At 41.4% G+C, this 57671-nt stretch carries 49 protein-coding genes (2 of these 49 running past the window's edge); 30 read left to right on the forward strand and 19 right to left on the reverse strand.

Annotated elements, in window-relative coordinates; genetic code table 11:
* Positions 1-225: the final stretch of a glycosyltransferase family 2 protein gene (locus tag AC55NX_RS05030; protein WP_496994742.1), read on the forward strand. The gene continues 633 nt to the left of window position 1, outside the view; only the last 225 of its 858 coding nucleotides appear in the window; its start codon lies off the left edge, out of view; it ends in the stop codon at positions 223-225.
* Positions 226-278: 53 nt separating this feature from the next.
* Here AC55NX_RS05030 and AC55NX_RS05035 read toward each other — a convergent pair whose 3' ends face one another.
* On the reverse strand, positions 279-1022 hold the full coding sequence (locus AC55NX_RS05035) for a glycosyltransferase (RefSeq protein WP_496994743.1): 744 nt from the start codon (positions 1020-1022) through the stop codon (positions 279-281).
* Between the two features lie 2 nt (positions 1023-1024).
* Positions 1025-2899 (reverse strand): polysaccharide biosynthesis protein, encoded by a 1875-nt coding sequence (locus AC55NX_RS05040; RefSeq protein ID WP_496994744.1) that lies wholly within the window; start codon positions 2897-2899, stop codon positions 1025-1027.
* A 195-nt stretch (positions 2900-3094) separates the two neighbouring features.
* Here AC55NX_RS05040 and AC55NX_RS05045 point away from each other — a divergent pair, with 195 nt between their 5' ends.
* Together AC55NX_RS05045 and AC55NX_RS05050 are read left to right on the forward strand one after the other, a co-directional pair.
* Positions 3095-4048, forward strand: coding sequence for an NAD-dependent epimerase/dehydratase family protein (locus AC55NX_RS05045; protein ID WP_496994745.1), 954 nt, complete (start codon positions 3095-3097; stop codon positions 4046-4048).
* Entirely contained in the window at positions 4045-4593 is a 549-nt protein-coding gene (locus tag AC55NX_RS05050) for a sugar transferase (protein WP_496994746.1), read from the forward strand. Before AC55NX_RS05045 ends, AC55NX_RS05050 begins: the two co-directional genes overlap by 4 nt.
* A gap of 24 nt (positions 4594-4617) precedes the next feature.
* Here AC55NX_RS05050 and cysN read toward each other — a convergent pair whose 3' ends face one another.
* From cysN to AC55NX_RS05095, 9 genes are all read right to left on the reverse strand, one after another.
* Complete coding sequence (cysN, locus tag AC55NX_RS05055; RefSeq protein WP_496994747.1) at positions 4618-6027, reverse strand: sulfate adenylyltransferase subunit CysN; 1410 nt, start codon at positions 6025-6027, stop codon at positions 4618-4620.
* Between the two features lie 41 nt (positions 6028-6068).
* On the reverse strand, positions 6069-7037 hold the full coding sequence (locus AC55NX_RS05060; RefSeq protein WP_496994748.1) for a DHH family phosphoesterase: 969 nt from the start codon (positions 7035-7037) through the stop codon (positions 6069-6071).
* Positions 7037-7678, reverse strand: coding sequence for an adenylyl-sulfate kinase (gene cysC, locus AC55NX_RS05065; RefSeq protein WP_496994749.1), 642 nt, complete (start codon positions 7676-7678; stop codon positions 7037-7039). The genes AC55NX_RS05060 and cysC overlap by 1 nt, the downstream gene beginning before the upstream one ends.
* The gene (gene cysD / locus AC55NX_RS05070; RefSeq protein WP_496994750.1) at positions 7678-8592 is read right to left on the reverse strand and encodes a sulfate adenylyltransferase subunit CysD; all 915 of its coding nucleotides are present in this window, start codon (positions 8590-8592) and stop codon (positions 7678-7680) included. Before cysD ends, cysC begins: the two co-directional genes overlap by 1 nt.
* Before the next feature lie 33 nt (positions 8593-8625).
* Positions 8626-10356: an SLC13 family permease gene (locus AC55NX_RS05075; protein WP_496994751.1), complete on the reverse strand. Its 1731-nt coding sequence runs from the start codon at positions 10354-10356 to the stop codon at positions 8626-8628.
* A gap of 249 nt (positions 10357-10605) precedes the next feature.
* Complete coding sequence (locus tag AC55NX_RS05080) at positions 10606-12771, reverse strand: YjbH domain-containing protein (RefSeq protein WP_496994798.1); 2166 nt, start codon at positions 12769-12771, stop codon at positions 10606-10608.
* Between the two features lie 44 nt (positions 12772-12815).
* Positions 12816-13601, reverse strand: coding sequence for a capsule biosynthesis GfcC family protein (locus tag AC55NX_RS05085; protein ID WP_038178821.1), 786 nt, complete (start codon positions 13599-13601; stop codon positions 12816-12818).
* Positions 13598-14305, reverse strand: coding sequence for a YjbF family lipoprotein (locus tag AC55NX_RS05090; RefSeq protein WP_496994752.1), 708 nt, complete (start codon positions 14303-14305; stop codon positions 13598-13600). The genes AC55NX_RS05085 and AC55NX_RS05090 overlap by 4 nt, the downstream gene beginning before the upstream one ends.
* Positions 14306-14388: 83 nt before the next feature.
* Complete coding sequence (locus tag AC55NX_RS05095) at positions 14389-14688, reverse strand: hypothetical protein (protein WP_496994753.1); 300 nt, start codon at positions 14686-14688, stop codon at positions 14389-14391.
* Positions 14689-15647: 959 nt separating this feature from the next.
* Here AC55NX_RS05095 and AC55NX_RS05100 point away from each other — a divergent pair.
* The 21 genes from AC55NX_RS05100 to wbaP all read left to right on the forward strand — a co-directional run bounded on the left by AC55NX_RS05100 (position 15648) and on the right by wbaP (position 41481).
* On the forward strand, positions 15648-16952 hold the full coding sequence (locus AC55NX_RS05100; RefSeq protein ID WP_496994754.1) for a capsule assembly Wzi family protein: 1305 nt from the start codon (positions 15648-15650) through the stop codon (positions 16950-16952).
* A gap of 39 nt (positions 16953-16991) precedes the next feature.
* Positions 16992-19643: an SLBB domain-containing protein gene (locus AC55NX_RS05105; RefSeq protein WP_496994755.1), complete on the forward strand. Its 2652-nt coding sequence runs from the start codon at positions 16992-16994 to the stop codon at positions 19641-19643.
* Between the two features lie 80 nt (positions 19644-19723).
* On the forward strand, positions 19724-20722 hold the full coding sequence (locus AC55NX_RS05110; protein WP_496994756.1) for a Wzz/FepE/Etk N-terminal domain-containing protein: 999 nt from the start codon (positions 19724-19726) through the stop codon (positions 20720-20722).
* Positions 20723-20843: 121 nt separating this feature from the next.
* Positions 20844-21617, forward strand: a complete 774-nt coding sequence (rfbF, locus tag AC55NX_RS05115) for a glucose-1-phosphate cytidylyltransferase (protein WP_496994757.1) — start codon at positions 20844-20846, stop codon at positions 21615-21617.
* Positions 21618-21621: 4 nt separating this feature from the next.
* A complete protein-coding gene (rfbG, locus tag AC55NX_RS05120) occupies positions 21622-22701 on the forward strand; it encodes a CDP-glucose 4,6-dehydratase (protein WP_496994758.1) in 1080 nt (359 codons plus the stop codon).
* A 2-nt stretch (positions 22702-22703) separates the two neighbouring features.
* Entirely contained in the window at positions 22704-24020 is a 1317-nt protein-coding gene (gene rfbH, locus AC55NX_RS05125; protein ID WP_496994759.1) for a lipopolysaccharide biosynthesis protein RfbH, read from the forward strand.
* 4 nt (positions 24021-24024) lie between these two features.
* Positions 24025-24867: an NAD-dependent epimerase/dehydratase family protein gene (locus AC55NX_RS05130; protein ID WP_496994760.1), complete on the forward strand. Its 843-nt coding sequence runs from the start codon at positions 24025-24027 to the stop codon at positions 24865-24867.
* Positions 24864-26138 (forward strand): flippase, encoded by a 1275-nt coding sequence (locus AC55NX_RS05135; protein WP_496994761.1) that lies wholly within the window; start codon positions 24864-24866, stop codon positions 26136-26138. The genes AC55NX_RS05130 and AC55NX_RS05135 overlap by 4 nt, the downstream gene beginning before the upstream one ends.
* A gap of 1 nt (position 26139) precedes the next feature.
* Positions 26140-27078, forward strand: a complete 939-nt coding sequence (locus AC55NX_RS05140; RefSeq protein WP_496994762.1) for a glycosyltransferase family 2 protein — start codon at positions 26140-26142, stop codon at positions 27076-27078.
* A gap of 6 nt (positions 27079-27084) precedes the next feature.
* Positions 27085-27984, forward strand: a complete 900-nt coding sequence (locus AC55NX_RS05145; RefSeq protein ID WP_496994763.1) for a sulfotransferase — start codon at positions 27085-27087, stop codon at positions 27982-27984.
* 87 nt (positions 27985-28071) lie between these two features.
* Positions 28072-28782, forward strand: a complete 711-nt coding sequence (locus AC55NX_RS05150) for a class I SAM-dependent methyltransferase (RefSeq protein WP_496994764.1) — start codon at positions 28072-28074, stop codon at positions 28780-28782.
* A gap of 7 nt (positions 28783-28789) precedes the next feature.
* Complete coding sequence (locus AC55NX_RS05155) at positions 28790-29956, forward strand: glycosyltransferase family 9 protein (protein ID WP_496994765.1); 1167 nt, start codon at positions 28790-28792, stop codon at positions 29954-29956.
* 11 nt (positions 29957-29967) lie between these two features.
* Positions 29968-31086: a GDP-mannose 4,6-dehydratase gene (gene gmd, locus AC55NX_RS05160; protein ID WP_496994799.1), complete on the forward strand. Its 1119-nt coding sequence runs from the start codon at positions 29968-29970 to the stop codon at positions 31084-31086.
* Position 31087: 1 nt separating this feature from the next.
* Complete coding sequence (fcl, locus tag AC55NX_RS05165; RefSeq protein WP_496994766.1) at positions 31088-32062, forward strand: GDP-L-fucose synthase; 975 nt, start codon at positions 31088-31090, stop codon at positions 32060-32062.
* Positions 32063-32968 carry a glycosyltransferase family 2 protein gene (locus tag AC55NX_RS05170; RefSeq protein ID WP_496994767.1) on the forward strand — a complete coding sequence of 302 codons (906 nt, stop codon included), beginning with the start codon at positions 32063-32065 and terminating at the stop codon, positions 32966-32968.
* 1 nt (position 32969) lies between these two features.
* Positions 32970-34271, forward strand: a complete 1302-nt coding sequence (locus AC55NX_RS05175; RefSeq protein WP_496994768.1) for a hypothetical protein — start codon at positions 32970-32972, stop codon at positions 34269-34271.
* 138 nt (positions 34272-34409) lie between these two features.
* Positions 34410-35363: a glycosyltransferase family 4 protein gene (locus AC55NX_RS05180; protein ID WP_496994769.1), complete on the forward strand. Its 954-nt coding sequence runs from the start codon at positions 34410-34412 to the stop codon at positions 35361-35363.
* Positions 35356-36279 carry a glycosyltransferase family 2 protein gene (locus AC55NX_RS05185; protein WP_496994770.1) on the forward strand — a complete coding sequence of 308 codons (924 nt, stop codon included), beginning with the start codon at positions 35356-35358 and terminating at the stop codon, positions 36277-36279. Before AC55NX_RS05180 ends, AC55NX_RS05185 begins: the two co-directional genes overlap by 8 nt.
* Before the next feature lie 50 nt (positions 36280-36329).
* Entirely contained in the window at positions 36330-37736 is a 1407-nt protein-coding gene (locus AC55NX_RS05190) for a mannose-1-phosphate guanylyltransferase/mannose-6-phosphate isomerase (protein WP_496994771.1), read from the forward strand.
* Complete coding sequence (gene cpsG, locus AC55NX_RS05195) at positions 37736-39103, forward strand: phosphomannomutase CpsG (RefSeq protein WP_496994772.1); 1368 nt, start codon at positions 37736-37738, stop codon at positions 39101-39103. Before AC55NX_RS05190 ends, cpsG begins: the two co-directional genes overlap by 1 nt.
* A 926-nt stretch (positions 39104-40029) precedes the next feature.
* Positions 40030-41481 (forward strand): undecaprenyl-phosphate galactose phosphotransferase WbaP, encoded by a 1452-nt coding sequence (gene wbaP / locus AC55NX_RS05200; protein ID WP_496994773.1) that lies wholly within the window; start codon positions 40030-40032, stop codon positions 41479-41481.
* A 65-nt stretch (positions 41482-41546) separates the two neighbouring features.
* Here the strand turns inward: wbaP and AC55NX_RS05205 are convergent, their stop codons facing one another.
* Entirely contained in the window at positions 41547-42134 is a 588-nt protein-coding gene (locus tag AC55NX_RS05205) for a YjaG family protein (protein WP_496994774.1), read from the reverse strand.
* Positions 42135-42387: 253 nt separating this feature from the next.
* Here AC55NX_RS05205 and AC55NX_RS05210 point away from each other — a divergent pair, with 253 nt between their 5' ends.
* The 4 genes from AC55NX_RS05210 (at position 42388) to AC55NX_RS05225 (ending at position 45157) form a co-directional block, all read left to right on the forward strand.
* The gene (locus AC55NX_RS05210) at positions 42388-43305 is read left to right on the forward strand and encodes a D-2-hydroxyacid dehydrogenase (protein WP_496994775.1); all 918 of its coding nucleotides are present in this window, start codon (positions 42388-42390) and stop codon (positions 43303-43305) included.
* Positions 43305-43895 carry a uracil-DNA glycosylase family protein gene (locus tag AC55NX_RS05215; RefSeq protein ID WP_496994776.1) on the forward strand — a complete coding sequence of 197 codons (591 nt, stop codon included), beginning with the start codon at positions 43305-43307 and terminating at the stop codon, positions 43893-43895. Before AC55NX_RS05210 ends, AC55NX_RS05215 begins: the two co-directional genes overlap by 1 nt.
* A gap of 237 nt (positions 43896-44132) precedes the next feature.
* Positions 44133-44405 (forward strand): nucleoid-associated protein HU-alpha, encoded by a 273-nt coding sequence (gene hupA, locus AC55NX_RS05220; protein ID WP_038178786.1) that lies wholly within the window; start codon positions 44133-44135, stop codon positions 44403-44405.
* Between the two features lie 47 nt (positions 44406-44452).
* Positions 44453-45157, forward strand: a complete 705-nt coding sequence (locus AC55NX_RS05225) for a DUF1481 domain-containing protein (protein WP_496994777.1) — start codon at positions 44453-44455, stop codon at positions 45155-45157.
* Positions 45158-45279: 122 nt separating this feature from the next.
* Here the strand turns inward: AC55NX_RS05225 and AC55NX_RS05230 are convergent, their stop codons facing one another.
* Together AC55NX_RS05230 and AC55NX_RS05235 are read right to left on the reverse strand one after the other, a co-directional pair.
* Positions 45280-46929, reverse strand: a complete 1650-nt coding sequence (locus AC55NX_RS05230) for an RICIN domain-containing protein (RefSeq protein ID WP_496994778.1) — start codon at positions 46927-46929, stop codon at positions 45280-45282.
* A gap of 507 nt (positions 46930-47436) precedes the next feature.
* Positions 47437-48780, reverse strand: coding sequence for an aminotransferase-like domain-containing protein (locus AC55NX_RS05235; protein ID WP_496994779.1), 1344 nt, complete (start codon positions 48778-48780; stop codon positions 47437-47439).
* A gap of 195 nt (positions 48781-48975) precedes the next feature.
* Between AC55NX_RS05235 and ompR the strand changes: the two genes are divergently transcribed.
* Both ompR and envZ read left to right on the forward strand, forming a co-directional pair.
* Positions 48976-49695 (forward strand): osmolarity response regulator transcription factor OmpR, encoded by a 720-nt coding sequence (gene ompR, locus AC55NX_RS05240; RefSeq protein ID WP_496994780.1) that lies wholly within the window; start codon positions 48976-48978, stop codon positions 49693-49695.
* A gap of 70 nt (positions 49696-49765) precedes the next feature.
* On the forward strand, positions 49766-51085 hold the full coding sequence (envZ, locus tag AC55NX_RS05245; RefSeq protein ID WP_496994800.1) for a two-component system sensor histidine kinase EnvZ: 1320 nt from the start codon (positions 49766-49768) through the stop codon (positions 51083-51085).
* A gap of 23 nt (positions 51086-51108) precedes the next feature.
* On the opposite strand, the gene AC55NX_RS05250 is transcribed toward envZ, so the two are convergent.
* From AC55NX_RS05250 to recG, 5 genes are all read right to left on the reverse strand, one after another.
* Positions 51109-52608 (reverse strand): DHA2 family efflux MFS transporter permease subunit, encoded by a 1500-nt coding sequence (locus AC55NX_RS05250; protein ID WP_496994781.1) that lies wholly within the window; start codon positions 52606-52608, stop codon positions 51109-51111.
* A 12-nt stretch (positions 52609-52620) separates the two neighbouring features.
* Positions 52621-53811, reverse strand: coding sequence for an HlyD family secretion protein (locus tag AC55NX_RS05255; protein ID WP_496994782.1), 1191 nt, complete (start codon positions 53809-53811; stop codon positions 52621-52623).
* A 21-nt stretch (positions 53812-53832) separates the two neighbouring features.
* Positions 53833-55281 carry an efflux transporter outer membrane subunit gene (locus AC55NX_RS05260; RefSeq protein ID WP_496994783.1) on the reverse strand — a complete coding sequence of 483 codons (1449 nt, stop codon included), beginning with the start codon at positions 55279-55281 and terminating at the stop codon, positions 53833-53835.
* Complete coding sequence (locus AC55NX_RS05265; RefSeq protein ID WP_496994784.1) at positions 55278-55754, reverse strand: MarR family winged helix-turn-helix transcriptional regulator; 477 nt, start codon at positions 55752-55754, stop codon at positions 55278-55280. Before AC55NX_RS05265 ends, AC55NX_RS05260 begins: the two co-directional genes overlap by 4 nt.
* A gap of 278 nt (positions 55755-56032) precedes the next feature.
* Positions 56033-57671, reverse strand: the 3' portion of a protein-coding gene (recG, locus tag AC55NX_RS05270) for an ATP-dependent DNA helicase RecG (protein WP_496994801.1). 440 nt of this gene lie beyond the right edge of the window; the window shows 1639 of its 2079 coding nt (coding positions 441-2079); its start codon lies beyond the right edge, outside the window; its stop codon occupies positions 56033-56035.

The following is a 57671-nucleotide window of genomic DNA, read 5'->3' on the forward strand; positions in this document are numbered from 1 at the left end:
CATTCTAAAAATGAGGTTGGGTTAAATAAAAAATCATTTGTGAGTTTGTTTTTATATATTTATAAAATAAAAAAATATTATGCTCAAATATTAATGTGTAGTGATATTTCCCTTGAGGGAACAGATAAGAAATTATTTAATATTGATAAAATATTTAATAACTCTAATTACGTTTCTATTCGAAGAAAGGCTATATTTTGGCTAATATCTAAATTTTTTTATTGAATTATTATCTAATTTTCCGATCGTATTTTTGATATGGTCGATATGTGTTGATTTCATGTGAAACTATATCTTAGTGCACTACAGCAATACCACAGAAAATGTTTTGAAAATATTTTCCTGTTATTATGCATAGCCAAATGAGTTGCTTCTACTTGTGGAAAGTAGATAACACTATATCCTGATTTTTTTGCTCTAGTACATATGTCAACATCTTCAAAATACATAAAATATTGTTCATCAAATCCTTGTAAATCTTCAAAACATTCTGTCTTAAATAAAAGAAATGAACCTGCAGCCCAATCTACAGGCATTGGCTCTAATATTGTAGACTTATCATAGTAATCCTTTCTCTGGATACCAAATATAGATTTTAGAGGATTTAGTAATGACGGATATTTACGTATGGATTTATCATAGATAGTATGAGCTTTATCTAGATATAGATTAATAGTAGATATATAACTATCATATTGGTTTACTAATCTCTGTAAATGAGATATCCCAGATTCGGTTATTTCAACATCTGGATTTAAAATTAAAAAATAATCATTTGATACCATATTTAGATTTTTTTTCGAATAATTAAAAATCTCATTATTATTTGCGCCGAATCCCTTTTTACTTTTACCTTGTATTAAATATATGCCATTTTTTGAACAGTAATTTATTAAATCATCTGATGCGATAGAGTTAGACTTGATAATAACATAATGCATTTTTGCTAAATTTTTTAATGTATTATTTGAAGTGATAATTTTATCATGGTTGTGATTAACGACAGAGATAAAAAGAGACATGATTAAACATCCTCTCTCTTAGGATTATAACCAGTAGGTGCATTAAGTAAAATTCTTTTGATGCACTTCACATCAAAATCATGGCAGCATACATCGAGTTGAGATAACAGATCTTCCATTTCTGCCCACGAAAGTTTGTCTTCAGACGCAGTCATAATTTTTTGATGGCTCGTCCCTTCGACATTTTCCCCAATCAATAGCTCTTCATATAATTTCTCACCGGGACGTAATCCTGTAAAACGGATTTCGATGTCCCCTTCATCTACTTTTCCGTCGTAATATTCTTTCATTCCCATTAAATGAATCATTCTTTTTGCCAGATCCAATATTTTTACCGGATCTCCCATATCTAATACGAACACTTGCCCATTATGTCCCATTGCACTTGCTTGAATGACAAGTTGTGCTGCCTCAGGAATTAACATGAAATAGCGAATAATATCTGGATGTGTGACCGTAACAGGACCACCCTGACGAATTTGTTTTTTAAAAAGTGGAACGACTGAACCAGAAGAGCCCAATACATTGCCAAAGCGGACCATTGTAAATGCTGTACCTGTATTTTTATCGGCAAGTGCTTGTAACACAAGCTCTGCCATCCGTTTACTTGCTCCCATAATATTGGTCGGTCGAACGGCTTTGTCGGTCGATATGAGCGTGAAGTTTTTTACACCAGCCTCAATTGCTGCATTGGCACAGGATAATGTGCCGAAGACATTGTTACGAATACCCTCGACAATGTTATCTTCAACAATAGGAACATGCTTGTAGGCTGCGGCATGATAAACCGTTTCTACATCGTGAGCCTGCATAAGCTTCAGTACACGGTTTTCTCTTTGGACGGAACCCAGTGCAGTTACGATTATTGTATGCAGATCTTTCCGTGTTTTTATTGATTGAAGCTCTTGATCAATCTTGTATAGATTGTACTCATTGAGTTCGAATAGGATCAATGTCGTCGGATTTTGTGACAAAATTTGACGGCAGAGCTCAGAACCAATCGAACCACCGGCACCGGTGACCATAACACTTTTACCAGTGATATTTTTTGACAATAAAGTGGGGTCAGGGTCAACGGGCGCTCGTCCGAGCAGATCAAACAGATCCAGATCTCTGACGTCAGTTGCCCTTGCTTTACCGGTTGCAATATCTTCTACGCTGGGGACCGATTGTACTTCTATTGGCCAATGAGAGAGTTTTTCAAGCAACCGCAGTCGCTCTCCTTTGCTGATGTTATTGATAGCAAGTAACAGTTTCACCGGTTGGTAGAGCGATTTCAACCGTTCGAATTCATCACTATGATGGACTCGGATACCAAACATAATTTGTCCGGCTTTGAGCGGGTCATCATCCAGCAAGATAACCGGATGGTATTCATCACCTTGTATCAGCGCATAGGCCAGATCTCTGCCAGTTGCACCCGCACCGTATATAAAGACATTTGGTTTGCGTCGTTTGTAATCGTAGTAATAAATTGTCCGGATCAGGATCCTCGGTCCTCCCAGCGTCAAGATGGCCAAACCAGCATAGATAAATGGGACGCTTCTGGGAATAAATGCCTGAAAGAAAAAACCACTGAGTGCCAGAGTCAGCGACGATAAGAAAACGGCTAAGAATATATGCCCGATCGCAGGGAACATCATATAACGAAGCACTGCGCGATACATGCCAAACCGAACAAAAGTTATCAGCGTCACAAACAGCGTTGCTAAAACACAAAAACTCTCTCTGTACCCCAGGACGAAATGAAAACCATCAAGGCGGAGAACCATTGCAAAGATTAGTGATGTGAGTACAGCAAAGATATCATAACAGACACTAATCAGGCGCTTATTGCGACGTCTGGTTCGGAGAAGTAATTGAATCGGAGTAAACATTGCTTTATGCCTAATTGATCTCACTGAGATATGGAAGATTGATGTCTTGTTATCGGTTATATATTTTTGTTCTTGAGCACAGACGGCCTAGTTTAAGTCTTACACTTCATCAGGATCAATTGTAAACTCGATATTATTGAAAGTAATCGACGTCATAGGTCGATTTTTGAGCATGAACATTTTGCAGGGTGTCGCGTGAAAGTTTTAGTTACTGGTAGTTTTGGTTTTGTTGGAAGACGCGTCACACAAATGGCTTACATTCAAGGTTGGGATGTTTTGACACATAGCAGAAGTGCAGCAGATCATTCTCGGCAATCATCGATTGTTTGTGCATTAGAACCGGATACCGATTGGACTCCGGTTCTTGATGGTGTCGATTGTGTGGTGCACTGTGCTGCCAGAGTGCATCAAATGAATGAATCTTTGGCTGAAGCGCAACATGCTTATCAAGATGTGAATGTGCTTGGTACGCTAAATTTAGCGCGTCAAGCTGCAAAAGCTGGCGTGAAGCGATTTATTTTTGTCAGCTCAATTAAGGTCAACGGTGAATGGACAAAAGCAGGGCAACCTTTTTTGCCGACATTGGATACACAACCAGAAGACCCTTACGGAGTGAGTAAATATCAGGCAGAAGTCGGGCTATGGCAGCTTGCTGGTGAAACCGGGCTGGAAGTGGTGGTCGTTCGTCCGCCGCTGGTTTACGGGCCTGGGGTTAAAGCGAATTTTTTGTCGATGATGAACTGGATCCATCGGGCTATCCCACTGCCATTCGGGGCGATTCCGGCGAAAAGAAGTTTGGTCTATCTCGATAATCTGGCTGATCTCATCATCACGTGTTGTACCCATCCGGTTGCCGCGGGGAACACATTTCTTGTTTCCGATGATCATGATATCTCAATTTCCCAGCTCTTACGTTTTTTAGCGAAAGTTATGAATGTGCCGTCTCGTCTGATACCAATCCCCCCCCGGCTGCTATTATGGGGACTATCATTACTGGGGAGGCGAGCGGTTGGTCAACGGTTATGCTATCCTCTGCAACTTGATATTCGTGCAACAAAAGAAAAGTTAGGTTGGGCTCCGCCAGTCTCTCTTGAGGATGGCCTCAGACAAACGGTTCGGGCATATCAACAACAGAAAGAGCAACAATGATTAGATTACTGGATTTTGTTTTTGCATTACTGGGGCTTATGATTTTGTGGCCGGTGATGTTGTGTGTTTGTATCTTAGGATATTTTGATACAAAGAGCCCTATTTTTACCCAAACCCGGGTTGGTCGGCAGCAAAAGCCATTTACTTTGATTAAGTTCAGAACGATGCCGCCAAATACTCAGTCTGTCGCGACACATCTGGTTGGGGCGACTTCTGTGACAAAGTTGGGGGCATTTTTAAGGAAAACCAAAATCGACGAGTTACCGCAACTTATCAATGTACTGAAAGGTGAGATGAGTTTAGTCGGCCCGAGACCGTGTTTGTTTAACCAGACACAGTTGATAGAAGCAAGAGATAAACGGGGTGTTTTTAACGTTCTTCCCGGGATTACCGGATTAGCGCAGGTGAACGAAGTTGACATGTCCACGCCCGAATTGGTTGCTGAATTGGATCAGAAAATGATTCAGACCATGAATATTCGCAACTATTTTGCTTATATTTTTCAGACCCTCGTGGGTAAAGGTTCAGGCGATCGGGTTAAGTAATTACTTACTTAACCCAGTATTCGCTTAAATTTCTATACAACCCCATTCGGGATAATGTTTGCGAATGTAAGCATTAAGATCTTTATCAGCCTGAGTATAGAACCGTGTTTCTTCTGTGGATAGTGTCGAGATGTTTTCGACCATTCCTGCACCTACAGTGGCATTGTTATGACGGTCGATGATAATAAATGAACCAGTCTGAGGGAGACGTCGATATTGATCGATGGCGATACTGGTAGTCAATTCCACTGTTGTTAGTGCTATCTCATTTAGATCCAGAGATTCACGGTTTTCTGCGTGTTGTTCTAATGTATTGATATCGATTTTATATGGAATTGCAGAGATTTTTCCTGTGCAGGACTTGGTGGTAAATTTGAATATATATTCTTTATGAGTTCTCAGTGGCGTCTCGCTCATCCACACTACATTCGCATTAAACTGTTTTGTAATTGCAGGCTCATGACCTTTATGGACCAGCATATCACCGCGGGAAATATCAATTTCATCTTCAAGAGTTAGGGTTAATGCTTGCCCTGGGCGCGCTAATTCCAACTCCCCGTCATACGTGTAAATTGATTTAATACGAGAGTTTTTTCCTGATGGCAGAGTCGTAATTTCATCTCCAACCTGTAATAGCCCAGAGGCAAGCGTGCCACAAAAGCCTCGAAAATTGAGATTAGCTCGATTCACATACTGAACTGGAAAGCGCATATGCTCCAGATCTTTATCCTGATCGATTTTCACTGTTTCTAACAACTTCATTAATGTCGCCCCCGGATACCAATCCATATTTTGGCTGGGGGTTACCACATTATCACCAAGTAATGCAGAAATTGGAACAAAGCGGATATCATCGATGTTGAGGTGTTTAGCCATATCTCGATAATCAGTTTTTATTCTCTTATAAACCTCTTGGTTATAGTCTATTAAGTCCATTTTATTTATAGCAACAATAACATGTTTTATGCCTAATAAACTGCATATATAACTGTGGCGACGAGTTTGAGTCTGAATGCCATGACGAGCATCTACCATGACAATTGCAAGAGCACATGTTGATGCGCCTGTAGCCATATTACGCGTATATTGTTCATGTCCTGGTGTGTCTGCGATGATAAATTTACGTTTATCAGTTGAAAAGTAACGATAAGCAACATCAATTGTGATGCCTTGTTCCCTCTCTGACTGAAGTCCATCAACCAGAAGTGCCAAATCAAATGATTGATCTGTGGTATTAAATTTTTGTGAATCTTTTTCAATGGCAGCCATCTGATCTTCATAGATGAGCTTACTGTCGTATAGCAGTCGGCCAATTAATGTCGATTTTCCATCATCGACATTACCACAAGTCAAAAAGCGTAACATGTCTTTGTTTTCGTGAACTTTAAGATAAGCTTCAATATCTTTTTCAATCAATTCTGATGAGTGCGACATCGTCTCTTCCTCTTTATCAAACTATTCAGCAATAGTTTGATTCAATTCTGTTGGTAATATTGGGTAAGCACATCGATAAAGTGCGTTTTCTCATCAAGGGGAAGTGCATTGATTCCTGCAGCGGCCTTCCTCCCTCCTCCTGTGGAAAATTGACAGCATACCTCATCAGCTCCCGTCCGGTTTTTCAATGGTGCTCGAACACTGACGGTATAATTTTTTTGGTTTTCATTGAGAGTTAATACCGCATGGGCTTGTTCTGGGGACTGGTTAGTTAACTCATTGCTGAAAACACCACTGATACGACGGGCCCAAGCTTCACTCGGTAGTTCAAATACTCGACAAACCATATTTTCTGCGATTGGTGTTATACCTGTGACTCTGGAATTATCGTATGCATAGCCTTTTTGTAACTGATAATAGGGGGATTTGGGATCTTCCCTAAGCATGAACGGATCTGGATAATTTAGTAACTGTTGAAAAAGCTTTGCTGGGGGAATATGCAAATCATCAAGACTCGCACCATAACTGTTATAGTTGATGAGTGTTCCAAGCTCACAAAGATAATTAGTGTCTTCCTGATTTAAACCTTCGTTTTCTGCGATAGATTGTGCGCGTTGATGAAGATTATCTCCAAAAGCGGCAGCAATAGCCCAAGTAACGAATTGACCATTTAATCTTTGATTAATGAGTAGACTTGTACATACATCGGAATCAAGATTAATGAGTGCTTCTAAGTATGGTGATTGAGGTATTTCACCACTACGGTGGTGGTCGCAATAAAATACGGTTATTCCCTGATCCAGTAATTTTTGTAATGATGCTGTGTTTTTTTCCATGGAGATGTCAAGTACTGTTACTGAGGTGGCATCACCAGCTGTCATAACATAATTGAGTAACTTGATATCTCTTTTTACGCCCGTAATTAACTGGCTTTGCTTAGGGGTTGCAAGGCGTAGCTGTAGCAGAGCAATAATACCGTCGGCATCCCCGTTAAATATGTCATAATGCATTACTTTTCTCCTTCGAGATAACCGAGTTGTCGAAGTCTTTCGATGATTTCTTCAGCACATTCTTCAATTGATTTTTCTTCTGTCTTGATATGAATTTCTGGATGAAGCGGTGGCTGGTACTCAGAATCGATACCGGTGAAGTTTTTGATAACTCCAGTTCGAGCTTTTTTGTAGAGGCCTTTCGGATCTCTGGCTTCACAGACTGTCAGTGGGGTATCAATGTAAATTTCCAGAAATTGTGTTTCTGGAAGCAATGCCCTGACTTGTTGGCGCTCTGTGGCAAATGGGGAAATAAATGCAGTCAGTACAATTAATCCTGAATCAACAAACAATTTTGCTACTTCACCGATACGACGAATATTTTCTACCCGATCAGTATCGTTAAAACTTAAATCTTTGTTCAGTCCGTGGCGTATGTTATCGCCGTCAAGCAGGTAACTATGCTTTCCTTGCCGGAACAAACGTACTTCTACGGCATTTGCAATGGTTGACTTCCCTGAACCACTTAATCCGGTAAACCATAGTACGACTGGTTTTTGATTTTTCTGCTTAATGCGATCCAATTGTGTTATAGATGAACAATGCCATACGATATTCAGGTCTGTATTATGCTGTTCTTGATGTACACCAGAAGTATTCATCAGAAGTATCCTTCACGTTTTTTCTTTTCCATCGAACCTGAGCTGTCATGATCAATTGCTCTCCCTTGCCTTTCTGAAGTTGTTGTTAAAAGCATCTCCTGAATAATATCTGGAAGAGTTGTTGCTTTAGATTCAATCGCTCCAGTGAGTGGGTAGCAGCCTAATGTTCTGAAACGTACCATTTTTTCTTCTATTACTTCTCCTTCTTTTAACTCCATACGTTCATCATCGACCATAATTAACATGCCATCCCGTTCAACTACTGGCCGTTTTTGAGCAAAATAAAGACTGGGAATTTCAATTTGTTCCAGATATATATACTGCCAGATGTCTAGCTCGGTCCAATTCGATAAGGGAAACACACGAATACTTTCCCCTTTATTTATCCGACCATTATAGATGTTCCATAATTCTGGGCGCTGGTTTTTCGGATCCCAATGGTGGTGTTCATCCCGAAATGAATAAACACGTTCTTTAGCTCTGGACTTTTCTTCATCGCGTCGGGCTCCTCCAAACGCGGCATCGAAGTGGTATTTATCGAGTGCTTGTTTTAATCCTTGGGTTTTCATGATGTCGGTATGCTTCGAACTCCCGTGGATAAAAGGGTTGATTTTGATTGCTAATCCTTCAGGATTTTGATGGACAATCAATTTCATGCCAAGTTTCTTTGCCATATAGTCACGAAACTGGATCATTTCCTTAAATTTCCATGTCGTATCGACATGCATCAGAGGGAAAGGCGGAATTGCTGGGGAAAATGCTTTCTGGGCAAGATGCAGCATGACGGAAGAGTCTTTACCAACAGAATACAGCATTACGGGATTATCAAATTCAGCTGCGACTTCCCGCATAATATGTATTGATTCAGCTTCTAGCTGTTTCAGGTGGGTCATACGTTCAGGAGAAAGTGTCATTTCTATGTCCCTTGATAAAATAAATAGGCATAACTACAAATAAAAAATTGTAATACATCCAATGACAACAGCACCATACATGAAACTGACCGGCAAGCCCATACGAACAAAGTCGACTAGACGATATTGCCCAGCACTATAAACCATAAGGTTCGTTTGATAGCTGTAAGGACTGATAAAACTGGCACTCGCGCCAAAAGCAACTGCCAAGATGTATGCTCTGGGATCAACGCCCATGTTGGTTGCAAGACCATATGCTATCGGAAAGCTTAGGGCTGCTGCTGCATTATTCGTTATTAGCTCTGTTAAAATCCAAGTGATTCCGTAGATTAGTAGTAATCCGATGAAAGGAGTAAAAATAGAGTGATGCTTTTGTACCCACAAACCTAATTCGAGAAAATCATCTGATTGGCTGATGGTCTGAGAAAGAAGGATCGCTGTTGCAATAACCAGCCAAATGTTTTTGGGGAATCTCTGTATGATTTCGTTTGGGTTCAAACATCCACAGAAAATTAACAAACCAAGGAAAATAAGCAGGCTTTTGAATAAAGAAACGATACCTATTGCAGCGAGTGTGATTGCTGTAATAAATCCAACAATTGTTAATTTCTCTTGATTTCCATGTAGGTACTGTTCGGTTGTTACTCCACTTACTTGATAGAAATTCTTACTGATATTCCGACGTGACTTAAAGTCGTCGCCAATTGCCAGAATTAGATAATCCCCCGAGCGGAGTGAGATATCACCTAACTTTCCTGAGAGTTTCTCACCGTCTCTGCGAATGCCAACAACTGCTGCATCAAATAAGGCCCTAAACCCAACTTCCTTGAGGTTTTGTCCAACTAATATACTATCCGGACGGATAATGACTTCAGTTAAATTATTCAACGGTAGACCATTCTGGTCGGCAAAGGAGCTCAGACCATCAAATTGTGTCAGCTGAGTGACTTTTTTAATATCACCACTAAAGATAAGACGGTCTCCAGATTCAATGATTTCATGTGGAGCGACTGGTGAGATCAGTCTGTTTCTCCGTAGAATTTCTACTAAAAACAGTGACTCCAAATTGCGTAATCCGTTTTTCTCAATGGATTTTCCGATGAGGTGGGAACTCGGATGAACAGAAATATCAATAAAATAGTCTGACGCTATGGTGTGATAAGCTGTTTGTTCGGGGAGCCAGCGGGAACATAGCAACAGGGTGAAGCCACATGATAAAACGAGAACACAACCTACCAGTGTAAAATCAAAGAAACCTAGCCCGGGGAGACCTTGATCGATAACCATACTATTTACAATTAAGTTAGTCGAAGTGCCAATCAGAGTGAGAGTGCCGCCTAAAATTGCCGAATATGACAATGGAATTAACAATTTGCTAGCCATGTGGTAAGGGTTATTACGAATTGGAGACAGCATTGTTGAAACGACTGCTGTATTATTGAGAAATGCTGAAGAAATTGTTGTAACCACATATAGTCTGAACCAAGTTGCGTAATATCCAGGCTTGATGACATAATTTGCGATAAGTCTAAGTATCTTAGTCTTTTCCAAAGCAAGGGAACATATGATTAAGAGAATTAGAGTTAGTAGACCAGGATTAGCAAAACTGGCGATGACTTGCTCACTGGAAACCAAATTGCTTATATATAAAAACAGGAGTAATGCACCGAAAACACGCTCAGGATATAACTGGTAGTGGATTAATCCAAGGATAGTCAGAACAAATGCTATCAATACTATTGTCGAACTATCTACGAGTAACATGATTTCTGAGTCTTCATCTGTGTGAGTCTGTCTAACACCCTATAATATCTATCAATGCGAATTTATTTCAACCAAGTTGAAATAAACGAAGGATGTTTTATATATCAGTAAGTTATATTGTAATATCCTTCGCTTACCTTACCTATTATCAATTCTGTTAGGCTGGAAAATAAGCATCATCTACGATGATCAATCCTGTAATAGTCTAACTTATCCAACCTTAAACTGAAATTTTTGATTAGGGTTATATTACTCCGTGGTAGCTCGTGTAAACCAAGGTGAGCGAGCATCGGTCATATTGTAAAGCTCGTACTGCCGATTGAGTTTTTGTCCCCCGTCCCGCATCAGTGGTAACCAAGAAATATTGGCACGATTGACACTTGGCTTAATTGTCATTAGGTCGAGCGGAATCGAAATATAGACGCCTTTGGTAAAGCTCCCTTCACCATACTCTGACGCTGATAGGTTGGTTTTCGCGGCAAATACGCCGGCGATGACACCACTATCAAACTGTTTTGAGAAATCAACGGTCACCCCTTTATCTTCGGTGAGGTACTGACCCGCGCTGATCTTGAGCAAGGTATTATTGAAGAGAGACCAAAATTGCGGCTGCCAGTAAAGTGTCGCGTGACCGGTAAACGCCCCCGTTTGAACACGGTAGTAACGGGCGGTTTGTGGATCAAAATGCCGTTCTTCTTTATAGAGTCCCAACACGCTATCAGGATCGCGCTGTTTGACATAGTTCCCGTCGATACCGAAAGCCCAGTTCTGATTGAGCGGACGATAGATGATTTCACCACCGGCGCCGGCAAACATGGATTCCAGATAACCGCCATAGGCTTGCCCGTAGATATTGTCTCCGTAATGATCAAGGTACGTGAGTTGAAGACTGTCCATGCGGAAAGTATGATCATAATATTGGCGTGCCAGCGTTCTGACCCTTTTTAAATCAGTCCCATCAGGCGGCACAGTATACTTATATTTATCATAGTTATCCGTGATGTTGCCGTATAAGCTGTTGGAAAGGATGAAATGTTGTCCCATCCGATAGCTACTATTGGCCTTTACCCCGATGGCATAGAGGTAGAAATTCTCAGACCCGCCGAAAGATTGTTGTAAGGACGGGGTGAGACCAAACTGCCAGTTTTTGGAACTTTGGGCCTTCAATTCTCCGGAGATAACAGAGGGTTCACCTGTTGTTTTGGCATCATCAAAATCAGCCCCGGGATAATCATTCTTGGCGACGCGCTCAAACGCATAAGCGTTGATCTGTGTTTCGGTGAGAGGTTGCCCATTCGCAGTCTCAACAATCTTATAGGTATCGGCATCGAGACCACTGTTAGCGATCACTAATGCAGCGCGTTGTTCAGCCTCTTTTTTATGGCGATATTTTTGCTGAGTCCCGGTGAGTGTTACGGTCTTGCTCTCTTGATCTTGCCGGAATGATACCTGCTGGTAGCCAGCGATTTTTTGCACATCAGCGACGAGTTGTTGCCATTCTTCTTCTGACAGCGTGCTTTTCTTGGGTTGCGGATGGTAATCCGGACGTGGTTCGTCAATCCAGACCGGTCTCAGGGTTGCGAGGTTAGTATTGAGTGAGATACCCGCGGTGAAAGTATTGCCCCGTTCATAGCTCAGTTTTAAACGCGCCCAATCCGTGAAAGAGTACACCAGACCGACGTTCCACGGTGTCGCCACATGCATGGGCTTCTTGCCCTGAGTAACGGGGAAGTCGCTCTGATAATCATTCCCATCATATTCCAGTTTTAAGACCAGTGGTTCGAATGGCGTCTGATACTCGACCCCGCCATAGACCGAAGCACATCCGGTAAACATATTTCCAAGAGAGATACTGCTAGTGGAGGAGCCCTGATAGCCTGTGCTTCTGCCACAGTCGGAAGAGGTCTGGTGATCACCGGATAGGTTACCCCGGTTACCGATATATCCCCAACCAATACCAAGGGTAAAATCGAGTGGGCCGAACTGTTTGTTGGCCGCGATAAACTCACCGTCAAAGAGTCCCGTACCACCAATATCTCTAAATCCGACAGAAATTTGGGGTAGCCAAAAATTTTCATCCACAAGGCTCAGTTTTACATCGGCTGATTTGTCGGTATATTTTGTATCACCACTAAAGGATGCATCGTTGCTATAAAGCAAATCATGGATCTGGGTGTAGCGGATAGTCGTTTCCAGCCAAGGGAATAACTGTAGAGACAAAGAGTAGTATATATAGTCATCATTGTTGGTGGCATTCAGTTCAAGTGCTCCTTCGGGCATCATTCTGCCACTCGGCATCTGAATTAATCCCACACCGCCGAAATCGGATTGGGAGTGGGTTAGTGATGGTGGGCTAAACTCGTCTGAATAGGCGTTTAGCGAATTCAGGCCAAAGACAATCGTCGCTATCGTCATGGATGCATAGGGTGGCCAGTTTAAAGCACCGGATAAATGTTTCATCATGGCAATCTGTTTCTTAGTAGCTCGACAACAAGGTCGTTAGGATTTTGGAGGCGATCATTTGGATAAATGACAGGGAGTTCTTCTACCGGAAGAGGGACATAAACAATCGCCCCCGGGGCGATTTCTGAAAAAGAGTAGTTCCAGTATCCCGTCTGGTGTTGTTCGACCTTACCATCGGGTTGGATCACCGTGACTTTCGAAATGGTGTTATCAAATAGCCCGGCTGTTTGCGCATAGCTTCCCGCATCCAGACGAGGCTGCCACGTTTGTTTTCCCGGTTTTGTAACGCCACCTAAAACCAGCACATCTTTAGGCGTGTATTTTAGCGTCATGAGCCAGTTACCGGTCAGTTTAGGATTCAGTGGCAGACTGAGGCGGGTTGCATCTGGATCAATCGTGTGAAAAATTCGCTTCGCATAGTGTAGTGATTCGAGTGAGTTTCTGAGCTGTGACCAATAGAACCAAGAACCATGATATCGTTTACTGGCAATGGCTTGCTGCTTTGCGATGACGCCGAAAACTTGTTGTTTTAACTTTAATTCGACATTGATGTCATATATGCCGGATGTGAACCAGTCGATCTTACGCCTATCTGCGTCCGTTTTATTCAGCGCCTGTAATACAACCTCATCGAGCCGAGGGCGATGATTGTAGGTGAGATGGCGTTGTGGTGATGATTCAAAATGAATCTCTACATCAGTCGATGATGCAGCAAATGAAACGGATCCCACGCCAGTGCTGATGCATAAGGTTAAATAAACGATGACTTTCCATGACTTCATCCGCGATTGTCTCCCACATAACGCTTGCCGAGAGAAAGGGTTAATCTTTCTGACCCCGGAAAAATGTACTGCTCACTTGCAATCACTTCACCCGATTGGGGATTGAGCCAATAGTGATTCTGATATTGTTGTTTTATCTGTGGAATCTCGACCTGTTCAATAACATGAAGCAGGGCTTGAGTTCCATTGGGCAAGTGCTTGTTTTCTATCTCTTGTAGCGTAAATGTAGATAGCGCCTGATAGCGGGTGTGATATCCAGGAGACCAAGTTATTTTGTATTTCCAAGAATGAGGTGTTGTGTCTTTCTGGAGCCCTAGTACCAGTGGATCAATATTTGCTGACTCAAGGTGAATGAGGTTGCCCTCTTTTAAATTGACGGTTTTAATCACCCGACCTGCTTGTGTCACCAACATTTCTCGGTTCGCTGACAGCCACTTTAAATTGGCCGGATGTTCTGGTGAATTGGTTGGTTCGGCCCATGTGAGTATCATCAGGGCTAATGGGTTTTCTCCCATCCTGACATATAAGCTTGCGTAAGGCAGTTCCTCAACCTTGTCTGGTGAAATGGCATGATTATCCGGTCCCCAAAAAGCTGACTGAATAGTTTCAGACAAGTCCTGCGCGTTTTGAGCACATCCGGCAAGAAAGAGTAATAGTGTGAAAAATAAGTAATAATAGTGAGAACAACGAAAGAATTTTGTCATAGAGGCATAATCAAATGAAATAAACAACAACCGCCAAAGACGGCTGTTGTTTTTATTACATAACAAATAGTCAATAACTACTGTTACTGAGCTGAAGTCACTGTTGTTGTTGTGTCATTAGAAGCACTGACCGCGACAGCTGTCGCTGCAACGATCGCTGCAGTTGCTGCTGCAATAGTTGCGCTTATTCCACCAACGGCTGCACCAGTCGCTGCTGCAACACTACCAGCGGCACCAGCACCAGCACCAGCGGCACCTGCGCCGGCGGCACCAGCACCACCAGTCCCACTGGCACTACCGGAAACAACTCCAGCAGACGGGCCAGCATATGCAATACCACTGAAAGCAAACATTGCCAGTAAAGTAATTGCCGTTTTCTTCATACTTATCTCCTAGGAAATAACATTAACATCGATGTTGCTCACAAAATACACAAGAGCTTATTAAACATAATACATTTGGGAAGGTTATGTAAACTAGGCTGTGTGAAATTATCGGCTTATGTTGAGTTATTATAAAAAATTCATAATCTGTTTCCACAAGATTTTTATGCGCATCTTGTTGCGTTTTTTGCCTTCACATTAACTTGATTTAGAGGTGCTTCCCTTTCTTGTTCTCTGTTTTATAAGATTTTCTGGTGAATGTATTTAGTTATTGTAATCCAGAAAATTGGTGTTTCAAATTTGATTCTCAAATTAAAAACATAAGTCTAGACAGGCTTATGCTTTTAATTATATTATTGTAACTTTATCTAGATGAAAAATAAGGGTTTTTCTTAAATAATTTGTGATATGACGTATGGTAAGAATGATACATCAATACTATGTGTCAATTGGTTAATTGAGCATTTGCCAAATTGGATTTTCTCTACTAATACTATGAAACACAGGTATAAATATCTGGACGTTTTCAGGTGATTTATTGTTTGTTCTTTATATGATATTACCTATTTATATTGTATTTAAGCAGTGAGCAATTCTAATATGTATAGCATATCTGGATTTTTAAACTGTTTTGTCTAAAAATTCTAATATTGACACATTGACACTTAGTTAGAATGAAAATAGATCGGGTACACTGCGTATTTTTTTGAGAATCTGATCCAGACAACGTTTTTGACCGTATTTACTCGCGATGTGCGAGTGTTTGTTTTGAGTACAAGGATGAGTCTTAGCATGCTTTCTGGGAGGCTGACCCAAGGGCGGTAGCGTACTTGAACCAATCTTCTTTCTTCTAATTACCGTCAGTTTATTTTTGTGGTGTGAGTATAATCTTGTTGGCTAAAAATATAACTCTAAGATTCTTTTCATTTTATCTTATTGGTTTACCGTTGCTTTTTTCTTTGAAAAGTGAAGCGGCACCTTGGTTACCCATGAATGATGCCTATCTTAGGTCTGATCTACAGATGCTGGCGGATGCTGGTCTTATCTCTGTACCTATCAATTCCTATCCAATACGTTGGTCTCGCCTTGATACCGATCTGCAGCTGATGCAGATGGTTCAACTCCCCCCGTCGCTTGAGCAAGCCTATCAACATCTCAGTTACGCTTTAAGCCAAGATTCTATAGGAAATAGCCGCAACAAGCATGTTTCTTTGGGGTACGCTCGTGCTCCTCGGGACGACAGGAGTTTTGCCGCACCGCTAACCACACACTGGCAGGTGAAATCGAGTTATGAACTCGTAGAAAGTGAATATGCTTTTCGTGTTGCAGCCAGCTATCAACGTTCGCCGGATAAATTCGGCAATGAAGACACTGACTATGGACTGGATGATAGTTATATTGCTGTTAATTTGGGAAATCTGAGTGCAACTTTTGGCAGTCTGCAACATTGGTGGGGCCCGACTTCGATCTACAATCTGGCTTGGGGATATACGCGTAACACTGTGCCCGGTTTTAGCTTGGCTTATGATGCCTATGACTGGCCGATACTCGGTAGCTGGCATGCTGAAACTTTCTGGGGATTTAATGAAACACCAAACCGGAATGATAAGCAGTGGTCGAATCGATTTGAGTTTAGTCCTGTCAACCGGTTGAATATTGGTTTGGTTTATCAGAAGTGGTTTGATAAACCCGACTGGGATGGATATTTGACGGGGTCAGTTCAACCGCAGGACGGTGAACAAGAGCAATATAGTGTTGATATTCGCTTGAGCCTGCCAGCATTAAATGTGGGAACCGTCTTGACTCAGAGTATTTATGCGCAGGGAGCCAGTTTAGTCAATGATCGCTCATTGGGTTCTCTGGTCATCGGCTGGCAAAGCCAGTTTGATCTTGGTGGGCAGTCGTTACGTTGGGTTGCAGAGGTCAAGCAGTTAACTGATGAAGCAAAGCAACAATGGCGAAACATGTTGTCTGATCGTACGACAATGGTTGGGCAACATGACTATCAGTCAATCAATGGCATGGATGGCGGGGAAGCAACATCATTGAAACTACTTTGGATCACGCCTGATAGCTGGGAATGGACATTGCAAGGGCAGAGTTATCAGCAGACAGATGATGAAACCCTGAAAAAATTAACGGCCTACGTGCGTCTGCCGTTGGCAAATAGTCGCCTGACATTAGGCTCTGATTTCATTCCTGATACAAAAAATAATCAAACCGATAAATGGAATTACTGGGTTAACTGGGATTTTCGTTTTTAATCGATTCACTATCAATTGTTTGGACATTGGATGAACTTGATGAGATATATTCTATTCAGATTAGTTATAGTTTTTTTTGTTTTCTTTAGTAGTTTTTCTTCTTGGTCTGCCAATTTCACCGCATCACAACTCGCCCAATTTAAGCAGTTATCACCAGCGCAACAGCAGGCATTGGCTCGGCAATATGGTGTTGATCTGTCAACTTTGATGGGCTCGGGTGAGGCTGGAGAGATGTCTCAGCCAGTTCAGACGATACAGCCGAGAAATGTTGATAAAAAACCAAAAACAGAGGATGACACTCAAATAGAACAGGGCGGTAGCTCTGAACAATTAGTTGACTTTGGTTATGATTTATTCTCAGGCCAGCCTTCAAGCTATACCCCCGTTGATGATTTACCGGTTCCGAATAATTATCTGATTGCCGCTGGTGACGAAATTCGTGTGCAACTGTTCGGCAGCCAGAATAGTAGTTATAGCCTGAGTGTTTCACGAGATGGTTCTATCCAGTTTCCTGAACTGGGGCCGATTCATGTGGCCGGTCAGACTTTTAGTGAGTTGAAAGCCAATCTGACTGAACGAATCAAAAAACAGATATTGGGTGTTGATGTCGCTATTTCACTTGGCTCATTACGAATGATGCAAGTTTATGTTACTGGTGATGTTTATCATCCGGGTGCATACAATATTCCCAGTCTAGCTACTGTCACTCAGGCATTAATTGCGGCTGGGGGATTTAATAAAAGTGGTTCATTAAGAAAGATTACTGTTCGTCGGGATAATCAAGTTGTTACACAATTGGATTTATATCATTTGTTATTAGATGGAAATAAGCAAAATGATATTCGGCTGCAATCAGGTGATACTATATTTGTTGGCCCCAAAGGTGCTTCTGTCAGCATCCGAGGCGAAATACAACGTCCTGCGATTTATGAAATCAAATCGGGAACTACCATTGAGCAGCTCATGGAGCTTGCCGGAGGAAGTAAAGCGAGTGCTTATTTACCTCAACTTCAGATTAAGCGCTATCAAAACAATGGAATTCATATCCATACACTTGATTTGACCCAAGATAAAGACCAGTCATTTGTCCTGCAAGATGGTGATGATATTACGATTAACCCAGTTAGTGGTGTATTAAAAAATGCAGTGATTGTGAGAGGTGCAGCAATTCGGCAAGGTGCGTATGCCTATTCTCAGGGAATGAGAGTGTCGGATTTATTCTCTTCAGCGGATGATCTGGCACCGAATGCGGATCTTGATTACGCGATCATTGTGCGCGAAACGGGATATAAACATAACATCAAAGTCTTACAATTTAGTTTGAATCATGCCATCAATATTATGAATTCAGCGGATGATCTTTTATTGCAGTCAAATGATCAACTTTTTGTTTTTGCTAGCGATATTTCCTTGAATGAATGGAAGAGTGAGTCCGTACAACGACAGCCGGCAACATCCGATGATTTGTTTACTCATGCTGAAAAACAGAAGACGCTGAAGCACCCTAAAAAGCGGGATGAAGTAACCGGAATTGAACTGGTTGATAGTGAAAAGCCTAAGTTAGCTATCCAGGATAACGACAAAAGTCAGCAGGAAATGCAAAACAGTGATCCTGCGTCGCGTGCGAGATTATTAGAACCCTTAATTACCCGGTTACAACTACAAGCAGTCAATGGCGAGAGAGCGAAAGTCTATGAAATCAGTGGCGCTGTTCGTTATCCGGGCGTATATCCGCTGGTTGAAGGCGGCAGCCTAAAAGATGCAATTGCTGCGGCTGGTGGGCTGTTGGAGTCGGCGGCTAAAGATGAGGCTGAGTTGTCCCGGGTTGTTCCGATGCCCGGCACAATTGCGATTCATCACCAGCAGTTTGATTTACTGAAATCGCTGACCAATCCTAATGATAACTTTTTGCTCGAATCAAAAGATCGAATTGTGATTCAACGTAAAACGAACTGGAAGACAAACAATATTGTGGAGATTCAGGGAGAAGTGATGCATCCCGGAAGTTACACGATTAGCCAGGGCGAAACAATTCAAGATTTAGTGAAGCGTGCAGGGGGACTTTCCCAGTTTGCCTATCCGCAAGGTGCAGTCTTTAGTCGTGAGGTTCTCCGTTTACAAGAAGAGCAGCGGATGAAAATGGTCACCAATAATCTCCGGCAAGAGATCGCTTCACTGACACTCCGACGTCAAAGTAGTGCTGCAACGTATACCTCATCTCCGACAGAAGCGATGAAAGTTGTCGATGATCTGTTAGATATTCCTGCTGTTGGCCGTTTAGTGATTGACTTGCCTAATATTCTATTAGGTAACGCCCAAGATGATGTCATGCTTGAAGATGGCGACAAGCTTTATATTCCGCCACGAAGAAATACTATTTCTGTCCTTGGCCAGGTACAAATCGCAAGTAATTTCACATTCAAATCCGGCATGTCTGTCGAGAAATACATTAACTTAGCCGGCGGAGAGAAAAAACAGGCGGATACAGACCGTGTTTATGTGATTCGGGCTAATGGTGCGGTAATGTTACCTAATCAATCTCACTGGTTTGTTCGTTCAGAGAAACCTTTAGAGCCCGGAGACACTATTGTTGTTCCGATTGATACAGATTATCTGGACGGTTTAAGTACATTTAGTACTGCAACACAAATGATGTATCAGATAGGTGTCGCATGGAATGCAATTAAATGATTGATTTTTTAATAGTAATCAATATACGTTGTGAGTCAGTGACGATAGACGTTTGGGAATTAGAAGGGCAATGACTATTTATGACTGAACATAAAAGCCAACGAATTATCGATCTTCCGGAAGCTAGGTCTCCGATATCACAGCCAAAAGAAATGAATGATGAGATAGATTTCAGCGTGTTGTTTGCTGTATTGTGGCGCGCCAAATGGTTCATTATTACCTGTACCTTATTTTTCGCAATTGTCGGGGGCATTTATGCATTTATGAAACCTGATATTTATCGGGCTGATGTTCTGCTCACGCCAACAACAGCTGATACAACGTCTCAGCTCGAGTCTGTTGCGAGTCGATTTGGAGGCTTGGCATCGCTAGCTGGTATTAATGTTGGTAATGGTTATTCAGGAGTACAAAAAGCGTTGTATGCTATACAGGTACTTCAATCTCGAAAATTTATCGGAAACTTTATTCTGAAACATGATTTATTAGTTCCTTTAATGGCTGCAGAAGGATGGGATAAAGAGAGTGAGGAGCTAATATATAACTCCGATATATACGATGTAAAGAGCAGTCAATGGGTGAGTAAAGAAGGAAGAGTCATCAAGCCGAAATTGCTTGTCGCCATCCATTATTTTAAGCGAGAAATATTACAGATTGATATTGATACTGAGGCAAAAATGATCACAATTAGTGTTGACTTTTATTCTCCGTATATATCTCAGCAGTGGGTAAATTGGTTAGTAGAAGATTTGAATCATGAGATTCGCCTTCAGGATATGACTGATGCTCAGAATAGTATCAATTATTTAAATCAGCAGGTTCTTCAGACAAGTTTGGCTGATACTCGTTCAATGTTATATCAGCTGGTTGAGCAACAAACAAAGAAATTAATGTTAACCAAAGTCCACCAAGAATACGTTCTTAAAACTGTAGACCCGGCAGTAGTTGCTACTGGTCCAGTTAAACCAAGACGATTGTTAATTATAGCAATTGCATGTGTACTGGGTGGATTTATTGCTGTATTAATTGTTTTCGTTAGACAGTTAATTATTAACAATAAAATAAATGATAATTCTCAGTAGTAATATGGGTTATACCACGGTTAGTTCATATAATTCTGTAAGGTGTTTATTTTTTCAGAATGATATTTCTATGTGATAAATTTCTTTGATGTCCGTAGAATAATAATTATTGGAGTGATTTATGAAGGCTGTGATTTTAGCCGGTGGATTAGGTACTCGGCTAAGTGAAGAAACAGTGATCAAGCCGAAACCAATGGTTGAAATTGGTGGGAAACCTATTCTTTGGCATATCATGAAAATATATTCTTTTTATGGTGTAAATGAGTTTATTATTTGCTGCGGTTATAAAGGGTATGTGATTAAAGAATATTTTGCGAATTACTTTATGCACATGTCGGATATTACTTTTGATATGGCAAAAAATCATATGCATGTCCATCATAAACGGGCTGATCCTTGGAAAGTTACATTAGTGGATACCGGTGAGGAATCAATGACCGGGGGGCGGTTGAAACGTGTTCGAGAGTATATTAAGGATGAGTCTGAGTTTTTCTTTACCTATGGTGATGGTGTTGCCGATGTCAATATTGCCAAGACATTAGATTTTCATCGTTCCCATGGCAAGCTTGCGACACTGACAGCCACTTATCCTCCCGGGCGTTTCGGTGTTCTTACGATAGAGCAAGATTCAGTGCGTTCATTTCAGGAAAAACCGAAAGGGGACGGGGCCATGATTAATGGCGGTTTCTTTGTCCTCTCCCCTAAAGTCATTGACTTGATTGATGACGATCAGACCACTTGGGAACAAAACCCATTGAATCAGCTGGCTGCGGATGGGGAATTAATGGCCTATCGCCATGACGGTTTCTGGCAACCTATGGATACGCTGCGTGACAAAATGAAACTTGAGGAATTATGGGAGACTCGCCAAGCTCCATGGAAGTTGTGGGAGTAGTGATATGGCAAATCCATTATTTTGGAAAGGAAAGAAAGTATTTATAACAGGTCATACCGGTTTCAAAGGGAGCTGGTTGACATCATGGCTGGCTTTGATGGGAGCGCAAGTCAAAGGCTTTTCTCTTGAAGCGCCTACGACACCAAGTCTATTCCATGTTGCAAAGCTTGATGAGTTGTGTTCAGAGCACCAGATTGGTGATATCCGTAATTACCAGCAACTCTGTCAGGCTATCAAAACCTTTTGTCCTGATATTGTGATTCATATGGCTGCTCAGCCGTTGGTACGATATTCCTATGAAAATCCCATTGAAACATATCAAAGTAATGTGATGGGGACGGTTCATCTACTGGATTCGATTCGACAAATTGATTCTGTCCGTGCGGTTGTATGTGTAACCAGTGATAAATGTTATGAGAACCGTGAATGGGTGTGGGGATATCGTGAAGTTGACCCCATGGGAGGATATGACCCTTATTCTAATAGTAAGGGATGCTCCGAGTTAGTTATCAGCGCATACCGTAATTCTTATTTTAATCCTGATAATTATGCCAGACATGGTGTTGCAATTGCCTCAGCCAGAGCTGGTAATGTCATCGGTGGAGGAGACTGGGCATCAGATCGGTTAATCCCTGATGTGTTAAAGGCATTTGAACAACAACAAGAAGTTGAGATTCGTAGCCCAAATGCGATCCGGCCTTGGCAGCATGTCCTTGAACCTTTATCCGGATATTTGACATTAGCGGAAAAGTTATATGAGCAAGGGGCTGACTATAGCGGCGGGTGGAATTTTGGCCCTTATAGTGCCGATGTCCGTACCGTTCAATATATTGTTGATAAACTCGCTCAGTTCTGGGGGAATGGCGCATCATGGAGAGTTACAAAAGGCGAACATCCTCATGAAGCTCATTACTTAAAATTAGATTGCTCTAAAGCAGCTCAACTGCTGGATTGGCATCCTCGTTGGAATTTATCCAAAAGTTTAAAAGGTATTGTGAATTGGCACCATGCATGGTTAGGTGGTGAAAATATGCAAGATTATGGTTTGAATGAAATTAAAAATTATATCGAGAGCAGAGATTAAGCATGACTGAGCAAGAACTACGAACTCAAATCGCAGAATTAGTAAGCCAATATGCTGAACAAAAATATCAACATAAGGCTTTTAATCCGGGTGCAGATGTTATCCCACCTTCTGGTAAAGTTCTTGGTAAAGAAGAGCTTCAATATATGGTTGAAGCATCCTTAGATGGCTGGTTGACAACGGGTCGGTTTAATCGAGCTTTTGAGAAAAAATTAGGCGAATTCTTTGGTGGGGGGCATGTATTGACAACGACGTCAGGCTCTTCTGCGAATTTATTAGCAATGACTGCACTGACATCACCAAAGCTAAAGGATCGTGCCCTCAAACCAGGGGACGAAGTGATTACTGTGGCTGCAGGATTCCCAACAACTGTGAACCCCATTATTCAGAATGGATTAATTCCAGTCTTTGTTGACGTAGATATACCAACTTATAATGTGGATGCGCGGTTAGTTGAAGCTGCTGTGACAGAAAAAACCAAAGCAATCATGATTGCTCACACGTTAGGAAATCCGTTTAATCTCAAGGAAATTAAGCAGATTGCGGTCAAATATAACTTGTGGCTTATTGAAGACTGCTGCGATGCTTTAGGAACGCTTTATGATGGCAAGCATGTCGGTACTTTTGGTGATATAGCAACGGTAAGTTTTTACCCAGCTCACCATATTACTATGGGTGAAGGTGGTGCAATTTTTACTCAATCAGGTAAATTAAGACGAATTATCGAATCATTTAGAGATTGGGGAAGAGACTGTTACTGTGACCCAGGATGTGACAATACTTGTGGACAACGTTTTTGCCAGCGATTGGGAACTCTACCTTATGGTTATGACCATAAGTACACTTATTCGCATTTAGGTTACAACCTTAAAATTACAGATATGCAAGCTGCTTGCGGATTAGCTCAACTTGACAAACTGCCGGAATTTATTCGAAAACGGAAAGAAAACTTTATCTATTTAAAGGAAAAATTACAGGGTTGTACTGATTTTATTGAATTACCAGAGGCTACAAATAATTCAGAACCGTCTTGGTTCGGATTTCCTATTACATTAAAAGAAAGTGCAGGAGTAAATCGTGTAGAGTTGATTCAATTTTTAGATGAAGCCAAGATAGGGACACGACTGTTATTTGCTGGGAATTTGACACGTCAACCTTATTTTTCGGATATAAATTATAGAGTTGTTGGAGAGTTAATCAACACTGACCGAATTATGAATCAAACCTTCTGGATTGGTTTGTATCCTGGACTAGATATAATTCATTTTGACTATATTGTTCATAAATTTGAAGAGTTTTTTGGGCTGAGTTATTCATAATAATATGAGAATTATAATACTAGGGCTAAATGGCTACTTGGGGAGAAATCTAGCCAAGTATTTATCACAAAAAAACAATTCTATAGTTGGGTTGGTTAGACATCCGTTTTCTAGTGAATATTGTCAAGTTGTCAATATAAACCATCCTGAATGGAAACAATCTATTTTAAATTTTAATCCAGAGTTAATTATTAATACAGTAACATGCTATGGAAGAAATGGAGAGTCAATCAATGAAATTTTAGAGGCGAATGTTACGTTCCCTATAAAAATTATCGATAGCATACTTGAAGAAAATAAAAATTTTAGAATTATTAATTGTGGGAGTAGTTTACCCAAAAATATGAACTTGTATTCTCTAACAAAACATCATCTCAACGAAATTTTCATTCATTATTCACACCTGCACAATATTGATTATATCAATCTGAATCTGGAAGGGTTTTATGGGGTTCAGTGTCATAATTCATTTATTAATAATATTTTTCAACTCTGTATTCGTGGTGATGAAATTAAATTAACACCCGGGGAACAATATAGAGATTATATATATATAGAAGACTTATTGACCGCGATTGAAACAGTGATACAACACATTCATCAATTTAGTGGATATGATAAAATAGATATAGGTACAGGTAACCCAATACAAATAAAGAAACTAGTAGAGAAAATATGTATTCTAACAGGTTATAATAAAGAACCTTTGTATGGTGCGTTGAAATATAGAAATCATGAGCTAATGAAAAGCTGTGCTGATATTAGTGCATTGTCTAGTCTAGGGTGGAAAGCATCACATAATATAGATAGTGGGTTATCTGAACTATACTTGAATGAATTTAAATGATTGTTTTGAAAGATAAAATAATTTCATCTATATTTAATTCAGGATGGCTTGTTCTGGATAAATTTGTTAGATTGATAATTGGTGTCCTTGTGAATATATATTTGGCAAGGAAAATGGGAGCAGAGTATTATGGTGAAGTTAGCTACGCTATTGCTTTTGTTGCTTTCTTTGATGCAATCAATCTTCTTGGGTTAAATCAAATTATTGTTAGAGAGTTAAGTCAGTCCAAAGATAATAAAAAGTTTATATTGAATGTTACAGTATCTCTAAGACTTATTTCTGCATTTTTAAGTTTTTTCCTGAGTATTTTTTTTGCATTTTCTCTTGGAAAAAATTTCTTAGCAATTGCTATAGTATCTTGTGGTTTAATCTTTTCATTAGGTAATGTTTGTGATTTGTTTTTTCAAAGTGAAATTAAAAGCAAATATACAGTAATTGCTAAAATAATTGCTTATGTTTTTTCTGCATTGTTTAAGGTTTTTATTATATGGTATGGTGGTTCAGTTTCTTTTTACTTAATTGCTGTCCCTCTAGAAATTATAACGATAAGCTTTATTTTGATATATCTACTCTACCGTAAATATAAATTAGTATTTGTAATACGTTTACCTAAATTCCGATATGATAGTTATTATCTAGAAATATTAAGAGAATCTTTCCCTTTAATGATCTCTAACCTTGCAGTGATAACATTTATGCGTTCTGGGATTATGACCGTAGAATATTTTTTAGGAAATCGAGCTGTTGGATTATACTCTGTTGGTGCAAATCTTGCTGAAATGATATTTTTTGTTCCAGGTATTATAGTTACAAGTTTTTCCCCTATTCTAGCAAGTTTGTCTAAAAACAATAAAGAACGATATTTTTTATTATATCAACGGTTAATGTTTGTTTTTTGGTGGGGCAGCTTTTTTAGTATTTTGCTCTATGGAAGTTTATTGTACTATCTGATTCCTTTTTTATATGGTGCTGATTTTTCTTTAAGTAAATATATATTTATCGTTCATCTATTATCTTTTTTACCTGTGTGTATAGGGTGTTGCCAAACTATTTGGGTTATCAATGAGAAAAAACCTAAAATAATATTAATTCAAACTATAGTCGGAGCTTTATTAGCTTTGGTTTTAAATGTTTATCTTGTTCAGTCTATGGGGGTTATTGGTGCTCCAATTGCAATATTAATCGCCCAGATTGTTCAATCATTTGTTGTTAATTATTTTTTCTGTAAAGATTTATTTGTATTTACTTTCCGTTCTCTTCTGTGGAGATGATATGTTAAGCATTTGTATTCCTACTTTGAACAGGCCCTATTATTTATTTAAAGCACTTTACTCTATCTATCATCAGGAAGAAAGTATAATACCTTTTGAAATATGTATATCTAACAATTCTTCAGATTCTGATTACACCGAAGTAGAACTATATATACAACAACTCAATGAAATACATAGAAATATAAAGTACGTCAAACAAGAAAAACGACTATCTTTAGATAAACATATGCACTTTGTGATCAATATGTCAGAAGGCGAGTATGTCTACTTATTAGGTGATGATGATTATTTCAAAAAAAATGCTTTTATTATTTTAGATAAACTTATTCATGATGATATTGATTTAGCTGTCGTTAATGCAAACTGGATAGATGGTGAGGGGAAATTGATTTCACCAGTACATTCAGAACCTGTAAATATTGAAGGTTTATCGAAGTATGAAAAATACCTACATCTTTATAATAAATGCACTTATGGTGCTCTTCTGATAAGAAAGTCACTATTTTCTGATAATAATTTTAAAAGATTATATAATACGTCACATGCTTACAGTTGTTTTTGGATTGAGCTGCTAAACAATGATATACCAAGAAAAATTACATATCAAAGTGGTAATGTCTGCGTTAATTTGAGAGCAGCTGAAAAAAGTTATAATTTAGTGGATGTTATTTTTAATGATGTTAATCTATTTTTTATTAAATTAATAAATAGTATTAACTCTGAAGAAGGAAAAAACTCTGTGTCAGAAGCATATAGAAAGTATAAGGAAAGGAATTCTAGTATCCAATTTTTATGTGGGTTACAAAAAAAAGGTGTAACTATATCGCAGATAAAATATACCAATAATAATGATAACTCACTTGTTTTTAAAATAAAGAAGTTACTTTCTTATGCTATATTTAAATTACTTGTTCTTACTAAAATTGTTAATATATAATCGATTATGAAAATTGACTTTATTGTTGTTGGTGCTGCTAAATCGGGAACGACTTCTTTATTCCATTATTTGAACGATCATCCGGATATTTTTATCCCAGATGTAAAAGAGTGCCGTTTTTTTTCTAAACTAGATAAAGATTTCAAAGGTCTCGGTGCGGAATATTATAGTAATGAAGGTATTACTGATGATGACGATTATCGAAATATTTTTGCTGGGAATGAGGATAAAGTCTGTGGTGATATCTCAAATGATTACTTATATTACTCTACTCGTAGTATCGAAAATATAAAGAAATATGTGGGGACACAAGTTAAAATAATTATTATTTTAAGAAACCCTGTCGAAAGAGCATTTTCTAGTTATATGCATCACATTCGTGAAGGGTGGGAAACGCTATCTTTCCGTGAGGCTCTTGATCATGAAGAGCAACGTTTGGCTGATAACTGGGGGTGGACGTACCATTTCAAAAGAGCGGGGTTATATAGTCAATCTGTAAAAGAATATATTGAGAACTTTGAGAATGTGAAAATATACACTTATGAGGACCTTCGTAATTTAGATTGGCTACTAAATGATATCTGTTCATTTTTGAATGTCGATGAAAATGTCATTAATGTCAGTGGTGTGGAGAAGTTTAATGAATCAGGTAGACCTCGATCTAAGTTTATTCATGATTTTTCAAATGGTAGAGGAATTTTTGCTAATACAATTAAGCCTGTTGTTAAATCCTTAATCCCTAAATCGTTGATAAATAGAATTAAGAGAAAAATAAGTAGTGCAAATCTAATTCGAGAATCTATAAAATCTGAAGATAAAAATTATCTGATTGACTATTATAAGAATGATATTCGTAAGCTCGAGACAATCCTTAAAAAGGATTTGTCTAATTGGTTAGAGAAGTGATTTTTAAGGGAATATATGTGTAAATGTCCAATCGATTCCAACGAGGTGAATTTTATTTTCCAAGAGAAAGTTTTGGGGAAATACGATGTGAATTATTACAAATGTAGTCATTGTGGAATTATAAAAACAGAGACACCTTATTGGCTTGATGAAGCATACAGTGATGCAATTGCTAACTCAGATATCGGTCTGTTAGACAGAAACAATTATAATGCTAAAATGGTTTTGACAATTTTAAGTATTTTGAATCGTGTTCATGATAGAGTCGTTGATAGTGCTGGGGGATATGGTATTTTAACAAGATTGCTGCGGGATCGAGGTATTCATTGTTACTCTTCAGATAAGTATTGTGAAAATCTGTTCTCAAGTGAATTTTGTGGTGATAATGTCAAGAATATAAAAGTATTATTAGCTTTTGAAGTTATGGAACATTTGTCAAACCCAATAGAATTTTTGAGTGAGAATATAGATGAATATAATCCGGATCTGTTGATATTTTCGACTCAGACTTTTGTTGATAACCCTCCTTTAAATTGGTGGTATTACTCATTTCATACAGGGCAGCATGTCACCTTTTATCAACAGAAATCACTTGCTATGCTCGCAAATAAATTTAACTTAAAATACTATATGATTAATGATTCTTATCATATTTTTTCTAGAGATACAATAAGTTCGGCGAAACTATTTCTTATAAAAAATAAAATAGCTAGAAAAATTATTCATATTTTTTGTGAAAGAGTATCTAAGTCAAGAAGCCTTTTACAAAGTGATTATAATAAAATAATATCTAAATAGTGGATGTATGATTAGATTAAAAAGGTGTAGTTTAAAAATATATTATTCTTTAGCTTTTTATATATCAAAACTGTATGTAGTAGTTAGTATTTGTTTTCTAAAAAAGAGCATACCCAAGAAAAATGTTCTGGTTGTTTTTAAGCCGGATGCTATGGGGGATTATGTACTATTAAGGAACTTTTTATATTACCTTGAAAAAATTAATTATAAAATAGTTTTAATTGGAAATGATTCTTGGATGGAAATTGCACAATATTGTGATTCTGTTTGTATTGACCAATTTTTTCCATTAAATCGTAAGAAGTTTATAAGAAATTTTTTATATAGAACCAAGATCTTATCTCAGTTAGGAATGTTGAATAATGTAGAGATGGTTTTGTATCCTTGCTATAGTAGAGAAGGATATCCCCTTGAAGACATCGTTAAAGCTATTCCGGCACCCAGCAAGATAGCGTGGTTTGGTGATCTCTTAAATCAGAATCAGAAATATCGTAAAAATAGTCAGTCATTGTATACCGAACTGTATCATGATGATGATATTGTTTTTGAATTTGAAAGAAATCGTCAGTTTTTTACTCGGTTTTTAGAAAGGGAACTCACACATGTACGGCCTTATCTAGATGCTCCAGTTGAGTCTTCTTTGACTTTACCTAAACGATATGCATTTATTTTTATTGGTGCTAGTGCGATATTTCGGCAGTGGTCGGTTGAAAAGTATGCTGAAGTGGCAAAATATATTTATCATAAATACGGATTTGAGATTATTTTGGGTGGCTCTCCTAACGACATTATTTTAGGGAAGCATTTAGAAAACCTATTATATACAACATGCCCGTGTGTCAACTATGTAGGAAAAACAACGCAGGTGGAATTGGTTGAACTCATTGCTCGTTCAACACTGATTTTATCGAATGAAACTGCCATTCCGCATATTGCTGTGTCTTTACAACATCCTAATATCTTCGTCGTTTCCAATGGAAATCATTATGGTCGCTTCACACCATACCCAAATTACTTATGTGACCGATATTTTGCAATCTATCCCCCAGAACTGGAGGAGATTAGCAATGAAAAGGAGAAGATTGCAAGATTTGGCCGTGGAAGCTTACTTGATATACAAAGAATTACGTCGCAGAGTGTCATTAAGAAAATCTCCGAATATATTAAACTATAAGATATTTTATGATGAAAAAAGCATTAATTACCGGTATTACCGGTCAGGATGGTTCTTATCTCGCAGAATTATTACTGAAAAAAGGATATGAAGTTCATGGTATTAAGAGACGTGCTTCATCATTTAATACGCAACGAATCGATCATTTATATCAAGATCCGCATGACGTGGATCCAAAACTGAAACTTCACTACGGTGATTTGACAGATAGCTCGAATTTAACTCGAATTCTAGAGCAAATTCGTCCCGATGAAGTCTACAATCTAGGCGCACAGTCTCATGTCGCAGTATCATTTGAGTCCCCAGAATATACTGCAGATGTTGATGCTATGGGAACATTACGTTTATTAGAAGCTATCCGTTTTCTTGGGCTGGAAAAAACAACGCGTTTCTATCAGGCTTCAACATCCGAGTTATATGGTTTAGTACAAGAAATTCCTCAAAGAGAAACGACTCCTTTCTATCCTCGTTCTCCTTACGCTGTGGCTAAACTGTATGCTTATTGGATTACCGTCAACTACCGGGAAAGCTACGGTATATACGCTTGTAATGGCATTTTATTTAATCACGAGTCTCCTCGGCGGGGTGAAACATTTGTTACCCGAAAAATCACACGAGGCCTTGCAAACATCGCTCAGGGATTAGAAACATGTCTGTATATGGGTAATATGGATGCTTTGCGCGACTGGGGCCATGCGAAAGATTATGTTGAAATGCAATGGTTGATGCTCCAACAGGAGCAGCCAGAAGATTTTGTGATTGCAACAGGCGTTCAATATTCTGTGCGTCAGTTTATTTCATGGAGTGCTGCTGAGCTTGGTATTGAACTTGAGTTTCAAGGTAATGGTGTGGAAGAGGTTGGAGTCATCAAATCCATTCAAGGTGATAAGGCTCCATCGGTTAAAGTTGGTGATGTTATTGTTCGTGTTGACCCTCGTTACTTCCGCCCTGCAGAGGTTGAAACATTGCTGGGTGATCCGAGTTATGCAAAACAGAAATTAGGTTGGGAGCCAACAACAACGGTTCAGGAAATGTGCTCAGAGATGATTGCTGAAGACCTAAAAATTGCTCAGCAACATGCGTTTATGAAAGCAAACGGATTTGAAGTCCCTGTTTCTCTGGAGAACTGAAATGACAAACTTAAATGCCCGGATCTTTGTAGCCGGCCACAATGGTATGGTTGGAAGTGCTATTGTTCGTCAATTACAGCGTCGAGGGTACCAACACATTGTGACTCGTTCTTCTAAAGAATTGGATCTAAGAAATCAGGCTCAAGTTGCTGCTTTTTTTGCCGAGCAGCAGATCGATGAAGTCTACCTTGCCGCGGCTAAAGTCGGTGGGATCCATGCGAATAACACATATCCTGCTGATTTTATTTACGATAATTTGATGATTGAAACGAATGTTATCCATCAAGCCTACGTGAGTGGTGTCAAGAAGCTGCTGTTTCTCGGTTCTTCCTGTATTTACCCGAAACTGGCAGAGCAGCCGATGCTCGAGTCAGAACTTTTGAATGGGTATCTTGAACCGACAAATGAGCCTTATGCAATTGCCAAAATTACCGGTATCAAATTGTGTGAGTCGTATAATCGTCAATATGGTGTGGATTATCGTAGTGTGATGCCAACCAATCTTTATGGCCCGGGAGATAATTATCATCCAGAGAACAGTCATGTTGTCCCTGCACTGATTCGTCGTATTCATAAAGCAAAACTATCTGGATTAGAAGAAGTCGTGATTTGGGGAACCGGAGCACCGAAGAGAGAGTTTTTACATGTCGATGATATGGCTGAGGCCTCTGTTTTTGTTATGAATCTGGATGATGCTGTTTATCAAGAAAATACCCAGCCAATGCTCAGTCATATTAATGTGGGAACCGGGCTGGATTGTACAATTCTGGAACTCGCTCAAACGATTGCAAAAGTTGTTGGGTTTCAGGGACAAATTACAACTGATCCGACCAAACCGGATGGAACGCCTCGTAAACTCATGAGTGTTGAACGTTTGAAAGCGCTGGGTTGGCAGGCTCAAATCGATCTTGAAAATGGTTTAAGCGATGCCTATCAATGGTTTGTTGAGCATCAGCAAGAGTTAAGAGGTATCTAGGTGTTACAGACTCGTATTGAAGGTGGGCGGGAGTTGACTGATGGCGTCAAGCAAGGGACTCCTGAACAGCCGCTGATTACTGTTATTACCTCAACGTTTAATGCCGCAAAGGACTTACATTGGACGATAGAGTCTATTCGGGCTCAGAATTATCCGAATATTCAGTGGATTATTGCCGACGGTGCATCAAAGGATGACACGGTTGAGATTCTTAAACAGAATGAAGATGTCATCGACTATTGGCTCAGTGAGCCGGATTCCGGAATCTACGATGCTTGGAATAAGGTGCTTCCTTATATCAAAGGTGAATGGGTTCAATTTTTAGGGGCGGGGGACGAATTAGCCGATAGTCATACAATTCATAGTGTTGTATCCGAATTGAAGCAACTCTCTGAGTCATATGATTTAGTTTATGGAAAACTTATGTTGATCTCGCCCACGAAACGTATAGAACTTGAAGAAATTGATCGGCCTTGGAAGGAGATTAAAGGGCAATGGGATGGTTTTAGACCTAAGCTTCCGATGCATCCGGAGGTTTTTCACCGAAGAACGATTTTTGACCAAGAAAACTGCTTTGGTATTGGATATAAAATTGCTGGTGACAGTTATCTTCTTTTAAGCAATATTCAAAAAAAAGAACCGTTATATATCCCCCTGAAAATTGTGAGAATGCAGAACGGTGGGATTTCAACAAATATTGCCCACCTGAGAAAAGCTCTTTTTGAATCTAAGAGAATCTGTAAAGAATTAGGTATTAAGATACCTTTTTACGTGAATATGAGTGTGTATTTTAGAATAATTTTTAAGCTGTTTATTTTTAATGTGTTAGGGGCTCGATTTTATCATGAGATAGCTAATTTTTATAGAAAAATAGTAGGTAGAGGGAAAGTATGGGGTATAGATTAATATGAGAATTCTAGCATTGGTCGAGCAGTATGATATTTTAACTCTCGTACTGTTAGTTATAGTCGCTAATTTTTTATCATCATTAGTCTTATATTTGTTTTTTAAACGTTTTGTGTTAAATAAATATGATCCATTTTATATTACTCTCTTTTTGGTTTTATCTCCAGCGACAGCTGGTTATCTGTTGACTATATTTCTATTTAATATAACAATTTCATCTTTGATTATTCTTTTTTTCCTTGTTTCGTTCTTGTTTGTTGTTTTTTTATTTCCTATAAAAAATATATCTTTACAAGATCATGTCCCTAAAGATTTTCAATTAATATTACTGATAATGTCTATATTGATATTAATTCTGGATATCGTTTTCAACATGATTCTACCTGGAAAAATTCCACTACTCTCATCCTCTGGTGTTGCTGGTCGATTTGATGCTACTGAAAACAGCCGATTATTAACATGGTTATCAATGTCGATCAGTAGTCTTCCTATTTTTATATTCTCTTTCTCTCGGTTTTCCTCTATTCGGAAGGTCGCTCTTATTGCTATTGCTATATCGATGTTGAAGAATATTTTATTTGCTTCTAAGAGTGTATTGATCTTACCAGCTATATTGATATTGTTAGTAATCTGTGTTTCTAAAGCTCAAGGAAATCATTATAGATATACTAAGTATAAGCGATATCTATTATTTACATTGGTGGCAATAATATTTATATCACCAGTCTATTTCTATATGATAGGCTTTAGCTCTAGTAGCACATCCAGTAATATTGTGCTATTTAGAATAGCCTATCGACTGTTCTATGGATTCGACCAACTAATTCCTGCGTCGTTTTTGAATCTTGCTAGTAACCCACTGCCTGATAGCAATAGTGTTAACATGAATTTATTGGAATACCAGCTACTTCCCTTTGTAAAAACTATATTTAACCTTGATATAAAATTCTCTAGTATTGGACAGTATATTGTCTATGTAATCAATGGTGATTATATAGATAAAGCCTATACATTTCCGAATTCAAATTTAATATTAGAAACAATTATGACAAGTGGTTATATATTAGGTTATGTATTCTTTGTTATAGAATTGGTAATTGTTTTCTATTTGAGAAATCTACTTTTTTCTAAACCAATATCATCCTTAAGTCTGGGGATTGTTTTTTGTCTAATTAATAACCCTATCGGTATCTTTATGTCAGGACAAGAATGGATTAACAAACTAGTGATATCTATTTTTGTGGTGTTCTTTTGCTATTTTATTTACTGGTTTTTAAGAGAGGCGTCAAAAAAGCAAACGTAGCTCAGTAATGAATAAGTTTCATATGTTGTTAAGGATGGGCTGAATTTTATTCTGTATTTTAAAGGGGTGTTTTAATTAATGATTGTTATCAATTGTCGGAATGTTAAGAATCATATAACTGGCGTTCAAAGATATACATTGAATATATTGGATTATATAAAAAAAAACAATTCAAATCATAAATGTATTATGCCGGGAGAGCTATTTTCTGGCTCAAGGGGGCAATTATGGGAGCAAATGTATCTTCCTTTAAAATTAAATAAAAGTGATATCTTGTGGTCTCCCAGTAATGTTGGTCCTATCATGATAACCAATCAAGTGGTCACAATACATGATGTCGTTCCTTTTGACCATCCTGAATGGTTGAGTAATAACTTTGTCACATGGTATAAATTTATTCAACCAATTTTAGTGAAGAAAGTAAAAAAGATAATCACTATTTCAAATTTTTCTAAGGAAAGAATTATTGATGTATTTGGTGTAAGAGAAGATAAAGTGGAAGTTGTTTATAATGGGGTCAGCCAATTGTCAAATGATTCTCCTTTACCGTTATCTAAACTAAATATTCCATATGAAAAATATATATTGTCTGTTGGTTCACTGGAGCCAAGAAAAAATCTTCTATCTCTTATTGAAGCATGGGGGCGTATAAAAAATATTTACCCTGATGTAGGACTGGTTATTGTTGGAGCAAAGGGAGTTTCTCGGATATTTAAAGATTCGAATATATCTAATCTCATTAATGAACGTGTTATGTTTACAGGACACTTAACTGATCAAGAATTGCATTCTTTATATTCTTATGCATCATGTTTTTGTTATCCATCTTTCTATGAAGGATTTGGGTTACCACCTTTAGAAGCGATGTTGTATAAAATTCCAGTGATCACTAGTTCGACAACTGCAATGAAAGAACTATGTGAGAATAGAGCAATTTTGATAGAGCCAAAATCTATAGAGGATATTGCCCAAGGGATGAGAGTAGCCTTAGATAATGATCATTCTTTAATGACTGATGCATCTTACCAATTTGCAAGTCAACTGACGTGGGATAAAAGTGCAGAAAATACCCTAAAGGTGCTGAATGACTAAAGTTTCTATATTTGTTCCAACATATAATGCAGGAAAATTGTGGTCTGACTGGATCTATAAATATCATCAATATGCTGTATCCAGATCGATCCGGCTTTTTTGTATCGATTCATCATCTACTGACCAAACAAGAGAGTTGATAAAGCATACGGTATGTCAATTAGTTGAAATAAAAAAAGAAAATTTTAATCATGGAGGGACTAGAAATCTATCACTAGATTTATCTGATGATGATATCTTTGTGTTTATGACGCAAGATGCATTGCTGGCCTCAGAGGAATCTATTCCGGAAATGATTAAACCGTTTGCAGATAGTTCGGTTGCTGCAGTTTGTGGACGACAGCTCCCTCACGATGATGCGAATCCTATTGCACGGCACCTCCGTTTATTTAATTATCCTGAGGAAAACAGAGTATTATCTAAAAAAGATATCGAGAAATATGGTCTTAAGACTGTGTTTTTATCTAATTCTTTTGCTGCATATCGAGTTTCGGTATTGAAGTCACTGGGCGGTTTTCCTGATGATGTTATTTTTGGCGAAGATATGTATCTGGCCGCCAAAATGGTATTAGCCGGACATAAAATTGCCTATGCAAAAAAAGCTTGTGTGAAACATTCTCATAACTATACGTTGATGCAAGAGTTAAAACGGTACTTTGATATTGGTGTATATCATGCTAGTGAATCCTGGATTCAGCAAGAATTTGGTGGGGCCGGTGGCGAAGGAAAACGCTTTATTATCTCCGAACTGAAGTATCTGTTGAAGCATGCTCCACTTTGGATCCCTAGAGCTTGTATTACGAATCTATGCAAAATCATTGGTTATAAATTAGGAAAGAATTATAAGAGCGTTCCTCATTCACTGAGATTGAAGCTGAGTATGCACAAAGCTTATTGGTCACAGAAACGACGTTAGCAGTTTTCTGCTAATTAGCTCTGAACTATTTTTGAAAAGGTTATAAATAGATGATCCTTCCTGTCATTATGTGCGGTGGGTCGGGGAGTAGACTCTGGCCGCTCTCTCGGACGGCTTACCCAAAACAATTCCTGTCACTCGTATCTGAACAGACCATGTTGCAAGATACAGTGCATCGTCTGGATACCCTCGCTAAGCAAGACCCATTATTTATCTGCAATGAAGAGCACCGTTTTATCGTTGCCGAGCAATTGCGCCGTTGTGAGATGTCACATAGTGGGATCATATTGGAACCCGTAGGGCGAAACACGGCTCCCGCTATTGCACTCGCTGCATTGAAAGCTCTGCAAAACGGAGATGACCCACTGTTGTTAGTGCTTGCTGCGGATCATGTGATTCAGGATGCAAAGCGTTTTGTTAGTGCTGTTGAGTTAGCTGTACCACTGGCAGAACAAGGGAAATTGGTGACTTTCGGTATTGTGCCGACAGAACCTCATACCGGCTATGGTTATATCCTACAGGGGGAACCTCTGCCGAATGCTGGTTTTGAAGTGGCAAAGTTTATCGAAAAACCCGATTTATCAACCGCTGAACACTATCTGCAAGTCGGTGGTTATTTGTGGAACAGTGGCATGTTCTTGTTTAAATCATCGCGTTATATCGAAGAATTACGTCGTTTCCGGCCGGATATTTTAACGGCTTGTGAAACGGCTTTAACGCAAAGTCGTCTTGATTTGGATTTCATTCGGATCAATACAGATGCATTTACGAATTGTCCGGAAGAATCGATTGATTACGCGGTGATGGAAAATACGCAGAGTGCCGCCGTGATACCGATGGATGCCGGTTGGAGTGATGTGGGGAGCTGGTCATCGCTCTGGGAAGTGAATCACAAGGATCAGGATGGCAATGCGTTGCGTGGTGATGTCCTGACTGAACAGACAAGTAATAGTTATATCTACTCTGAAGATCGATTGGTCGCTGCCGTCGGTATGGATGGGGTGATTATTGTCGAGACCAAAGATGCGGTTCTGGTTGCCAATAAAGAGAAGGTTCAACAGGTGAAACAGATTGTCGAGCAGTTGAAAAATACTGACCGTTGCGAGCATTTGCGCCATCGGGAAGTGTTTCGTCCATGGGGATCCCATGATGAGATTGCTGAAGGTGAGCGCTATCTGGTCAAAAAAGTGATTGTGAAGCCGGGTCAACGTACCGCAACACAGATTCATTATCACCGGGCGGAGCATTGGATCGTCGTCTCTGGAACTGCCAGAGTATACAACGGTGATAAAAACTATCTTGTCAGTGAAAATGAATCAACCTACATTCCGATTGGCGCGCCACATGCGTTTGAAAACCCGGGTAAAGTTCCTTTAGAAATCATTGAGGTTCGCAGTGGTAGTTATTTAGCAGAGGATGACATTATTCGTTTAGATTCAGATGGAGTTGGATATTAATGCAGTCACTCAGTTGTTTTAAAGCTTATGATATTCGAGGACAGTTGGGTGATGAGCTGAATGAAGATATCGCTTATCGGATAGGCCGGGCTTATGCCGAATATTTTCATCCTCAATCTATGGTCGTTGGCGGTGATGTCCGTTTGAGTTCTGAATCACTGAAAATAGCCTTGGCAAATGGCCTGCAAGATGGTGGTGTGGATGTGATCGACATTGGTATGACCGGAACCGAGGAAATCTACTTCGCAGCTCAGTCACTGCCGGTTGACGGTGGTATTGAAGTGACGGCCAGTCATAACCCGATGGATTACAACGGGATGAAACTTGTTCGTGAGGGAGCCAGACCGATTAGCGGTGATAGCGGATTAAGAGAAATCCAGCAGTTGGCGGAACGGAATGAGTTTTCTCCGGTAGAAAACCGAGGCACTTATCGCAAACAAGATCACTTGTCTGTTTATGTTGATCATCTGATGAGTTATGTCACACCTGAAAACTTTCGACCGCTGAAGCTGGTGGTCAATTCTGGTAACGGTGCTGCCGGGCATGTGATTGACGAAATTGAGCGGCGATTTCAGGCTTTAAATATTCCGGTGACTTTTGTCAAAGTCCATCATGAAGCAGATGGTAACTTTCCGAATGGGATCCCGAACCCTCTCTTGCCTGAATGCCGGGAGGATACATCAAGAGCTGTGATTGAGCATCAGGCTGATTTTGGGATTGCATGGGATGGGGATTTTGACCGCTGTTTCCTGTTTGATGAAACGGGGACATTCATCGAAGGATATTATATTGTCGGTTTGCTGGCTGAAGCATTTTTGCAGAAGCAGCCCGGTAGTAAAATTATTCATGACCCTCGTTTGTCTTGGAATACCATTGATGTCGTGCAGCGTGCTGGGGGAATTCCGGTGCTGTCTAAAACTGGTCATGCTTTCATTAAAGAGCGGATGCGTAGCGAAGATGCTATCTATGGCGGGGAGATGAGTGCTCATCACTATTTTAAGACTTTTGCCTATTGTGATAGCGGTATGATCCCATGGCTGTTAGTTTCAGAGCTCCTCTGTCTGAAAGGACTGACGCTCTCGCAAACCGTTCAGGAACGGATTCAGGCTTACCCTTCTTCCGGTGAAATCAATGCTAAGCTGAGCGAACCGGTACTGGCAATAGCCCATGTCAGAGCCGCATTTGAAAACGACGCACTTTCAATCGATGAGACGGATGGTATTAGTCTGGAGTTCTCTGACTGGCGATTTAATTTGAGATCCTCGAATACGGAACCTGTGGTTCGGTTGAATGTTGAAGCTCGGGCAAATCCGGAACTCATGAAAGCGAAGACAGAAGAAATATTGATGTTGTTAAATTGTTCATAATAGTATTGCTACAGGGTTAGACTGGAATTTTTGATTTTATCGTTTAGTAAAAGTGAGATTAAATTCCATGGATGAAATGATAAGCAAAAATAGCCTAAATTAGTATTATTTACTGTATTATAATAAATGAAAAATTATAGCTTAGCCTATCTCATAGTTAGATAGACTTCTTGAAAATATATCATAAATCATGAGGTTAACCCTGAAAACTATATGGGTTTTAATTAGTCATGGAAGTAATGTCAATACATTGGGGATGATTGAAGAATAATCCTATATAAATGAAAAATTAAAAGCAGTTAAATTATCTAAGCATCCTTTGAAGTCTTTAGGAAAGTCTATTTACTATTCTTTGGGGAATAATCATTCGACTAACGACTTGATATCAAGAAATATTTATCATTTGCCAATGGATTTTTACGTATATGAAAAACGCTAGTAAATATTAGCGATAATTCAATTTCATTATTTCACCTAGCATCACCGATCAAACTCAGTTATGACTGGATACCCAAAGGATCAATATCATTGGTCGCTGTACCCGCCTGAATCTTGTTAGAACGTTATTCTTTGAAGAGTTTGAGTCACTGTTGATAAAAAGCCAGTGGAAAGTGATGAATGAATAGTCTAGAAATAATATATTCTTTGAAAAAATAGTAATCAAGAATGTCTTTGATGTTTACCTGAGCTACAGTTTAATTAGTGTCTCGAATCACTGAATATTTTGAATTACTCAAGACTGTATCTTCAAGTTGATTGGAGGTAAGACGATGCTTACGAAGATTAGTCTCCTTGCTTATGTTTGATTGTTATCACAAAAAATGGATGTTTTTTGGAGTAGCGGGTAACAAGCGGAAAAATAGAATCGGTCATTTTGTGCATATCTCGTTGTTATGCACACCTTTAAAAGGTTTACCAAGTTAATTATGGAACAATTCACACTTTCAGATGAAAAGCTGTTAGAAATGAGAGCCCACTTTTCGCAGAAAATCAATAAAATGACTTTGATTTTATTTGATTTTCTTGCCTTCGGGGGTGCTATATTATTTTCTCATATACTTGTTTTTGAAGGACAAAATGTAGATTTAGTGCTTTCATTGTTTAGTTTGCAAGCCATTACGTTTTTGTTTTCCGCTGCTATTTCTGTTTTGTGGTTTTGGGGTAATAAACGTCACTACAGTTACCGAAAGCCATTCTGGGATGAACTCAGGGAGATATTGTCTACGCTCTCTTTTATGGCGTTGGTTTCCATTGCTGTCAATGCGATTTTTAGTCGCGAGTATTCAGTAACACTTTGGGTAGCAGAATGGGCTTTTACGATAGTTTTTATCCCAGTATTCCGTAATCTTGCTAAGATCTTGTTGAATAAAGTTAATGTCTGGAAAATGCCTTGCGTGATTATCGGTGATGCTGAAAATGCGAGAGGTGTGTTCTTAGCAATAGAAAGTGAACCCTCAACTGGGTTTGAGGTTCTTGCTGTAGTTGAGCCCTCAGGGGAAGCCAGTTCTGATAAGGTTTTTGGAATTTCTTACATTAGCAGAGCTGATTTTTTCCAGAGTTCGAATGAATTTCATAAAGTATTTATTGCACTGGAAAAAGACCAAAGCGGGTTGAGAGAGTGCTGGATTCGTGAATTGTATAAAAGAGGTATTCGTGATATTTCCATCGTACCAGCACTGCGTGGTATTCCCCTCTATGGTACGGATATCTCTCATTTCTTTAGCCATGAAGTGATGATGTTGCGGTTAAAAAATAATCTTCCTCGTAAGTCTTCACGCTTTATTAAACGTTTATTCGATATTGTGTGTTCTGCAACATTACTGGTATTGCTTGCGCCATTTTTCTTATTTATTGCTTGGCGTGTCTCACGTGACGGTGGTTCAGTGACTTATGGGCATGAGCGTATCGGTCTCGACGGGAAAAAATTCAACTGTCTGAAATTCCGTTCTATGGTGATGAATTCTCAAGAGGTATTGGATGAACTTTTGGCAACGGATCCGGAGGCTAAAGCTGAATGGGAGCAATGGTTTAAATTGAAAAACGATCCGCGGATTACTTCGATTGGCCGCTTCTTGCGTGAAACAAGTCTGGATGAATTACCACAGCTGTGGAATGTGTTAAAAGGTGAAATGAGTCTGGTCGGCCCAAGACCGGTTGTTGAAGAAGAGTTGGAACGCTATGGGGATGATGTGGACTACTACCTGTGCGCGAAGCCGGGTATTTCAGGGCTTTGGCAAGTCAGCGGCCGTAGTGACATTGATTATAGCACCCGTGTTTATCTGGACTGTTGGTATGTTAAAAACTGGTCGCTTTGGAATGATATCGTGATCTTATTTAAGACCGTGAATGTAGTTCTTCGGCGCAATGGTGCTTACTAGCTTACTAATGGTGCCGACGAACCGACGACAAAACCTCTCAGCCGATCAAATATGGGGGATGGTTGCTACAGACCCACCCCGATATTTGATACCCGCTCTTCTCTCAGCTCATCTCTGAGGGATTTTATCAGCTCAATATCCCGCTCTTCGGCTTCTTTCAGTGCTCTGAAAATGGCCCACTGCACATCCCACTCTGTACAAACCGCTTCATTTTGTTTTTGATTTTCGTTGGTAATGGCCGAATCCGTTTGCGCTTCTTCCAGTTGGACGACTGTATTGACAGAAATGGTACTGACCTGTTGGAGCGCTTCCGTAAGTTGTTCTCTATCCAACAGACCGTGCAGGAGCGTTGCCAGTGCCTCACAGGCATCGATTGCCGGATAAATCGCATAAATATCGAATGATTCCTGAGATGGAATCAGTTCTTCCAGTTTTTCGAGTTGACGCTCGAAGTCTATCTTGGCACTTTTGACTGTCAGCAACTCCCATACCGTATCTAAAATCTGTCGATATGTCGCATGAGAAGCAAACGCGGTATGTTCGCAAAACATCGCATAGTTGGGGTACATTCGTTCACACAGGCAAGCCATAAACGCAATTTGTTGCCAAGGGATAAGCTTCTGAAGACGTAGCTGAACTGGGTTTTGTAGCATGTTGACTGGTGCTCCGAAATAAGACTTCGGCAGTGTACTTGATAATGTATGTGCAGGCTAGCCTGACATACTTCACTCTCCTTCAAACTGTAACCCTCCCTACCAACGCCGCGATATACCTTAAGGATCAGTGTTTGAACGTCGTGACTGTTGTTCGATACCTCTTTTTTCGGTACTGAGGATATTTCTGAGAGTCGTCAGACTCAATCATGTATGATGAATCACTCTGAAATCATCACAGGTAGACGAGCGCATGATACATTCTCTTTATCTGCTCACCGGACAGGATGAGACATACCGGACTCTGATTGAAGGACACCAAATACCAGAGCTACGGTTCACACAACAGCGACAGGAAGCGACAATTGTTCTGGCTGCCCCACCGCTGGCCGCCAAAGTGATTGATGACTTTCCTGCGCTGCGCTGGTTACAGTCAACATTTGCGGGCGTTGATTCGCTTATTCAATCCGGCGGACGGCAGGACTACCAACTGACGAATGTGAAAGGGATTTTTGGTCAGGCCATTGCTGAATATGTACTTGGTTATATGATCGCACACTATCGACATTTTAACCGCTATCGGCAGCAGCAACAGCAGCAGTCTTGGTTGCCGCATCCGTATGAACGGTTGACCGGAAAGACGATGGTGGTTCTCGGTACCGGTAATATTGCGACCTTTCTCGCTCAGGCTGCCCGTCATATGGGGCTGATTGTGATTGGGGTTAATCGAACAGGTCAGTTCCCCGAACTCGGCCCGTTCGATGATGTATATGCAATACGTGATATTGAAAAAGCGTTAGCGATGGCTGATGCGGTGGTCAATACGTTACCGAATACTCCGGCGACGGAATCATTGCTCGATCTTGATATGCTGAACAACTGTCGTCAGGCGTTATTATTCAATGTCGGGCGTGGTCTTACGCTGAAAGAGGCAGATTTAATTGCAGCGATAGAAGCCGGTGCGATACAACATGCATTTCTGGATGTTTTTGTGACGGAACCGCTTCATGCGTCCCATCCATTTTGGTTACATCCACAAATCACCTTGACACCTCATATTGCAGCAATCAGTTTCCCTGAACAGATTGTCGATATTTTTATCAACAATCTGCGGTTATGGATACAAGATAAACCATTAAATTATGTCATTGATTTTAATAAAGGTTACTGATGAGTGAAGGTGACGGACTAGATATCGTGTTACGACAAATCAGTCAGTGTCGGCTTTGTGAACCGGATTTACCCCTGGGAGCGAATCCTGTGATTCGTGCACATCGCGATGCCCGGATTCTCATTGTCGGACAAGCGCCCGGTATTCGGGTTCATCAGACATCTATTCCGTGGAATGATCCAAGCGGAGACAGACTCAGAACTTGGCTGAATATTGATCGGGATACTTTTTATGATGAGCGGCAAATCGCCATTATGCCGATGGGACTGTGCTATCCGGGCAAGGGGCGCTCCGGTGATTTACCACCACGAAAGGAATGTGCGCCACTGTGGCATCAGCGTGTTTTGGATCAGTTACCCAACATTGCGCTGACATTATTAATTGGTCAGTATGCCCAGAACTATTACTTGCCGAATAAACCCAAAACACTGACTGACACGGTACGAAACTGGTCTCATTGGCTCCCGGACGCTGTACCGTTACCACACCCTTCGCCGAGGAATACGTTATGGTTGAAAAAACATCCATGGTTTGAAAGTGATGTGGTCCCTTTTATAAGAGACAAGGTTCATCAGCTGCTGGCAAAGTGAGCTGATTTGCCGACTGAGATATCGGAGCAAACAGTTGTCAGACCTGAACTGTCGGGCTTGTTGTGCAGATTTTAGCGGTAAAATATCAGCGCCAAACCATGAAAATTGTGAGTTGTTGCTCAGTTTGTAGCTAAATTTTCATCAAATAAGCAAAAGAACATCGACAAACCTTTGCCAGACGGGGGCTTTATGCTTTAGAGTTGATGAGGTTTGATAACATATTAGAAGGGAAACCGAATGAACAAGACCCAATTAATCGACTTTATTGCAGAAAAAGCAGATCTCTCTAAGGCGCAAGCAAAGTCTGCTCTAGAAGCGACTCTAGGTGCAGTTGAAGAGGCACTCAAATCAGGTGACCAAGTTCAACTAATTGGTTTTGGTACATTTAAAGTCAATCATCGTGCTGCACGTACTGGACGTAATCCAAAAACTGGTGCTGAAATCCAAATTGCTGCGGCAAACGTTCCTGCATTCGTTGCTGGAAAAGCACTGAAAGAATCAGTAAATTAATTTATACTCTACGCCAAGGCAGTTTTGTGTTCTTGGCGTAGTTTTTTATGAAAAAGTTTTTTATTTCCTGTCTCCTTTCCGGGCTAATGCTCGGCTGTTCCTCCTCTCAGCAATCGACATCTGTGCCATTAGAAACCTATTCCGGTGGTGAACGAATGGGCGATGCAACGAGCCTGTATTGGTATACTGAAGAATCTAACCACCCTTATGCCGCCGATGACTACATTCAGTCTCGCCATGATGGTTGGTATCGAACCAGCTACCGTTGGGAAAATAGTGTTTTAAAAGAATTGGTTCGTGAAGGTGAACAGGCCTCCGGTGCCGCAGGAAAACAAGAAATGGTGCCCTTTCAGGTGCATGTCCGTTTTGATAAAAACGGTGATGCGGTTTATCAGCAGTATCGGGTCAATTATAAAGTCTTCCCGTTAACTTCAGAAACACTAGAACATTATAAATCTCAAGCTGAGGCGATTGTTGATACGGTCAAAAAACAGGACAAACAAGATCAAATGCTCATTCAGGGTGTTTGGGATGGTGAGACGTTTGAGACTTGTAGCGGGCAGGAATATGAGAAAGTCGAGTTTAATAAGACGCTCCCTAGCTTCGTGATTCAACGGCTTTCCAGTCTGGATAATTATATGGCTTTTCTGGGGAAAATCAGAAATGGTCGGGTCTATATTCAAGAGTTACTCATGCTTGCTGACGATGAACATGAGTGTATCTCCCGCCCGAATCTGATTGAAAAACCTTAGGTGTTTGGCAGATTCGTTGCGGACAACTGAATGCTGCACATCAGTTGAAGTCCTACCTCTCCTTCCGTTCAAATCAAGCAGACGGATTTATCCCGCCTGCTTGACCTATGATACGCGCTTACTTAATTGATGTTGCCTTGTGGGCCGAAGTTGAAGCTACGGACCGTTGCTGTACTCACTGGTTTTGTTGCCTGAAGGCCTGCACTCCAGCCGCCATTTGAGTTTACGGCATTCATCACATTACCGTTGACGGCAAAGTTGTGTTGTCCGTTTTCATCGTAGTTTTCAACACAAGCGCGACCGAGCACATTGAAACAGCTCGAATTAGCCTGCCCAAGCGTTGAGCTGAGCGGCGCGAAGAGTGTACCTGATTTCACTGAACTAATCGGAGAAAAATTATTGCCGCGAGTGTAATAGTTTCCTTCCATAACCAGATAGGTATCGACGCCCTGTAGTCCGCCACCATAGTTGCCGTCAAAGTAATTATTCACCATATGCACAATTCCACCGTCCACTTTTGGTGCTCTTCCGGATGAATTTCGGATGCGGTTGTTTGCCATGGTAATACTTTGGTTTTCAGCAATAAGCAGCATGGTCCAGTAATGCTTGGCGTTACAGTAGTGTCCATAATCGGTTGTGCCGTCAAAGTAATTATTTGAGACGGTCATCTGTTTGGCGGTTCCCCATCCGGTCACCAGCATCTGACGTCCGATGCGAGCAATATAGTTATGATCGATCCAGATACGGCTGGCATTATCGACCGAAATCGCATCTCCGCCCCAGACAAGCCCATCATTGATATCTGTGATTGATAAGTTACGGATGATAATGTTAGAGACTCCATCCCGGAGATAAAACCCTTTGCCTTTAATTCCTGAGTGAGCGCCGATCCCGATAATTGTTTTGTTTGAACCGACACGCATTGGTTCTGGACCGGCAGCATCGTAGGTAATGTTATAGGTACTACGGCCATCACAGTAGCCTAAACGGTCGAGAATTTTTTCTTGTTTGCCGTTATAACTACAGTTATTTTCAGAATAGGTACAGCCTGCTGATGTCGTTCTGTTCCCTCGAAAATCAATGATTCCGTTCACTCGAATGATTCTGGGGGTATTGTCACTGATCGCGTTTTCAAGCTGGCTTGGTGTCGAGACCGTCACATCTTGGCCACCGGCACCACCTGTTGTGCCAGCGGCGAAACCAAATGGTGTATTGGTGGTATTGGTTGAGCTGGAAGACGATGAGGATGAAGGAAATGTCCAGCGTTGATTATCAGCCCCGGTCCATGTGTATTGGACGACTCGCGAACCATTTTCCTTACGTGCGCCATAGACGTCGACTGCCAGTCCGTTGTATTTAGAAATAATTGCATATTGGCCATCGCCTTGGTCACTGATATTCCAAGCCTGATTCTCGGCACCGCTACAGCCCCACTGTTGCAAGTTGATTCCGGGTTCGGCTGACTTATTGGTGACATCAATACACTGGTCACTGCCCATGTTTTTGAGGGTGGCCCAGTTCGATGCATCAAGGTTGACTTGCCATTTTTGGTAGTCGGACCCACTACAATTCTGAATCTGTAATTGAGCACCGGAGCTGTTCGATGAACCACTGACGCCTAAACATAAGCCAGAGTTCACATCAATAATTGGTGAAATTGTCCCGTTAGGAACCGTTGCTGCAATTGCTGATTGAGGTAACCCGAGAGGTAATAAGGTTGTAAAAACTAGTCCTACAAGGTGAGAACCGATGGTTTTAGTATGTTGCATCATTCTGAAATCCTTCTCTTTGTTTATATCGATTGAGTATATCGATTGAGCCAATCCATCAAACCACAAATTAAGATGAATACTTCTGGTTGAAAGCCCACAAAATAGTCACCGATGTGGATAGGTGATGAGCTGTTGAGGCATAAATATGAATCGTGTAGTGTCTAGAAAATAATCGACACTGTGATCAAAAAGTAGTCATAAATACTTGAAAAACAGTCGGATGATTCAAGGTGTGAATTAACATAGAAAATAGTGACTTTATTTTTATAGAATTATTTTTATAACATTATGTTTTATTTTTTTTAAAACAATTTGAGTTATTGACTGAAAGATTGACCAGAAAGGTTGGTTATATGATGGCTAACTTATCGTTGTGTAGTCTTTTCGATAATCGAGTGTGTACTATTCACTAAATATTCCGATGATGTTAGAACATTGACATCGGCATCATGGAGACTGGCACTTGTCCTGACTTTGAAGGGGAAAGCAATGACTGGCTCATTCTTGTCAAGCCTGAAAAGGGAGTGAACTTGTCGTACAAGTATCCATTAAGGTTTTTAGCTGATGTAGTCCCTCCCGGAAACGTGCTTCAGAATGAATCGACATCAGCGAGAGACGGATATGATCAGTTGCATGCCGGACAGCAAAATAGCTGCCACTACTGACGAGGAGATGCCGCTTTGCCGCTTCTAAGACAAAGCGTTCTGGTTGCCAGTGCTGTGGCAGCTTCAGCCAGATATGGTAGCCATGCTGGTGGGGGATATCTGGGCCGAGGATTTCCTGAACGATCTGCTGGCGTTGTTGGGCGAGTTGCTGCTGTCGTTGAGCCAGCTCAAAAGCCATACCTGATGACACTAACTCCGCAGCAACTTGATAATTGAATGGCGAAGAAAGCCAAATATTCGCGCGGATATGGGCATTGATCGTACTGACTTGCGCGTCGGGTGCTTTGATAAACCCGCATCGCAATGCCGGACTGATTGCTTTTGATAAACTTGTGACGTGGAAGCCTTGCTCCGGAAGCCAGTTACAGAGCGCTGGGACCGGCTCCGGATTGAGAAATCCATAGATATCATCTTCAATGAGCCAAGCGTGCGAATCGCGAATCAGTCGGGCAATGATTTCGCGTCGTGGCGCGGGCATATTGACGCCGGTGGGGTTCTGGTGTGAAGGTACCACGATAACCACTTTCGGCTTTGCGGTTTGCAGCACTTGTTGCAAACCATCGGGTGTGATGCCGTGTGCATCCATCTCGATCCCGATCACTTCACGTCTCATGAGACTGGCGATGGCGAGGATCCCAGGATAAGTCAGAGACTCAACCGCGATAGTATCTCCCGGTTTAGTCAAAGCTTCGATCAACAAGGACAGTGCATTCTGAGCTCCATCGGTCAAGAGTGTATTCTCTAGGGTGCCGCCGGTAAGGCCGTAGTGGGCAGCCCATTCGACACCGACTTGTCGATGCTGCCGGTGGCCCGAATGTTCGGCATAACCGATTAATTGAGGTGTGATACGGGTTGCCGCTTTTTGAAAGGCATCTTGCAGTGCAATGATGTTATGGCTCAGACAGGGCTGGAGAATCGAAAAGTTAAATTCAGTTTCATCTTCCGAGGCATGGATCACCTGAGATAAATTTGATTCCCCGCAGACAAAAGTGCCCCGACCAACAAAAGACTCGACACGATTTTGTTCTGCCAATAGCTTATAAGCCTTCGCTACCGTCACTGGCGTTGTATTCAGCTCGTCAGCCAGCACCCTGTGAGGAGGGAGTTTCGAATTGGGTGGATAATAGCCTTCGGTGATTCTGGAGATAATCGTCTGGGCTATCTGTTTAAACTTGGCCTCACTCACAACGTACCTATTCTTGTGCTTAATTTCTGTGGCTTAGTGTACTGGACTCTTCGGAGGATGGAAATATGATGCGTGTCGGTTGTGTGGTCTGGCGTGTTGATAAGACATAAACGTTAACAATTATTTTCGATCTTCGTTGAGAAATGGTGATACATTAAAATTAGAGTATTCGTATCAGATGAACTGAGGTGATGCGTGCAGGAAAATGAAAAGATTTTAGTGGTCGATGATGATGCCCGGCTTCGTTCATTGCTGGAGCGTTATCTTTCAGATCAAGGCTATCATGTCCGGAGTGTTGCTAATAGTGAGCAAATGGATCGTTTGTTGGCTCGTGAGAATTTTCATCTCATGGTTCTGGATCTGATGTTGCCCGGAGAAGATGGTTTATCCATCTGCCACCGCTTACGCCAGTCGAATAATCAATTACCGATTTTGATGTTGACGGCCAAAGGGGATGAAGAGGATCGGATCACCGGGCTTGAACAAGGCGCTGATGATTATCTGCCCAAGCCTTTCAATCCCCGGGAATTACTGGCTCGGATCAAAGCTGTTTTACGCCGTCAGGTGAATGAACTGCCCGGCGCACCGAGTGCCGAAGAAACCATGATTGAATTCGGTGAATTCCGGCTCAATCTCGGGACCCGGGAGATGTTTCGGGGAGATGAGGTGATGCCTCTGACTTCCGGTGAATTCGCGGTCCTGAAAGTCTTGGTATCTAATCCGCGTGAACCGATGTCACGAGATAAACTGATGAATATGGCAAGAGGACGGGAATATTCCGCGATGGAACGTTCTATCGATGTGCAAATTTCTCGTTTGCGTCGCATGTTGGAAGTGGATCCGGCGAAACCCCGCTATATTCAGACCGTTTGGGGATTAGGGTATGTTTTTGTGCCGGATGGTCAGCTCAATTAATCCACTCAACGCGATTGTTTCCATTGGGGAGTCATTGATTTGGGCTGCCCCATGATTCAGGAGTCCCATGATACGTGCCCGCAGCGCTTTTAGCCAAACCATTTTACTCTTCCTCGTCTTGTTGGTAGCCAACCAGCTTTACTCTTATTACGCTGTTTTTCACTACGCGTTGCTGCCGAGCTTGCAGCAGTTTAACAAGATTTTAAGCCATGAAATTCATTTAATGTTGGATGACACGATGGATGAGCATCATGATATTCCGTTGAATGCACTCATGCGTCGACAGGTGCTGGAGAAGTTGGGGGTGACGATTCATCCGCTACATAGTCAGGCAGCCGATGCTTATCAGCAAGCTACGTCAATTGATCTGATGAGTGAACAAATGAGCAAGGAGCTAGATTCTCCAACCGATGTTCGGATGAGTCTCGGGAAAAAGAGTTACGTGCTGTGGATGAAAATCGATGCCTTACCGGATGTATTGCTTCGGATACCGCTTTCGGAATTACAGGAAGAAGATTTCTTACCGCTGTTTTGGAACAGCCTCATGATGGCTTGTTTTATTCTATTTGGTGGCTGGCTATTTATCCGCTGGCAAAACCGTCCGCTGATTCGGCTGGAAAAAGCTGCAAAGGCTGTAGGGAAGGGGGAAATTCCGCCACCGCTCGAAGCGAAAGGTTCCTCTGAAATTCGTTCGGTGACTTATGCCTTCAATCAGATGGCAAAAGGGATTCAGGCGCTGGAAGAAGACCGGGCTCTGCTCATGGCAGGGATTAGCCATGACTTACGCACGCCTTTGACGCGTATTCGCTTGGCGACTGAGATGATGTCTGCCGATGATCACTATCTGGCAGAAGGAATTATCAGTGATACAGAAGAGTGTAATGAAATTATCAGTCAGTTCATGGACTATCTGAAACCTGTGAATGCTCAGACTTTCCAGCCCGTTGCGATTAACGATTTAATTCTCGAGGTTGCCCGATCCGGAGAGCGAACTGTGGCGGTTGAAACAGAATTAGCGCCGGGATTGAAACCTGCATTCGGTCATGCGATTGCAATAAAGCGAGCACTGACTAACCTGATTGTGAATGCCAGCCGTTATGGGCATGGTTGGATCAAAGTGAGCTCCGGCATGACAGCTGACAACCGATTAGTGTGGATCTGCGTGGAAGATAATGGCCCCGGCATCATGGAAGAGCAAATGGGCAAAGTGTTTGAACCTTTTACGCGGGGAGATTCTGCACGAGGCAGTGAAGGTTCCGGACTTGGGTTGGCGATCGTCAAACGAATTGTCAGTCAGCATCAAGGGCGTGTTTCCATGAATAACCGCTCAGATGGTGGTCTCAAGGTACAGATCAGCTTCCCGGTGAGCGGGAAGCTGAAACAAGCCTGACAATTGTGGCCCCTTATGATTCATCATGCCGTTTTAACGGCTTTACGGGTAAGGAATATGAGTGGCACCAATACAGCAAATAGAATCGTCAGGATGGAAAAGAGATCGATTGTGGACATCATAAATGACTGAGACGTAATGATGCCATTCCATTGCGTCAGTAAGCTCAACGTATCCCCATGATGCAAAGATGGTGCAACTTGTGGGTTATAAGGCGAGATTTGCTCGACCAGGATTGAATGATGCACACCAGCATTTCTCGACCAAATCCAACTGGTGAGTGATGATGCAAAACTGGCACCGATCGTGCGGATAAATGTGGAGAGTGACGTTGCGTCCGCAATCTCCGGGCCATGGAGATCGGAGAGCAAAATCGTTGTCATTGGCATAAAGAATAGTGCAATACCGATGCCCATGAATAGTTGGATAGATGAAATAGTGACAAAGTCCACATCGCTATTAAATCGGGCGCGGGCATAGCAACTCAGACCAATCACGACAAATGATAACGAAGCGAGTTTTCGCATGTCGAGACGACTCCCGAAACGGCCGAGGAGCGGGGTCATAAAGAGTGGAATAATGCCCATCGGTGCCGCAGCCAGCCCAGCCCAGAGAGCGGTGTAGTCCATTTGACTTTGTAACCATTGCGGTAAAATCAGGTTGATACTGAAAAAGCCGGCGTACCCCAAGGTCAGGATGATTGTACCGATACAGAAATTGCGATTGGCAAATAGACGCAAATTAATGATCGGATTTTCATCGGTCAATTCCCAAATCACCATAAAAACCAGCATGATGACGGAGAAGATAACCCCACCGACAATCCAGTTATTGGCAAACCAGTCTAACTCATTCCCTTTATCAAGCACAATTTGTAGGGCACCAATGCCTAAAGCCATGGTGGCTAAACCGACGATATCCAGTTTGGTTTTCATCGGTTGATGAGGTCGGTCTTTCAATTGACTGAGGATGACAATGACCGAGAATATCCCAACGGGAATATTAATGAAGAAAATCCAAGGCCAGCTATAGTCATAGGTGAGCCAGCCACCGAGGATCGGGCCGACAATCGGACCAACCACAGCAACCATACCGATGAGCGCCAGTGCCATGCTGCGCTTTTCTTTCGGGAACACCGACATCAGTAAAACCTGACTCATCGGAAACAATGGGGCAGCGGCAAGTCCTTGTAGGGTCCGGAACACAACCAGCTCTCCCATCGTCTGGGATATACCACAAAGAAATGATGTCGCACTGAAAGCGATGAGTGCACCGACATAAAGATGAACTTCACCGATACGACGGCTCAACCAGGCTGTAATCGGCAAACCGATCGCATTACTGACCGTGAATGATGTGATGACCCACGTTCCCTGATTGAGACTGACGCCCATATTCCCGGCAATCGTTGGCAGAGATACATTAGCAATAGTGGTATCCAGCACCTGCATGAAGACACCCAGCGCGATTGCGAATACACACAGTGCCATATTGGCGGGCTGAAATTCCTGCGATTGACTCATCTCGTCACCTGCTTACTGATTCGCTGTGTATTGTTTGGTCGCAGTATCGTTTTCGGTAATGATCTGGTCGATCAACTGCTCGACACCGTCAAGTGCTTGGTTATAGACATTGGTCTGATAACGCGGCGTTTCAGGCATATTCTGTGACAGTAACTGCCCACTTGTATCTGAGATATCCACATCAACTTTCATCGATAAACCAATTCTGAGCGGGTGTTTTTGCACATCTTCTTTATTTAACTGGATGCGGACGGGAAGGCGTTGTACGACTTTGATCCAGTTACCGGTTGCATTCTGGGCCGGTAGAATAGAAAAGGCACTGCCTGTCCCGATCCCCAGACTTTCGATGGTGCCGTGAAATACCACATCATCGCCGTACAAATCGGATGTGAGGATAACCGGTTGTCCGATACGCATATCCGTCAACTGAGTTTCTTTGAAATTGGCATCAACCCAAACGCTCTCTAAAGGAACGACAGCCATCAGTATCGAGCTTTGATTGATCCGTTGTCCGACCTGTACATTGCGCCGGGCAACGTAGCCAGAGACCGGTGCAACCAACTGAGTCCGCTGCTTCTCCAGATAGGTTTGTTTAACTTTCGCAATGGCAGTCTTGACTAAAGGATGTGTCTCGACGGTGGTATTGTGGATCATCGCTTGCTGAGAGCTGAGTTGCTGTTCTGCAACGGCCAATGCTTTCTCCGCAGAGTTCATCATATCTTGCGCGTGACTGAGTTCTTCCTGAGACAGACCACCGACTGCTACCATATTTTTACGCCGGTCAACGTCAGTTTTTGCCTTATTCAGGGCAATTTTTCTTTCGTCTACAACGGCTTTGGCTTGTTGAACATTATTGAATAAACCACGCACCTTACGAACGGTCTGAGCGAGATTTGCCGTTGCATTCTCGAATGCTAGCGTCGCATCAGCATCATCGAGACGGGCTAAAACTTGACCCTGCTTAACATAATCGCCATCTTCAGCGGCGATTTGAGTGACTGTGCCGCTAATCTCCGGTGTAATTTGTACCAAATTACCTTTCACATAAGCATCTTCGGTATCCTGATGACCAACCACATAGTGAGTGTAATAAAATCCGGCTCCAACGGCCGCAATCAGAATGACGGCCAGCAAAATCGCTAAGCTTTTTTTGCGTTGCCCTTTACGGGGTGAGTCAACCGTTTCATTTGTATGATCTTGCATATTCATAAACCTTCATCATGATTAATTTGCTGTGGTCGTGAGATGATCGCTTGGAGACGTATCATGGAAGCCGCCTCCCAATGAACGTATTAAGTAAACTTGCTGTTCTTGTTGTTGGTTTTTCAACAGTGTGAATGATGATTCCGCCTGAATCAGTTGTTGTTCAGCGAGAAGGACTTCAAGATGACTGCCCATGCCTGCTTCATAGCGTTTTTCTGTAATATGGTAGCTTTTGTCTGCCAGACGCATACTTTGCTGGGCATCTTTGAGCTGTAACGCGATCGATTTGATAATCAGAATGTTATCACTCACTTCACCCAGAGCTTTGATCAATGTGTCATTGTAATGTGCGACAGCCCGATCATAGTCAGATGTCTTCTCAATCAGATTGGCTTTTAAGTCTCTGGTAAATAAGGGCAGGGAAATCACCGGTCCCACTCGCCATGACCGACTGACATCCTCAAATACGGCATCCCCGAGCATGGCTTTGAAGCCAGCCCAGAAGCTTAAATTCACATTCGGATAGAAACGAGTTTTTGCTGCATCGATTTCTTTGCCCATTGCTTCAATACGCCACTTGGCAGCGACAATATCAGGGCGATGAGACAGCAGGCTGGCCGGCAGATTTTGCGGGAGTGACAGCGCTGTTTCCATCTGTACGGAAGGGCGTTGAATTGTGGTCGCAATATCCGGTCCCTGTCCGACTAAGGTTGCCAGTGCATTTTTCAATTGACTAATCGCCAGAGAACGTTTTTTCAGGATCTGTCTTGCTGCTGCTGTGCTGCTTTGAGCAGTGTATAAACGATCTTCTGAGGTTAATCCGTTCTTGAGCAGACGCTCGGTGATATCAACAATGCGTTGAGTTCGCTGAAGATCTTGCTGAGCTAAATCTTGTAGCGCGTAAGCGTTGGATAACTGAATATAGGTTTGAACAATCGCACTGGAGAGTGTAATTCTCGCCGCCTGATGATCGATTTCGGCTGCGCGTTGATTATTAACAGAGGCCTCCCAGATATCACGGTTGCCATCCCATAGATCGAATGCATAGCTTCCCGTCAGGCCAAGAGTGTAAAGTGTACTGTAACGGTTCCCTTGCAGTGTGGAATCTTCAGAACGGGAAAGTCTTGAGCGTGTTGCGCCAGTGGTTGCCGACAGTGTGGGATCGAATTGTGCGTTGGCTGCCATGACCATTGCCGATGCATTGACCAGATTCGCATCCGCCAATTGCATCGTCGGGCTATGGGTTAAGGCTGTCTGGATCAAATGATCCAGCTGCGTATCCCCCAATGACTGCCACCATGTTTGAGCGGGCCAGTTGGCCGGTGACAGCTTGGGGTGATTCATTTGGTTACTGTGAGCTAAAACAGATTGATCCACGAGGTGATTTTTCGGCTGAATGTTATCCGGTGCAGCACAACCACACAAGATCAAGGCGATGGCAATGGATGAGTGCTTCAGTAAATTTTTCATGCTTCTCCCTCGATAAGATTATCTTTACAATTGTCTGGCATACCTGACAGGACAATTTTCTTCAGACAGTGGTGCAGTTGGGTAAGCTCTTCCTGGGTGAGTGCCTGGGTGAGTTCATCAAGAGAATTCATTGCCAGTGGCGTGGCACGCTCGACAACTTCAACCCCTTTGGGCGTCAAGGCCACGCGTATTGAGCGCCGATCATTCGGATCCGGCAGACGCTGAATGAGTTCTTTTTTCTCTAAACGATCAAGTGTCCGGGTAATTGCACTGTTATCGACATTTAAAGATTTGCCAATGAGTGAAGGTCGGTCACAGTCAAAATGGTAGATTTTAAAGAGTACCTTACATTGGGTTGATGTGATGTCTTCCGGCATTAAATGAGCATCAAGAATTCGATCTTTAATTTGCCCGGCCTTCGTTAATAGAAAGCCGAGGTTCTCAAGTATATATTCTGGTTTTTTCTCTAGCATGATGCCCACTACCTTATATCTGTCCAAATGTTAACCCATACACCCCATGTCATATGGGATTGGTGATCATCTCGCTCACTGACATATAATTTGTTTGTCATGTCATTTATTGTCACGACATTAATTGACTATGCATTTATTATTAAATAGGTCATGGCAGGAGTCAACCTGAATGTAACGTTGCCCGTTATTCTGGATGATGACAATAATTGATATTGAATAAATTATTTTAAAATGAATGGGATAGCGCATGTTGAACCATGTCGGTTCAACATTCATCAGGCTTTTGCATAAACATCCCGTTCACCCAGCCAGCGATCAATAATAGCTGTCGCATTGTTTGGGTAACGCTCATGAATATGTCGTGCGATACGTTGTACTTCCGGAATGAGTTGTTGGTCTCGCACCAGATCAGCAATCTTAAAATCAGCCAGTCCGGTCTGTTTGGTACCGAGGAGCTCTCCGGGGCCGCGGATTTCCAGATCGCGCTGAGCAATAACAAAACCATCGTTACTCTCGCGCATGACGCCTAAGCGCTTCTGAGCTGTTTTCGAAAGTGGGGGGTGATAGAGAAGTACGCAGTGACTCGCGACTGAGCCACGACCGACACGGCCTCTCAGCTGGTGGAGCTGAGCCAGCCCGAGTCGTTCCGGGTTTTCGATGATCATCAGGCTTGCGTTGGGCACATCAACCCCAACTTCGATTACGGTTGTCGCTACAAGTAGGTGGATCTGATTCGCTTTAAAATCTTGCATGACTTGTTGTTTCTCTGCCGGCTTCATGCGTCCGTGTACCAGACCGATCCGAACCCCGGGCAGTTGTTGCTGAAGCAACTGACTGACTTCTTCAGCAGCCTGAGCCTCAAGAATCTCAGATTCATCGATGAGGGTACAAACCCAGTAAGCTTGTTTGCCCTCAGTCAGGCAAGCATGACGCACCCGTTCAATGACATCATCTCGCTTGGTATCCGGGATGGCTACCGTTTGAATCGGTGTACGGCCCGGCGGCAGTTCATCAATGATGGATGTTTCCAGATCGGCATAGGCTGTCATTGCCAGTGTACGTGGAATCGGGGTGGCGGTCATAATCAGTTGATGGGGGAAGCAACCGTGTTTTGCCCCTTTTTCTCGTAGCTCCAGACGTTGATGAACTCCAAACCGGTGCTGTTCGTCAATGATGATTAATGCAAGGTGATGGAATGTAACCTGTTCCTGAAACAAGGCATGGGTCCCGACGACCATATGAATGGCACCGGATGCAATGTCAGCCAACGTTTGTTCTTTGGCTTTGCCTTTTAGTTTTCCCGCCAGCCAGCCGACGCGTAATCCCATACTGGCAAACCAGTTGTTGAAGTTGAGTGTATGTTGTTCCGCCAACAGCTCCGTGGGTGCCATCAGAGCAACCTGATAGCCATGCTCAATGGCTCGTAGTGCGGCCATTGCTGCGACCAGCGTTTTCCCTGAGCCGACATCGCCCTGTACTAAGCGCATCATCGGATGTTTCTTTTCCAGATCCGATTCGATTTCACGAACCACACGCTCTTGTGCACCCGTCGGCCGGAAAGGAAGTTGAGACAGGAACTGTTGCTTGTATTGATCGGCATGAGGCAGCGGTAGTGCCAAGTCTTGTTGACCACGGTGTCGCACTGCCAGCATGGATAGGTTTTGTGCGAGTAGCTCTTCCATAATCAGACGCAGTTGCGCCGGATGACGCCCTTGATCAAATAACTCAAGCTCGATATCTGCCGCAGGCCGATGAATGGTGTGCAAGGCTTGCGATAAAGAGATTTGGTGATGATACAGTCCTTCCGGTAAGAGTTCTTGTACGGCGGTTTTATCAAGAAGCGCCAGAGCCTGATCGGTTAATTGACGGAGTGTGAGCTGCCTGAGACCATCAGTTGTCGGGTAAACCGGTGTC

The sequence above is a fragment of the Vibrio rubrogenes genome (assembly GCF_059641415.1).

Coding starts and splice junctions, on each gene's coding strand:
- AC55NX_RS05110 (WP_496994756.1), top strand. CDS start 19,724: ATGACTGAACATAAAAGCCAACGAATTATCGATCTTCCGGAAGCTAGG.
- AC55NX_RS05085 (WP_038178821.1), bottom strand. CDS start 13,601: ATGAAGTCATGGAAAGTCATCGTTTATTTAACCTTATGCATCAGCACT.
- AC55NX_RS05105 (WP_496994755.1), top strand. CDS start 16,992: ATGAGATATATTCTATTCAGATTAGTTATAGTTTTTTTTGTTTTCTTT.
- AC55NX_RS05145 (WP_496994763.1), top strand. CDS start 27,085: ATGAAAATTGACTTTATTGTTGTTGGTGCTGCTAAATCGGGAACGACT.
- AC55NX_RS05060 (WP_496994748.1), bottom strand. CDS start 7,037: ATGCATTATGACATATTTAACGGGGATGCCGACGGTATTATTGCTCTG.
- AC55NX_RS05225 (WP_496994777.1), top strand. CDS start 44,453: ATGAAAAAGTTTTTTATTTCCTGTCTCCTTTCCGGGCTAATGCTCGGC.
- AC55NX_RS05250 (WP_496994781.1), bottom strand. CDS start 52,608: ATGAGTCAATCGCAGGAATTTCAGCCCGCCAATATGGCACTGTGTGTA.
- AC55NX_RS05155 (WP_496994765.1), top strand. CDS start 28,790: ATGATTAGATTAAAAAGGTGTAGTTTAAAAATATATTATTCTTTAGCT.
- cpsG (WP_496994772.1), top strand. CDS start 37,736: ATGCAGTCACTCAGTTGTTTTAAAGCTTATGATATTCGAGGACAGTTG.
- AC55NX_RS05255 (WP_496994782.1), bottom strand. CDS start 53,811: ATGCAAGATCATACAAATGAAACGGTTGACTCACCCCGTAAAGGGCAA.
- cysD (WP_496994750.1), bottom strand. CDS start 8,592: ATGACACTTTCTCCTGAACGTATGACCCACCTGAAACAGCTAGAAGCT.
- gmd (WP_496994799.1), top strand. CDS start 29,968: ATGAAAAAAGCATTAATTACCGGTATTACCGGTCAGGATGGTTCTTAT.
- AC55NX_RS05140 (WP_496994762.1), top strand. CDS start 26,140: ATGTTAAGCATTTGTATTCCTACTTTGAACAGGCCCTATTATTTATTT.
- AC55NX_RS05230 (WP_496994778.1), bottom strand. CDS start 46,929: ATGATGCAACATACTAAAACCATCGGTTCTCACCTTGTAGGACTAGTT.
- AC55NX_RS05185 (WP_496994770.1), top strand. CDS start 35,356: ATGACTAAAGTTTCTATATTTGTTCCAACATATAATGCAGGAAAATTG.
- AC55NX_RS05130 (WP_496994760.1), top strand. CDS start 24,025: ATGAGAATTATAATACTAGGGCTAAATGGCTACTTGGGGAGAAATCTA.
- AC55NX_RS05190 (WP_496994771.1), top strand. CDS start 36,330: ATGATCCTTCCTGTCATTATGTGCGGTGGGTCGGGGAGTAGACTCTGG.
- AC55NX_RS05090 (WP_496994752.1), bottom strand. CDS start 14,305: ATGACAAAATTCTTTCGTTGTTCTCACTATTATTACTTATTTTTCACA.
- rfbF (WP_496994757.1), top strand. CDS start 20,844: ATGAAGGCTGTGATTTTAGCCGGTGGATTAGGTACTCGGCTAAGTGAA.
- AC55NX_RS05260 (WP_496994783.1), bottom strand. CDS start 55,281: ATGAAAAATTTACTGAAGCACTCATCCATTGCCATCGCCTTGATCTTG.
- AC55NX_RS05050 (WP_496994746.1), top strand. CDS start 4,045: ATGATTAGATTACTGGATTTTGTTTTTGCATTACTGGGGCTTATGATT.
- wbaP (WP_496994773.1), top strand. CDS start 40,030: ATGGAACAATTCACACTTTCAGATGAAAAGCTGTTAGAAATGAGAGCC.
- AC55NX_RS05080 (WP_496994798.1), bottom strand. CDS start 12,771: ATGACGATAGCGACGATTGTCTTTGGCCTGAATTCGCTAAACGCCTAT.
- AC55NX_RS05205 (WP_496994774.1), bottom strand. CDS start 42,134: ATGCTACAAAACCCAGTTCAGCTACGTCTTCAGAAGCTTATCCCTTGG.
- cysC (WP_496994749.1), bottom strand. CDS start 7,678: ATGAATACTTCTGGTGTACATCAAGAACAGCATAATACAGACCTGAAT.
- AC55NX_RS05215 (WP_496994776.1), top strand. CDS start 43,305: ATGAGTGAAGGTGACGGACTAGATATCGTGTTACGACAAATCAGTCAG.
- AC55NX_RS05075 (WP_496994751.1), bottom strand. CDS start 10,356: ATGTTACTCGTAGATAGTTCGACAATAGTATTGATAGCATTTGTTCTG.
- AC55NX_RS05210 (WP_496994775.1), top strand. CDS start 42,388: ATGATACATTCTCTTTATCTGCTCACCGGACAGGATGAGACATACCGG.
- AC55NX_RS05040 (WP_496994744.1), bottom strand. CDS start 2,899: ATGTTTACTCCGATTCAATTACTTCTCCGAACCAGACGTCGCAATAAG.
- cysN (WP_496994747.1), bottom strand. CDS start 6,027: ATGTCGCACTCATCAGAATTGATTGAAAAAGATATTGAAGCTTATCTT.
- AC55NX_RS05035 (WP_496994743.1), bottom strand. CDS start 1,022: ATGTCTCTTTTTATCTCTGTCGTTAATCACAACCATGATAAAATTATC.
- AC55NX_RS05265 (WP_496994784.1), bottom strand. CDS start 55,754: ATGCTAGAGAAAAAACCAGAATATATACTTGAGAACCTCGGCTTTCTA.
- AC55NX_RS05175 (WP_496994768.1), top strand. CDS start 32,970: ATGAGAATTCTAGCATTGGTCGAGCAGTATGATATTTTAACTCTCGTA.
- AC55NX_RS05135 (WP_496994761.1), top strand. CDS start 24,864: ATGATTGTTTTGAAAGATAAAATAATTTCATCTATATTTAATTCAGGA.
- hupA (WP_038178786.1), top strand. CDS start 44,133: ATGAACAAGACCCAATTAATCGACTTTATTGCAGAAAAAGCAGATCTC.
- AC55NX_RS05095 (WP_496994753.1), bottom strand. CDS start 14,688: ATGAAGAAAACGGCAATTACTTTACTGGCAATGTTTGCTTTCAGTGGT.
- rfbG (WP_496994758.1), top strand. CDS start 21,622: ATGGCAAATCCATTATTTTGGAAAGGAAAGAAAGTATTTATAACAGGT.
- fcl (WP_496994766.1), top strand. CDS start 31,088: ATGACAAACTTAAATGCCCGGATCTTTGTAGCCGGCCACAATGGTATG.
- rfbH (WP_496994759.1), top strand. CDS start 22,704: ATGACTGAGCAAGAACTACGAACTCAAATCGCAGAATTAGTAAGCCAA.